The 46616-nt window shown below is 64.7% G+C and carries 39 protein-coding genes and 1 pseudogene (1 of these 40 only partly in view); 22 read left to right on the top strand and 18 right to left on the bottom strand.

The window, feature by feature from the left end; all coding sequences use genetic code 11:
* Positions 1-113: 113 nt before the first annotated feature.
* Complete coding sequence (locus ASG87_RS13255; RefSeq protein WP_056005866.1) at positions 114-1562, bottom strand: catalase; 1449 nt, start codon at positions 1560-1562, stop codon at positions 114-116.
* Between the two features lie 275 nt (positions 1563-1837).
* On the bottom strand, positions 1838-2425 hold the full coding sequence (locus tag ASG87_RS13250; protein WP_056005863.1) for a TetR/AcrR family transcriptional regulator: 588 nt from the start codon (positions 2423-2425) through the stop codon (positions 1838-1840).
* Positions 2426-2535: 110 nt separating this feature from the next.
* Here ASG87_RS13250 and ASG87_RS13245 point away from each other — a divergent pair, with 110 nt between their 5' ends.
* Positions 2536-3156 (top strand): glutathione S-transferase family protein, encoded by a 621-nt coding sequence (locus ASG87_RS13245; RefSeq protein ID WP_056005860.1) that lies wholly within the window; start codon positions 2536-2538, stop codon positions 3154-3156.
* A gap of 159 nt (positions 3157-3315) precedes the next feature.
* On the opposite strand, the gene mutS is transcribed toward ASG87_RS13245, so the two are convergent.
* On the bottom strand, positions 3316-5901 hold the full coding sequence (mutS, locus tag ASG87_RS13240; protein ID WP_056006514.1) for a DNA mismatch repair protein MutS: 2586 nt from the start codon (positions 5899-5901) through the stop codon (positions 3316-3318).
* Between the two features lie 587 nt (positions 5902-6488).
* On the opposite strand from mutS, the gene ASG87_RS13235 reads away from it, so the two are divergent.
* The 4 genes from ASG87_RS13235 to ASG87_RS13220 all read left to right on the top strand — a co-directional run bounded on the left by ASG87_RS13235 (position 6489) and on the right by ASG87_RS13220 (position 11785).
* The gene (locus tag ASG87_RS13235) at positions 6489-7973 is read left to right on the top strand and encodes a HAMP domain-containing sensor histidine kinase (RefSeq protein ID WP_056005857.1); all 1485 of its coding nucleotides are present in this window, start codon (positions 6489-6491) and stop codon (positions 7971-7973) included.
* On the top strand, positions 7958-9355 hold the full coding sequence (locus ASG87_RS13230) for a sigma-54 dependent transcriptional regulator (protein ID WP_056005854.1): 1398 nt from the start codon (positions 7958-7960) through the stop codon (positions 9353-9355). The genes ASG87_RS13235 and ASG87_RS13230 overlap by 16 nt, the downstream gene beginning before the upstream one ends.
* A 154-nt stretch (positions 9356-9509) precedes the next feature.
* Positions 9510-10298: a hypothetical protein gene (locus ASG87_RS13225; protein ID WP_056005851.1), complete on the top strand. Its 789-nt coding sequence runs from the start codon at positions 9510-9512 to the stop codon at positions 10296-10298.
* Between the two features lie 248 nt (positions 10299-10546).
* Positions 10547-11785, top strand: a complete 1239-nt coding sequence (locus tag ASG87_RS13220) for an MFS transporter (RefSeq protein ID WP_056005848.1) — start codon at positions 10547-10549, stop codon at positions 11783-11785.
* Between the two features lie 624 nt (positions 11786-12409).
* On the opposite strand, the gene ASG87_RS13215 is transcribed toward ASG87_RS13220, so the two are convergent.
* The 3 genes from ASG87_RS13215 to ASG87_RS20235 form a co-directional block, all read right to left on the bottom strand.
* Positions 12410-13321 (bottom strand): nucleotidyl transferase AbiEii/AbiGii toxin family protein, encoded by a 912-nt coding sequence (locus ASG87_RS13215; protein WP_162258367.1) that lies wholly within the window; start codon positions 13319-13321, stop codon positions 12410-12412.
* A gap of 8 nt (positions 13322-13329) precedes the next feature.
* Positions 13330-14268, bottom strand: coding sequence for a hypothetical protein (locus tag ASG87_RS13210; protein WP_157511091.1), 939 nt, complete (start codon positions 14266-14268; stop codon positions 13330-13332).
* 223 nt (positions 14269-14491) lie between these two features.
* The gene (locus ASG87_RS20235) at positions 14492-15562 is read right to left on the bottom strand and encodes a hypothetical protein (protein WP_157511090.1); all 1071 of its coding nucleotides are present in this window, start codon (positions 15560-15562) and stop codon (positions 14492-14494) included.
* A gap of 879 nt (positions 15563-16441) precedes the next feature.
* On the opposite strand from ASG87_RS20235, the gene ASG87_RS13200 reads away from it, so the two are divergent.
* The 3 genes from ASG87_RS13200 (at position 16442) to ASG87_RS19550 (ending at position 18962) form a co-directional block, all read left to right on the top strand.
* Positions 16442-17437 (top strand): hypothetical protein, encoded by a 996-nt coding sequence (locus tag ASG87_RS13200; protein WP_056005835.1) that lies wholly within the window; start codon positions 16442-16444, stop codon positions 17435-17437.
* A gap of 120 nt (positions 17438-17557) precedes the next feature.
* Positions 17558-17869, top strand: a complete 312-nt coding sequence (locus ASG87_RS20230; RefSeq protein WP_157511089.1) for a hypothetical protein — start codon at positions 17558-17560, stop codon at positions 17867-17869.
* The gene (locus tag ASG87_RS19550) at positions 17826-18962 is read left to right on the top strand and encodes a hypothetical protein (protein ID WP_200949102.1); all 1137 of its coding nucleotides are present in this window, start codon (positions 17826-17828) and stop codon (positions 18960-18962) included. The genes ASG87_RS20230 and ASG87_RS19550 overlap by 44 nt, the downstream gene beginning before the upstream one ends.
* Before the next feature lie 19 nt (positions 18963-18981).
* On the opposite strand, the gene ASG87_RS20225 is transcribed toward ASG87_RS19550, so the two are convergent.
* From ASG87_RS20225 to ASG87_RS20215, 4 genes are read right to left on the bottom strand one after another with little or no spacing between them, the layout of a single operon-like run.
* Positions 18982-19578: a hypothetical protein gene (locus tag ASG87_RS20225; protein WP_157511088.1), complete on the bottom strand. Its 597-nt coding sequence runs from the start codon at positions 19576-19578 to the stop codon at positions 18982-18984.
* Complete coding sequence (locus tag ASG87_RS13195; RefSeq protein ID WP_056005832.1) at positions 19571-20728, bottom strand: XRE family transcriptional regulator; 1158 nt, start codon at positions 20726-20728, stop codon at positions 19571-19573. Before ASG87_RS13195 ends, ASG87_RS20225 begins: the two co-directional genes overlap by 8 nt.
* The gene (locus tag ASG87_RS20220) at positions 20725-22131 is read right to left on the bottom strand and encodes a 7-cyano-7-deazaguanine synthase (protein ID WP_157511087.1); all 1407 of its coding nucleotides are present in this window, start codon (positions 22129-22131) and stop codon (positions 20725-20727) included. Before ASG87_RS20220 ends, ASG87_RS13195 begins: the two co-directional genes overlap by 4 nt.
* Entirely contained in the window at positions 22128-22574 is a 447-nt protein-coding gene (locus ASG87_RS20215; protein WP_157511086.1) for a hypothetical protein, read from the bottom strand. Before ASG87_RS20215 ends, ASG87_RS20220 begins: the two co-directional genes overlap by 4 nt.
* Positions 22575-22826: 252 nt before the next feature.
* Between ASG87_RS20215 and lexA the strand changes: the two genes are divergently transcribed.
* From lexA to ASG87_RS13170, 4 genes are read left to right on the top strand one after another with little or no spacing between them, the layout of a single operon-like run.
* Complete coding sequence (lexA, locus tag ASG87_RS13185) at positions 22827-23435, top strand: transcriptional repressor LexA (protein WP_200949116.1); 609 nt, start codon at positions 22827-22829, stop codon at positions 23433-23435.
* A gap of 1 nt (position 23436) precedes the next feature.
* Positions 23437-24066: a translesion DNA synthesis-associated protein ImuA gene (gene imuA, locus ASG87_RS13180; protein WP_056005823.1), complete on the top strand. Its 630-nt coding sequence runs from the start codon at positions 23437-23439 to the stop codon at positions 24064-24066.
* Positions 24067-24075: 9 nt separating this feature from the next.
* Entirely contained in the window at positions 24076-25494 is a 1419-nt protein-coding gene (locus ASG87_RS13175; RefSeq protein WP_056005820.1) for a DNA polymerase Y family protein, read from the top strand.
* Entirely contained in the window at positions 25491-28745 is a 3255-nt protein-coding gene (locus tag ASG87_RS13170) for an error-prone DNA polymerase (protein ID WP_056005818.1), read from the top strand. The genes ASG87_RS13175 and ASG87_RS13170 overlap by 4 nt, the downstream gene beginning before the upstream one ends.
* Before the next feature lie 85 nt (positions 28746-28830).
* Here the strand turns inward: ASG87_RS13170 and ASG87_RS19545 are convergent, their stop codons facing one another.
* Positions 28831-29295 (bottom strand): hypothetical protein, encoded by a 465-nt coding sequence (locus ASG87_RS19545; protein WP_082582962.1) that lies wholly within the window; start codon positions 29293-29295, stop codon positions 28831-28833.
* 78 nt (positions 29296-29373) lie between these two features.
* On the opposite strand from ASG87_RS19545, the gene ASG87_RS13165 reads away from it, so the two are divergent.
* Positions 29374-30096, top strand: coding sequence for an isoprenylcysteine carboxylmethyltransferase family protein (locus ASG87_RS13165; RefSeq protein WP_200949100.1), 723 nt, complete (start codon positions 29374-29376; stop codon positions 30094-30096).
* Positions 30097-30287: 191 nt separating this feature from the next.
* Positions 30288-30686 (top strand): cupin domain-containing protein, encoded by a 399-nt coding sequence (locus ASG87_RS19540; RefSeq protein ID WP_082582995.1) that lies wholly within the window; start codon positions 30288-30290, stop codon positions 30684-30686.
* A gap of 367 nt (positions 30687-31053) precedes the next feature.
* Here ASG87_RS19540 and ASG87_RS13160 read toward each other — a convergent pair whose 3' ends face one another.
* Positions 31054-33195 carry a TonB-dependent copper receptor gene (locus ASG87_RS13160; RefSeq protein WP_082582961.1) on the bottom strand — a complete coding sequence of 714 codons (2142 nt, stop codon included), beginning with the start codon at positions 33193-33195 and terminating at the stop codon, positions 31054-31056.
* Positions 33196-33454: 259 nt separating this feature from the next.
* Positions 33455-33859, bottom strand: coding sequence for a DUF2946 family protein (locus tag ASG87_RS13155; RefSeq protein ID WP_157511085.1), 405 nt, complete (start codon positions 33857-33859; stop codon positions 33455-33457).
* Positions 33860-34344: 485 nt separating this feature from the next.
* Between ASG87_RS13155 and radC the strand changes: the two genes are divergently transcribed.
* From radC to ASG87_RS13140, 3 genes are all read left to right on the top strand, one after another.
* Positions 34345-34851 (top strand): DNA repair protein RadC, encoded by a 507-nt coding sequence (radC, locus tag ASG87_RS13150; RefSeq protein ID WP_056005813.1) that lies wholly within the window; start codon positions 34345-34347, stop codon positions 34849-34851.
* A gap of 100 nt (positions 34852-34951) precedes the next feature.
* Positions 34952-36904: a cytochrome c/FTR1 family iron permease gene (locus tag ASG87_RS13145; protein WP_056005811.1), complete on the top strand. Its 1953-nt coding sequence runs from the start codon at positions 34952-34954 to the stop codon at positions 36902-36904.
* A gap of 54 nt (positions 36905-36958) precedes the next feature.
* Entirely contained in the window at positions 36959-37933 is a 975-nt protein-coding gene (locus ASG87_RS13140; RefSeq protein ID WP_157511084.1) for an arsenic resistance protein, read from the top strand.
* 235 nt (positions 37934-38168) lie between these two features.
* Here ASG87_RS13140 and ASG87_RS13135 read toward each other — a convergent pair whose 3' ends face one another.
* A complete protein-coding gene (locus tag ASG87_RS13135; protein ID WP_056005808.1) occupies positions 38169-38639 on the bottom strand; it encodes a helix-turn-helix domain-containing protein in 471 nt (156 codons plus the stop codon).
* 70 nt (positions 38640-38709) lie between these two features.
* On the opposite strand from ASG87_RS13135, the gene ASG87_RS13130 reads away from it, so the two are divergent.
* Together ASG87_RS13130 and ASG87_RS19530 are read left to right on the top strand one after the other, a co-directional pair.
* Entirely contained in the window at positions 38710-39060 is a 351-nt protein-coding gene (locus ASG87_RS13130; RefSeq protein ID WP_157511083.1) for a hypothetical protein, read from the top strand.
* Between the two features lie 93 nt (positions 39061-39153).
* Positions 39154-39423 (top strand): hypothetical protein, encoded by a 270-nt coding sequence (locus ASG87_RS19530; RefSeq protein ID WP_200949098.1) that lies wholly within the window; start codon positions 39154-39156, stop codon positions 39421-39423.
* A 49-nt stretch (positions 39424-39472) separates the two neighbouring features.
* Here the strand turns inward: ASG87_RS19530 and ASG87_RS13125 are convergent, their stop codons facing one another.
* Complete coding sequence (locus ASG87_RS13125) at positions 39473-40141, bottom strand: hypothetical protein (protein ID WP_056006503.1); 669 nt, start codon at positions 40139-40141, stop codon at positions 39473-39475.
* A 517-nt stretch (positions 40142-40658) separates the two neighbouring features.
* Here ASG87_RS13125 and ASG87_RS13120 point away from each other — a divergent pair.
* Complete coding sequence (locus ASG87_RS13120) at positions 40659-41486, top strand: DUF932 domain-containing protein (protein ID WP_056005803.1); 828 nt, start codon at positions 40659-40661, stop codon at positions 41484-41486.
* A gap of 78 nt (positions 41487-41564) precedes the next feature.
* A pseudogene (locus ASG87_RS13115) lies at positions 41565-43610 on the top strand (ParB/RepB/Spo0J family partition protein).
* Positions 43611-43749: 139 nt separating this feature from the next.
* On the opposite strand, the gene ASG87_RS13110 reads toward ASG87_RS13115, so the two are convergent.
* Both ASG87_RS13110 and ASG87_RS13105 read right to left on the bottom strand, forming a co-directional pair.
* Positions 43750-44259: a hypothetical protein gene (locus ASG87_RS13110; protein ID WP_157511082.1), complete on the bottom strand. Its 510-nt coding sequence runs from the start codon at positions 44257-44259 to the stop codon at positions 43750-43752.
* Positions 44256-44894 (bottom strand): cation transporter, encoded by a 639-nt coding sequence (locus tag ASG87_RS13105; protein WP_056005798.1) that lies wholly within the window; start codon positions 44892-44894, stop codon positions 44256-44258. The genes ASG87_RS13110 and ASG87_RS13105 overlap by 4 nt, the downstream gene beginning before the upstream one ends.
* A gap of 63 nt (positions 44895-44957) precedes the next feature.
* Between ASG87_RS13105 and ASG87_RS13100 the strand changes: the two genes are divergently transcribed.
* The gene (locus tag ASG87_RS13100; protein WP_056005795.1) at positions 44958-45359 is read left to right on the top strand and encodes a helix-turn-helix domain-containing protein; all 402 of its coding nucleotides are present in this window, start codon (positions 44958-44960) and stop codon (positions 45357-45359) included.
* A gap of 239 nt (positions 45360-45598) precedes the next feature.
* Here the strand turns inward: ASG87_RS13100 and ASG87_RS13095 are convergent, their stop codons facing one another.
* Positions 45599-46616 carry the 3' portion of a cation:proton antiporter gene (locus tag ASG87_RS13095; protein WP_056005792.1) on the bottom strand. It continues 230 nt past the right edge of the window, so 1018 of the gene's 1248 nt are visible here — the last part of the coding sequence; its start codon lies off the right edge, out of view; it ends in the stop codon at positions 45599-45601.

Here is a 46616-nt window from a genome sequence, read left to right as displayed (position 1 = left end):
CTGCGAAAGCAGGAATCCAGTGACTTGGTGCTTCAAAGCTCAAAGGCGCTGGATCCCAGCTTCGCAGGGATGACGCTTCGACGGGGAGGTGCCCGAAGATCGTGGACACGCTCTCAGGGCTTGAGCCCCAGCGCCTTCGCCACGCCTTCGCCGTAGGCCGGGTCGGCCTTGCTGCAGTTGGCGATGTGGCGATGCTTGATCGCTTCGGGCGCGTCGCCCATCGCGCGCGCGGTGTTCTCGAACAACGCCTGCTTCTGCCTCGCGTCCATCAGCCGGAACAGCGCGCCGGGCTGCGAGTAGTAGTCGTCGTCCTCGCGGTGGTTCCAGTGGTCGGCGGCGCCCTCGAGCGACAGCGGCGGCTCGCGGAAGTCCGGCTGCTCCTGCCATTCGCCGTAGCTGTTCGGCTCGTAGCCCAGGGTGCCGCCGTAGTTGCCGTCCACCCGCATCTGGCCGTCGCGGTGGTAGGCGTGGTACGGGCAGCGCGGCTTGTTCACCGGGATCTGGTGGTGGTTCACGCCGAGCCGGTAGCGCTGCGCGTCGCCGTAGGAGAACAGCCGCGCCTGCAGCATCCGGTCCGGCGAAAAGCCGATGCCGGGCACGACCTGGGCCGGGTTGAACGCGCTCTGCTCGACGTCGGCGAAGAAGTTCTCCGGGTTGCGGTTGAGCTCCCACTCGCCCACCTCGATCAGCGGGTAGTCCTTGTGCGGCCACACCTTGGTGAGGTCGAACGGGTTGTACGGCACCTTGGAGGCGTCCTTCTCCGGCATCACCTGCACGCACAGCGTCCACTTCGGGAAGTCGCCGCGCTCGATCGCGTCGAACAGGTCGCGCTGGTGGCTTTCGCGGTCCTTGCCGATCAGCGCCTCGGCCTCGGCGTCGGTGAGGTTCCTGATGCCCTGCCGGCAGACGTGGTGGAACTTCACCCAGAAGCGTTCGTTGTCCGCGTTGATGAAGCTGAAGGTGTGCGAACCGAAACCGTGCATGTGGCGGTAGCTGGCGGGGATGCCGCGCTCGCTCATCACGATGGTGACCTGGTGCAGCGCCTCCGGCAGCGAGGTCCAGAAATCCCAGTTGTTCCTCGCGCTGCGCAGGTTGGTGCGCGGGTCGCGCTTCACCGCGTGGTTGAGGTCGGGAAACTTCAGCGGGTCGCGCAGGAAGAACACCGGCGTGTTGTTGCCCACCAGGTCCCAGTTGCCTTCCTCGGTGTAGAACTTCAACGCGAAGCCGCGGATGTCGCGCTCGGCGTCGGCCGCGCCGCGTTCGCCGGCCACGGTGGTGAAGCGGGCGAACAGCTCGGTCTTCTTGCCCACTTGCGAGAAGATCTTCGCGCGGGTGTAGCGGGTGACGTCATGGGTGACGGTGAACGTGCCGAAGGCGCCGGAACCCTTGGCGTGCATGCGCCGCTCCGGGATCACCTCGCGGTCGAAATGCGCCAGCTTCTCCAGCAGCCACACGTCCTGCAGCAGGGCCGGGCCGCGCGGGCCGGCGGTCATGATGTTCTGGTTGTCCGGCACCGGCGCGCCGGCGGCGGTGGTGAGGCGTGGCTTGCGGTCATTGCTCATGGCGGGTTCCTTGCGGGCGGATGGCGTCGGGAAGGCTGTCCTGAGCGAATCTATCCAGGCCAGGCCATTCATGGAATTCGTTTGTTCCGATCCATTCGATAGTCCGTGACTATGGATGGCTGCCGGCGCCGCGTAGGCATGCCGCGTTTGCGGCAGGCGGCGAAGCCGGCAGGCAGGGAGCGCTGCTCGCGCTCCTGAAGCAGAAACACCGACACCGTGATCCGCACCCTCCGGCGACGCGGCTGATCGCCGCGGATGGCGGCACCGGCGCGGGCTCAGTCGATCAGCGCGTGCGCCGTGGCGCGTGCCGCCGCGCGGATTTCCTCGCGGAAGGCTTCGTCCTCGACGGTGCGCGCCAGCACCATGCCGCCCACGCACAGCGCGGCCAGGGCGAGCCCCCGCCGCCGCGCGGCCTGCGTGCGCGCGGATGCCCCGGTGCCCGCGAGCAAGCCGGCCAGGCGTTCCAGCAGGTCGCGGTAGGCTTGCTTCACCGGCGCGCCGGCGCGCGCCACGTCGGAGGGCAGGGCGATGATCGGGCATTGGCCGTCGATGTCGTCCAGGTGCTCGCGCGAGAGGTAGATGTCGACCATCTGGCGCGCGAATGCGCCGCCGCAGCGTTGCGGATCGAAGTCGATGTCCGGCCAGCGCTCGACCGGATCGAAATCCCTGTAGGCCGCCACCGCTTCCACGAACAGCTCCTCCTTGGTGCGGAAGTGGTTGTAGAAACCGCCGCGGGTGAGGCCGGCGCTGGCCATGATCTCGTCGATCGAGACCTCGGTGTAACCCCTGCGGTTGAACAGCGCGCGGGCGCATTCGACGATGCGCGCGCGGGTCCGCTGCTTGTGGTCGGCGCTGTACGGCATGGCGGTTTCCTCCGGTGCCGGCAAAGCGTAGCGCCGCCGTTGAATATGTTCTTGAACATATGTAGATGCGGGGCAGACTGCGCTTCTTCCCCGAGCCACGGAGCGCCCGCATGAAGCTGTACTACGCCGAGACACTCAACCCCCGCAAGGCCTGCGCGGTGGCGAAATACCTCGGACTGCCGGTCGAGTACCAACGCATCGATCTCGCGCACGGCGAGCATCGGCAGCCGCCCTATCTCGCGCTCAACCCGAACGGCAAGGTGCCGCTGCTGGTCGACGGCACGCTGCACCTGTGGGAGGCCGACGCGATCATGGTGCACCTGGCGATCCGCGCCGGCTCGGACCTGTGGCCGTCCGCTGCGGCGTTGCAGGTCGAGGCGCTGCGCTGGCTGTCCTGGAACCAGGCGCATTTCTCGCGGCACGGCGGCACGCTGTATTTCGAGCACGTGATCAAGCCCATGCTGGGCATGGGCGGGCCGGATGCGGCTGCGGTGGCGCAGGCGGGCGATTTCCTCCGGCATTTTGCGGGCGTCCTCGACGCGCACCTGGCCGAGCACGAGTGGCTGGTCGGCGACCGGCTCGGCGTGGCGGACTTCGCCGTCTCCACGCCGTTGGGCTGGGCGCAGGAGGCACGCCTGCCGCTGGACGGCTTCGAGCACGTCGCGCGCTGGCACCGGCAATTGCAGGCGCTGCCGGCGTGGCGCGAGCCGTTCCCGCAGACTGCTGCCTGAGTTGCGGGTCTTGTCTGAGCCGCGCGCCGCTCGCGTGCGTGGGTGCCTTCGGGGCCGCAACTGGCGAGTGAGCTTCATGTGCGTCCGATGAGCAAGGTGACCCATCGCTTTTGCTCGTCATTCCCGCTTTCGCGGGAATGACGGCTGGCACGCGGCGTCTCAGCGCAGCCCTTTCAGCCGGTACAGCGCCTCCAGCGCCTCGCGCGGCGACAGCGCATCGGGGTCGATGCCGTCCAGCGCCTGCTCCATCGCCGACGGCGCGGGCGGCGCGAACAGGCCCAGTTGCGGCGAGGCGTCGACGACGGGAGCCGGCGCGCCGGCATGCGCGTGCATGCCGCACTCCAGCTCGGCCAGGGTACGGCGGGCGTCGGCGATCACCGATTTCGGCAGGCCGGCCAGCGCGGCCACCTGCAGACCGAAGCTGCGGTTGGCCGGGCCGTCCTTCACCGCGTGCATGAAGACCAGTTGCTCGCCGTACTCCACCGCGTCGAGGTGCACGTTGGCGATCACCGGAAGCTCGCCGGCCAGTTCGGTCAGCTCGAAGTAGTGGGTGGCGAACAGCGTGTAGGCGCGGCTGTTGCGCGCCAGGTGAACCGCCGCCGCGCGCGCCAGCGACAGGCCGTCGTAGGTGCTGGTGCCGCGACCCACCTCGTCCATCAGCACCAGGCTGTGCTCGGTGGCGTTGTGCAGGATGTTGGCGGTCTCGCTCATCTCCACCATGAAGGTGGACTGCCCGCGCGAGAGGTCGTCGCCGGCGCCGATGCGGGTGAAGATGCGGTCGATCGGGCCGATCGCCGCGCCGCTCGCCGGCACGTAGCTGCCGATGTGGGCGAGCAGCACGATCAGCGCGTTCTGCCGCATGTAGGTGCTCTTGCCGCCCATGTTCGGGCCGGTGATCACCAGCATGCGGCGGCCGTCATCGAGCTTCAGGTCGTTCGGCTCGAACGGTTCCTCGCGCACCTTCTCGACCACCGGGTGGCGGCCGCGCTCGATCGCGATGCCGGGCTCGTCGGTCAGTTCCGGCATGCTCCAGTCGAGCACGTCGGCACGCTCGGCCAGCGTGGCCAGCACGTCGAGCTCGGCCAGCGCGGCGGCGGCGGCCTTCAGCGGCTCCAGCAGCCCGGTGAGCGTGTCGAGCAGGGCCTCGTACAGGGCGCGCTCGCGCATCAGCGAGCGTTCCTTCGCCGACAGCACCTTGTCCTCGAACGCCTTCAGCTCCTCGGTGATGTAGCGCTCGGCGTTCTTGGTGGTCTGCCGGCGCGTGTAGTGCGTGGGCGCCTTGTCCGACTGCGCCTTGGTGATCTCGATGTAGTAGCCGTGCACGCGGTTGTAGCCGACCTTGAGCGTGCTGATGCCGCTGGCGGCCTTCTCGCGTTCCTCCAGCTCGACCAGGTACTGGTCGGCATGGGTGGAGAGGCGGCGCAGCTCGTCCAGTTCCGCGTCGTAGCCGTCGGCGATCACCCCGCCGTCGCGCTGCAGCACCGGCGGCTGCGGCACCACGGCGCGGGCGAGCAGGGCGACGGTGTCGGCGTGGTCGCCGATGCGCCCGGCCAGGTCGTCCAGCAGCGGCGAGGTTTCCTGGGCGGTGCGGCCGAGGATGTCCGCTTCCCGGCCTTCGCGCTCGGGGAACAGCGTACGGATGACGTCCGGCGCGGCGGCGAGGCCGTCGCGCAGGGTGGACAGGTCGCGCGGCCGCGCGGAGCGCAGCGCGACGCGCGCGAGGATGCGCTCCAGGTCGCCGATGCCGCGCAGCCGTTCGCGCAGCGGCTCGTAGCGGCGGCCGTCGATCAGCGTGCCGATCGCCTGGTGCCGGCGGCGCAGCGGCTCGCGCGAGCGCAGCGGGCGGTTCAACCAGCGGCGCAGCAGGCGCGCGCCCATCGGCGTCACCGTCTCGTCCAGCACGCCGAGCAGGGTGTGTTCGGTGCGGCCGCTGGGATGCGTGTCCAGTTCGAGGTTGCGGCGGGTGGCCGCGTCCAGCGCGATCGTCTCGCTGGCGCTTTCCACCGCCATGCCGGTGAGGTGCGGCAGCGCGCTTTTCTGGGTTTCCTCGACGTAGCCGAGCAGGCAGCCGGCGGCGGCGATCGCCAGCGGCAGGCCGTCGACACCGAAGCCGCCGAGGTCGCGCGTGCCGAAGAAGCGGTTCAGCTCGCGCCTGGCCGCGTCGCCGTCGAAATGCCACGGCGGGCGCTTGCGCAGGCCGGGCAGGGAGCTGACCAGCTTCGGCCAGGCGACGTTCTCGTCGATCAGCGTCTCGGCCGGCTGCAACCGTGCCAACTCGGCCGCCAGCGCTTCGGCGCCAGGCACTTCGCTGAGCAGGAAGCGGCCGCTGCCGAGGTCGACCCAGGCCAGGCCGTAGGCGCCGTGCGCGCCGGCGGCGATCGCCAGCAGCAGGTTGTCGCGGCGCTCCTCCAGCAGCGCGGCGTCGGTCACCGTGCCCGGCGTGACGATGCGCACCACCTTGCGCTCCACCGGCCCCTTCGACGTAGCCGGGTCGCCGATCTGCTCGCAGATCGCCACCGACTCGCCCAGCCGCACCAGCTTCGCCAGGTAGCTCTCGGCCGCGTGGTAGGGCACGCCGGCCATCGGGATCGGCGCGCCGGCGGACTGCCCGCGCTGGGTCAGCGTGATGTCGAGCAGCCGCGCTGCCTTGCGCGCGTCGTCGTAGAACAGCTCGTAGAAGTCGCCCATGCGGAAGAACAGCAGCACGTCCGGGTGCGCCGCCTTGGCGGTCAGGTATTGGCGCATGAAGGGCGTGTGGCCGTCGAGCGAAACGGAAGCGTGGCTGGTGTCGTTCAAAGCGGAGACCTCGTGGAGGCCGGCCAGTTTAACCGCGCGCCCGCGCGGCGCCACCGCGGAGGCGGGAAACGGCGTCTGCATGCGCCTTGGGGGGCGGGCGTCAGGCGTTGTCGTGGGGCAAGTCGCAATGGATTGCGCGCCTTCGAGCGCGGGTGTGCGCATCGTCCATGTCCCGCCTGTCGCACGCCATTGCCGTTTCTTGGTTGTTCCACACGATTCCGCAGGCCATGCCGGGCCGCATATGATGGCCATGGGAAGGGCACTTTTCGACAACAGCGCGTGACCTGACACCGCTGATACGCTGCGGAGCCGGGCGTCGATCGGCTGGGCGCAGCATGTGGGCCGGAAAATCGTCCTGGCTCTCATGCGCGCGATCAAGGCATCGGCAGGCGCCGGTGCCAAGCCGCCGGCAGCGGAGGATGATAGGTGCGATGCCTGGCAGATGCGTTGAAGCGTGCCGATTTGGTGAGTTGATTCATGGCCGGACGCCAAGGTTTCAGATCCCGTGCCAACCCCGTTTCGCCGACAGGCTGCCCATGCCGAAACCCTCTTTCACCACCCAGCTCTCCGCGCTCTGGATCCTCGTCGCCGTCCTGTGCGGCCTGCTCACGGTAGCCGTGTGGCTCATGCTTTCGTCGGCGCTGGGGGACCGGATCGCGGCCCGGCAGCAGGCGGCGTCGGCGGCATGCACGGCGGTTGCGTCGCACTACGACTTGTCGATGCAGCGCCCGGGCGAAACCAATGTCGATCTCATGCATGCCGTACTCGATCTCGTGCTGGTCCGCATCGAGGGCATGGAGGGCGGTTTCTGGAGCAGCGCGTCCGCACCCGGCGCGCCGAAGGGGTTCGTGGCCTATGCGTTTCCCACTTACGAGGGCAGCGGCGTGAAGCGCGACATCCCCGAAGCCGAGACGCCCCTCATTCTCCGCACGCTCGAAAGCGCGGGGAGCACGGGCCGGATGCAGGGCGATGTGGTTTCCAGCGGTGGCGATGCGGTGATCGCGGTCGCATGCCCCGTGCCGCATCACCAGGGCTTGCTTGCCTGGATGCTCACCCGGGCCCGGCCGCCGCTGGGGCCGTACGGCGAGAGTGCCGCGAGGGTCCTGGCGGGCGTGCTCGCGATCATCGTCGTGCTGGCCCTGCTGCTGGCGCTGACGCTCCGGCGCTGGAGGCGCAATCTCGTGCGGCTGGAACGGGCGCTCGCACCGGCGGGCGAGTTCGAGCGGGGCGAGCGGCTAGGCCGGCTCGGCGAACCGGACCTGGACCAGATCGTCGAGGCGCTCAATCGCTACCTCGAGCGCGCCGAGCGCCTCCAGCGCGAGGCGGACGCGCTGAGCGCGCGGCTCGCACAGGCGGAACGCTTCGGTACGCTGGGAAAGATGGCTGCGCAGATCGCGCACGAGATCCGCAACCCGGCGGGCGCGATGCGGCTCAAGGCGGAAAACGCGCTCGCGGGCGACGATGCGCGCCGCGAAGCCGCATTGCGGGCGATCATCCAGCAGGTCGGGCGCATCGAGACGCAGGTGACGAGCCTGCTCGCACTCACCCGGCCGGTGACTGTGCAGCTGCGCGAGGTCGACCTGCGCGCATGGCTGGACGAAACCGTTCACGTGCATGGACCCTCCGCCGAGGGCCGCGGCATCGAACTCGGCACCGAAGCCCAGTCCGGCGCGACGCAACCCGTGTTCGATCCCTCGCAACTGGCGCGTGCACTCGACAACCTCATCGTGAACGCGCTGCGGCACGCACCGCCGGGCGGCCGCGTGTCGGTGCGCGCGTACGGCGCACGGTCGCAGGAGGGCGAGCGGCTCAGGATCGAAGTCGGCGACAATGGCCCGGGCGTCGGCGCGGCCGAGCGCGAACACATCTTCGAGCCGTTCGTGACCGGCCGCCCGGACGGGTCCGGGCTGGGCCTGGCCGTCGTGCGCGAAATCGCGTTGGCGCACGGTGGCCGCGCCTATCTTGCCGAGGACACCCGTATGACGCGCTTCGTGATCGAGCTGCCATGGCGACCGTACTGATCATCGACGACGACGACGCCTTCCGCGAAGGCCTCGCCGAAACCATCCAGGACCTCGGCCACGCGTCGCTCGAAGCGCGTTCGGCCGAGGAGGCGTTCGCGTGCCTGCGTGCGTGCGCCGCGCCCGACTGCATCTTTCTCGACTATCGCCTGCCCGGCGTGGATGGCCTCGCGGCGCTCGAATCGCTGCGCGGGACGGCCGGCTTGCAGGGCGTGCCCGTGGTGATGCTCACCGCGCACGCAACCAGCGACAACACCATCGGCGCGATGCGGCTCGGTGCCTTCGAGCACCTGACGAAGCCGGTCGGCCGCGAAGAAATCGCGGTGCTGCTCGGGCGCATTCTCGACGCCCGCCGCGAGGTGCCCGCCGCCGATCCGGCATCGGGCTTCGCCGGTGAAACCGCGTCGGGCGAGCCGCAACTGCTCGGCGTCAGCGAAGCCATGCGCGACGTGCAAAAGCGCCTGGGCCGGGCGGCGGCGACGAGTTCGACCGTGCTCATCACCGGGGAAACGGGTACGGGCAAGGAGGTGGCGGCCCGTGTCCTGCACCGGGCGTCGCCGCGGGCGGAGGGACCGTTCGTCGCCGTGAACTGCGCGGCGATTCCGCAGGAACTGCTCGAAAGCGAGTTGTTCGGCCACGGCAAAGGCGCCTTCACAGGCGCCCATGCGGAACGGCGGGGACGTTTCGAAGAGGCGCATGGCGGCACGCTCTTCCTCGACGAGATCGGCGACATGCCGCTCGCGATGCAGGCAAAGCTTCTGCGCGCGGTCCAGGAGCGGCAGGTCACGCCGCTCGGTACGAGCCGCCCGGTTGCGGTCGATGTGCGCATCGTGGCCGCGACGCATCGCGATCTGCCGGACATGGTCGCCGCGGGCACGTTCCGCCAGGACCTTTTGTACCGGCTCAACGTGATCCCGCTGCACCTGCCGCCACTGCGCGAACGCCTGGCGGACATCCTGCCGCTCGCGGAACATTTCCTCTCGACGATCGCGGCCGCATCGGCGTCGCCGCGCAAGCATCTTTCCGCCGATGCCCAGCGCCTGCTCGTCGCTTTTGCGTGGCCCGGCAACGTCAGGGAGCTGGCCAACGCGGTGGAGCGCGCAAGCGCGCTTGCGCCGGGCGCGCTGCTCACGCGCGAGGACTTCGCCTTCCTGTCCGATGCGGCGGCCGGCGCTGCCGGCGCGGTCCCCGCGCACCTCGCCGAGTTGCCGCTCAACGACGCGCTGGCCCAGCTCGAGCGCGCGTTGATTGCGCGCGCACTCGCGCTCGCCGGCGGCAACCGGGCCGAAACGGCGCGCCGGCTCGGCATCAGCCGCCAGTCGCTGTATACGCGTCTGGCTCATTACGGCCTGTCGAACCCCGGCCTCGACGCCGACGCGTGACGGGGCCGGGTGTCGACGGATCGGACGGCCCGTGTCCGGTCCGTGGACAGCGCAGCCGCCGTCCGCGGCGGGAAGCCGTGAGCCTTCGGGGGTTGCGCGCCATGGCACAGCCTTTGCTCTTCACTCCGTACCCCACGAAGGTAAGGAGTGCATCATGCAATCGACATCGACCCCGAGCCGGCGCGCCACTCTCGTCTTCGGCACGATGAGCCTCGCCGCGCTGCTTGCGGCGAATACCGCCTGCGCGGCGCAGGCCCAGTCGGCCACCATGCCCGCGCAGCCGGTCGCCGCCACAGGGCTGCCGCCACCGCCACCGCCGCCGGCCGATGCGCCCGAGCCGCCGCTGCCCGGCGCCGTTCCCGCGCCGCTCCCGGACCAGGGCGCGCCCGTCACGACGCAGGTTGCCGTCTCGCGCTTTGTCACCAATCCTGACGGCGACGTCGACGGCTTCCTGGCCAGCGACGGCACCCTCGTGCATTTCCCCCCGCACATGGGCGCGCAACTGACCGCGGCCGTGCGCCCGGGCGACAGCGTGCAGTTGAACGGTTGGCGCGATGCGGCCGGCAATGTCCAGGCGCAACGCATCGTCGATACGAGAAGCGGCCAGCAACTGATCGACCAGCCGCCGCTGCCGGACGCCCAGCCCATGCCGCCCGAGCTGCGCGGCGCCCGGTTGTCGCTCCTGAACGTGCAGGGGCAAGTGGCGCGGGTCACGACCGCGCCTCGCGGCGAGCCCGATGGCGTGATCCTGGTCGATGGCACGGTCATCAAGCTCGCGCCGCCCGTCGCGCAGCAATTCACGGGTCTCCTGCATGCGGGGGCGACGGTATCGGCGCAGGGATACGGCACGCGCAACCCGTACGGCACGGCGCTGCAGGCGACCGCGTTCGGTGCGCCTGGCAACCTGAGGCGGCTCTACGACAGTGTGCCGCCGACGCCCTGAACTCGTCTCCGCGCAGGCAACCGGACGGTGCGGTCCGCACGCGCGGCGCGAAGCCGCGTGGCGCGGCCCCTCGTCGCGGGTGCGGCTGGCGACGGGGCGCGTCGCCAGCCGGGTTGGTGCGCATCTCGCGCCGGGGGAATGGAGACGCGGCGTCCGGCGCCGGCACGGCCGCACGATCGAAGTGGACGAGGCCACCGGATTCATCGGCCGGACTCATCGACGCTCCCGCTGGACAGGTTGACCGACCGGTGAATCCCAGATATGCGCTCGAGGGACTGAACTTCTTCATGGCCGACATGCAGGCGGGCGTCGGCCCGTTCCTGGGCGTCTTCCTGCTGTCGAAGGGCTGGCATCCGGACGCGATCGGCGCGGTGATGACGCTCGGCGGCATCGCCGGCATGCTGGCGACGTCGCCGGCCGGCGCGCTCGTCGATGCGACCCATCACAAGCGCGGCATCATCGTCGCGGCGGGCGCGATGACGTCGCTCGCCTCGCTCGCACTGTGGGTGTCGCAGAGCTACTGGATGGTCGCCGCGTCGCAGGTATTCACCGCGGTCACCGGGGCGGCGCTCGGTCCGGCGCTGGCGGGCCTGACGCTGGGCATGGTGCGCGAACGCGGCTTCGACCGGCAGTTCGGCCGCAACCAGGTGGCCAACCATGCGGGCAATCTGGTCGGCGCGGCGCTCTCGGGCTGGCTCGGCTGGCGGTTCGGGTTCGGCGCGGTGTTCGCGCTGGCCGGCGTGTTCGGCGCGATGACGATCCTTTCCACGCTGCTGATCCCGCACGATGCGATCGACCACGACAGCGCGCGGGGACTGGGCGCGGGATCGGCGTCGACGCCGCGAAGCGAACAGGCGAGCGGCTTTCGCGTGCTGTTCAGGTGCAGGCCGCTGCTGCTCCTCGCCGCGGCCCTCGCGATGTTCCATCTCGGCAATGCCGCGATGCTGCCGCTCTACGGCCTCGCGGTCGTGGCCGCGCACAAGGGCGATCCGAGCGCGTTCACCGCGCAGACCATCGTCGTCGCGCAGCTCGTGATGATCGCCGCCGCCTTCTTCGCGAACCGGCTGATCCGACGCATCGGCTACTGGAGAGCGATTCTGATCACCTTCCTCGCGTTGCCGCTGCGCGGCCTGGTGGCGGCGACGTGGATCTCGGCCTGGGGCGTATGGCCCGTGCAGGCGCTGGATGGCATCGGCGCAGGGCTGCAAGGCGTGGCCGTCCCGGCGCTGGTCGTGCGGCTGTTGCAGGGCACCGGGCGCGTGAACGTGGGGCAGGGCGTCGTCATGACGGTCCAGGGTATCGGCGCGGCGTTGAGCCCGATGCTGGGCGGCATGCTCGCGCAGCACTTCGATTATGCGACCGCGTTCTTCGTGCTCGGCGGCGTGTCGACCGGTTCGCTCGGGCTGTGGCTCTTCTTCGGCGCGCCGCTCAAGAAAGCCTGCGACATGCACTGCGATCCCGCCAACGGCACGCCGCTGGCCACATGAATCCGGTCGCTCTCCCGGGACAGTGCGTTTGCCGCGACGACAGGCGTCATTTCGGACGGGGCGATCCGGGATCGTTGCGGTTGCATTGCCGCTCGTCGTACCGGGGTTGCTGGGTGACGCTCGCCCGCCGGCGCCGTCTCGCATGTCGATTTCCATCGCGGCCCGGGGAAGGCGGCGCGGGCGGCGTGTCGTGCTGTTTCGGCAAGCGATCCGGCCTGGGCAAGCCGGACGCAAAGGCAACAAAAAACCCCGCCATGGCGGGGTTTCTTGGACTTCCTCGGACGCTATCGGCTATCCTCGGACTTCGGTATGTGGTGCCAGGAGAGGAACCAAAGGGAGCGAATAACTATTTGTTTTGATTGTAAATCATGAGTTTGGTCTGGCTGTCTATACTCGTTTTTATACTCGACTATCTCACCCATTGGTGAGAAGGACCCGAATGTCTTCCAACATTGCTCCATCTAGACGAGCTTTGTCGAACAACCAGAACTGGCCGTCGCAGGAAAACTTCAGATACAACATTCAGGGACTAGAGATGGTCGGTTCGCAGCGCATATCACGTATATCTGCTATTTCGTTGAAGAGCGGACTTTGACGGGAATCAGCGGGTGAAGAGATTCTCGTTCATGGGCGCCCCGGTTGACCGGAGTTTCCATTGGGAAGCGGGAAACGAAGCGGGAAGACCCTCTGAGCCTCCCAGAAGCGAACGATGTCTTCGATCGCGTGCCACGCAGCGTCGAAAACGATGTCCTTCGGCAACGTTGCATCCGTTTCGTACGTGGAACGGGTGACGTCGATGTCTTCGGCGAACGTCCCGATGCCGGTGCAGTCGATATACCGGGATGCGCAGGCAAGATGAAATTCTTCGGCCGCAGCCTTCCAGAAATCCACTTCGCCGATCGGATGCACGCCCAGGATTTTCGTGACGTCGTACAAATCTTTCGCACGTACGGCATCTCCCGGCTTCTTGACCTTGTGTCGGTAGGACGGAAGCGAGCTAAGGAAAGCTCGCATTTTCTCCCCGGCGATGCGCTCGAGCGTGTACGCAAAAACAGTGTCTCCGCCGACGCCAAGCGGAGCAACGGCATGGGTGCCGAGCTCTTCCGGAGCTGCGACGTCGAACTCTATGTTTGGAAGCCCCTGCACGCCTTCATTCATGAAGTCGCGAAGCTTTACCACCACCTCGAAGGCGTTCCAACCCAGCGGATGATCCGCGCGCGGTCGGTGCTTCACGCGCACGTCCACCAGCTCGTACCTCACTGGGTCCTGGGTCTCTGCGTGCGCCTGGATGGCTTGAGTGAAGAGATCTCTCAGCATCTCTGCTTGTTCGTTACGGTCAGGGTGCTTTATGGCGAATGCAAGCAAGAGGTTGGCATCGAGATCGTAGGAGGCTCGCTGTTCGCCACCGAGTCGAAGGGCCAGCACGCGGCCACCCTTGTAGACCAGCTTGTCACGCAGCTCAGGCCACGAAGCCAACGCTTGGAACGCCATGTCGAGCGCTTCCCGGATCCATGCTTGTCGCTGTGCCGGATTCATTCGGTTCCTTAAGGGGTACGCAGGCCCCATTCCCTATTTGCATGCTGGTAGGCCAGGCCCGGTAACAACGTCGGCATGGCATCTTGCGGAATGCTGCCGATCAACCGCTTTGCTTTCTGGACGGAGTCCGATTGCGGCGCAAAGCGTTCGATCATGTAGCCCGTCCGGCGCAGCAGCGTCTTGTCGCCTATTTTCTCCGCCAATGTCAGGATCTTTTCCGGTGAGCTGCGTGTAAGGCCTTGCTCCCATGCCTCGAACACGACGGCGGCTCCGCCCGCACTGTGCGGTCGGTGCAGGCAATCCAGCAACGTTTGCTCGAGAGTGGTTACCCTCACAACGCAGTAGGGATTCAGTTGGCGTCGCTGTACGCTCAGCAGATTGGCAGGATCGCGCCGCGTCCGGTAGTACCCGACGCCGTCGGCGTAAAACTCCAGTGTCCCAAGCGGTAACGGTCTGTCGGAGGAGGGGGATACCTTCGGGAGCGGAACCTTGCGTTTCGGATCCGCTGCTTTCTTCAGGGCGATGTGATAGTGAGGGGCGGGCTGTGTGCTCAGTCCGTGCAGTTCAATGGCTGTGAAATAACAAAGAATTCCCTCAGGGACGTGCGCCTGCAGGAGTTCCGCGGCGGGGATCGTGGCAGCGGTAGGATCGAAGCCGACCGAATAGAGCTTGACGCTTTTTTTTGAAGAAGCAGGCTGCAACGGAATTGCACGGATGACAGCGGCATCCTCCAGGAGTTGTATCAGCTGCGTACCAGGGCACTCCCGGAGGATTGTCGAATCGACGGTTTCGCGCGCGTCGAGCAAGAGCTCGATCAATCTCGAGTGGGGGAGGCAGCGAACGGAGGGCAGGGACTGGCGGGAAGCTGCTAATTGATCCCGGAAGGCGTCAATCAGCTTTGCCGTAGCTAGAACCCCTTCTCCTTTGGCTTCCTTTAAAGTTTTCATCGGAGTGCTGGCAGCTAGGCTTCGCTAGCGAAGCCTAGCTGCCAGCACTCCGAGTGTCAATAACCTTAAAAGCAGGCGTTAAACGCCTGTGACCATTACCGTGGTCGGTGTGGGGTGGTAGAGGGGTCTTTGCTGGAGATCAGTGGCTAGGCTTCGCTAGCGAAGCCTAGCCACTGATCTCCAGGTTGTCAAGCTTGTCACCAACAGTCCGAAATATCGGACCTCAGCGAGTATACCATCGGTTGGGGCGCCACGCTGGCGGGAGCTTGACGGGATCCGAAGGTGGTGTGCACACGTTTGGCCTGGGTTCGCCGTTCTCCTCCATTTCCTCAGGCAGTGGCAGCAGAAAGGCGCCGGTCCCTACGGGATCGATCCGTTCCGCCTGTGCAAGCGCCCAGCATGACCAGTCGTCAATCTCCGCTGGCGATACGGGGTTGGATGAAGATGCATTGCGTTCGTTGACTGCGGCCACGTAGCGGCGAATGTCGTCGGCGAGACGTAGCGACATCGCTTCTTGATGCAGTTTCTCGATGCGAGCATTCGCAAGTCGACGTTGGTGCTCGCGTTCCCGTCGTGCAACCTCTTCCCGACGTTCCTGCTCAGCCTTGATCAGCTTGTCTTTGCGTTCGGCGCGATATTCGTACCAATGACGCTCAACGGCACGCATGCGCATCTCGCCGACGGCAATCAGGTTGACGACGATTTCTTGCAGCATGGATTCAAGCGGCGCGTCCGGGCAGTCTGACCATTCCGATACCAGTTCTTTCGGCTCTTCCCTTTCCCAATCGATCTTCAGGCGCATGGGCTCAGATGCTGGACGCCGGGCTTCCGTGGCGATGGCCCAGTTCGAACGCTGTTCGCCAGGCTTTCCCAGCGTGAAACGAACGGTCGAATCGCCGATCCGGATGGTGAACTCTCCGGGGTTCTTCTCGCGAGGAACTGCCGGCGTCATGCCGGCGCGTGCCATTGCCTTGAAGATAGCGTCGACGAGCTTCAGTCGCCGCTGTTCGTAAGGCGACACGAAGAGCGGTTGGTCGGAGGTGAGAGGGTATGGGGATTGCTTCCATCTTTCATGTCGCTCTGCATCTTCGGACAGCAGCTTCGCGACGGCGTGGTGGGGCGATTTCAGGTTGCGGCTTTGCGCAATGTGGCCAACCAGCGTCGTGATGCGGGTGATGAGGCCGGAAAATGGTTCGGGGAAGTCGGGCGGGGGAGGAACATCCTCCATCATTAGCGCCTGCTCTTCGTCCTCGCGTTCGTTCCAGTTGGAGGAGCCGATGCGAATCGTCTCCACGGCACCCAATCCTCGGGGAGGCAGCGGGAACCGTGGGGATGTCTTCCCCGCCTTGAGCTTTGCCCAATATCCTCGTTGGGGAACGGGGATGCCGTTACGTTTGCAGCTCTTGGCCAGTGCAACATCTGACATGCCGAACCTTGAGGCGAGAAGCGTCAGAGGCTCAGACCAAACTAGGTCATAGAGTTGTTGGCGTCGGAAATGCTGTTCCATAAGGCATCCGCGTGAGGGCAACGCCAACAAGGCTAATGTGCGTATATGCCAATCTGTTGAAGCTTCCCAGCGCGCGTCGCTCTTGGTTTCCCAGAGTCTGGTCTTGCTGCCAGGTGCCAGTGTCTGGGTCCCAGTGACCGTTGGCACTCTTCGTATCCCTGGGCAGGCAATAATGGGGCCAAGAAACGTTGCAGTTCCTCTTGCAGGTCTGCGAATGGTGGTGATTTACGTGGCGGCGGCGCAGGAAGCCATTGCAGAGGCCTCGACTCTCGGCAATTACCACGAGAACCTCGGTCAGGCCCGCGGGCATTTCAGTTGGAAAAGCGGTCTCCCAGCGCCGGAGCGTGTCGCTAACCGCTTCGAACAGGTTCGGCAAGTCGAGGCGAAAAGTGCGTGTCGTGCCCCAGGTATCGTGGACGAATGTCGCGCGTGGGCAGGCGATGCGAGCCACGCTCTTCGCGCTGCCCACTGACCTGCCGCTCGCCGACATGCGCGCGCGTCCGCCGACCTTTGCAGGTGGTATGAGGGAGGCGCCCGGTGCTGATCCGATTTGCGTGACGTCGTGCGAGCGACGCGACGCCGCCCTAGAATGATTCGACGCCGGAGGCGATCACGCTACTGCAAATTTGAGTTGACCATCCAGGCATTGGGAAATTGGGGAAGCGCATGCTGGAACTCGTCGATGGCCCGAACGCCAAGAAGCACGCCCAGACGCAGATGATCTCGCTGGTTCGAAAGGTATGGCCACACCGAGAGACACGCTTGGTCGCGTGGCGACCGTCCAGCGCGGAAATGCACATCCAGCACAACGGTAACTACTGGCTCGGTTCCCAGGAGGTCGGCGCAGACGCTGGCGTCTATCGTCATTGGAACGCGTTTGGAACCTACAGTCCGAAGGGCACGCTGCACATCGCTGTCGAGATCAATATTCCTATCAGCGAAAACTCCAATAGGATCGCCGGCTTCTACGCGCGCGATCCGCGTAGCGGAATGCTGTTCCTGATGCATGACGGCGGCGTTGGTGGCGGGCGCAAGGGTATTGGCCGAGATGCCTTCCTGGAGGCCGCGGGCGCCGAGCCGCTTGCAGTGTCGGCTCCCAACGGGGTACGTATGGGCTTGATCGTCGCTCCGCTGGACAACCGCTATTTCGCAGCAGGCATCGGCAGCTATCTAGACCGGGTCGTCCGATTCAAGACGGATGTCACGGAGGAGACTCTTCCACCACGCCCGCGGGGCCTGCCTGCCGGTCAGGGGTATGGCGACTACTACCGCGAATTCTCGGGCCTCAAGCACGGCGGTGGCGAGCGCTTCGTCTATGCATCGCGTCACGGAGACATTGTGCATGCGCTCGCGGCCTGGCTGCCGAAGCATGGCTTCTCCAGTACGATCCGTAAGAGCGTTCTGGTCGACCTGGCAGTGCGGGGACCGGGTGGTTGCATGACCCTGTTCGAGGTCAAGTCCTCGACGGACCGCCAGTCGCTCTATACCGCTATTGGCCAGCTCATGGTGCATTCGGCCAGCATGAAGCAGGTCAAGCGATATCTGGTGGTGCCTGCTGGTGAGGTGCCTCGCGACATCCACGGTTGTCTGGAAACGCTGTCGATCGGAATGGTCCGGTATCGGATCGACGGGCGAGTGGTTGCGTTTGATGGCTGGATCTAGCGCCAAGGTGAAGGAAGGTTTCGAGAGAATCTAGGCGCTCGCGCGAGCAGTGGTGACGATGTTCGCGGTCACCGAGGTCCATCCATTCCTGGATGGCAACGGCGGGCCGCGCGGCTTGCCATGAACTGCGTGTTGAGTGCGGGACGGCAAAGCCGCATCATCATTCCAACCATCTATCGCGAGGATCACTTGCTGCCATTGAAGGCGCTCAGCCACAACCGAGATGCATCGCCGCTGGTCGCCTCGATGCTTCGGATCCCGCGATGGTCGGCCGCGTTCGACTATGGCTCCCACTGGTCGGACCTGCGAGCATCGCTGGCGCGCTGCAACACCTTTCAGTTTCCCCGGCTCGATCAAGTATGGCCATTTCAAGATTTTTGGATTTTGTATGTTCTATTCGCGCAAGCTAAACAGAGAAACCGGCCGTGTTGAGGTCTGGGAATGTGATTGGTCGAATCCAGGTACAGGGATGGCCAGAAAGGAGTTCGTTCGCAAGTATGGCGACGAAGGTGAAGTCGAATTTGGGCATGAGCAGTACTCCGCTGCGGCTGCTGTGTGCTGGGCGCCAGGGCGGACTATCGGCAACATAGCTGTTAGCTCCGAGGAGGTCTTCGGTCACTTCGAGGGCAAGTCTGGGACCGATGCAGTGCTCCCATGCCATATTGTCCCCTGTGGAAAATTTAGGAATGGTGCCCAACGTTGGTACTGCAAGACGCATCAGATTCACTGGGGTACGAAGGCTGATATAGCCGCGTTGCCAGAATCAGGCGAGGTGCTATGCAGCAACCACCTGATGGAGATGAGCTATGTCGTCGACCCTCTTGAAGTCGAATTTAACGAGTACGAGGAAATTGGGATCTGGTGTTCGTTGCCTCCCGCGCTTTCCAGCCGACCGATTGCAAAGCGCGCGCCGAAGATCCACGTACATAAGCGATTCTCAGGTGCTGAGAAGAAGGTGCTAGACCGGGATTTTGATGCGATCGTGTGTTCTTACAACCAGGATGCCGGTCTTTTCGCTAGCACCGATATCACCCTGATCCAGGTAACGCCGCCTGCTGCATTTGAGTTCGTTCGCTCCCTCGAACTGGGATATGAAACGTCCTGTGTCACCTGCAAGAAGTGCGGATACCCTCATCTTGATTTGGGGAGCTTTGCGCGGACGCCACACGCCAAGCATTTTTGCGGAAACTGCGGCAACGACAGCATCTGGAGCGACGAGAAGATCGTTTCAACGCCCCTCAAGCCACTTCACGATCAGTTCAATAACAGCAATACCTATGTGATACCGGATCAGCAGCTCAACCTCGACGAGTATCCTGGCTATCACTTTGATATGTGGTCGTCAACGCCAGCTGTCCTTTGGACTGCTGATCGTCCTCAAGCACACGGCATTCATGTGCATGTGTATGAGAATGAAGGCCATCGCCGCATCGTTGATGACACGTTCGGCGAAGTCATCTTAAATGGACAGGCGCTGGACCGAAAGCAACTTTGGCAGCGTATGACAGAGAACACATTGTACTAGTGGCAGCGGGTTGACAGAGCTAGGCGATTATTGGAAGTGATCTTGGGAAGCAACTGCACTGTCTGGCTCTTTCTTCGCCAATCAGATCGATGATCCATGTCTTGCGCTCCGCGGGAATGCGCATCCGCGCATGCTTCATGGAATTAAATACTAATGACGCTATATCTTCCCTTGAATAATGCGACTTCGTAAGACTATAGTCATATAGGTCCAGCGTGTTTGCAGTCAGATTTGCATCTCTTCGACTGCGCGCGATTCGCATGGCCTTGCGCTCGTCGATGATTGCGGTGCATTGAAGTTGTTCAGCGCTTGCTATCGTGGCCGCCTCGCCATCTCCTAAACTGTCGGGGACTGCCGCACCCACCAAATTGAGGAACTGAAGATAGTTCTCGCCTACGAGGTCGTGCGGAACCAGTAGGCCGGATTGCAGTAAGCTAGAAAACGAGTCGGCTTGACTAGCGGGCTGCACAGGTCCGCGAGATATTTCATTGACAACTTGGCTTGGAATGATGGCAGTACATTCCAATGTATTAAGGAATCGCGCAGGTTGCCCACAGGCCAGGATATTGATGACCACGCTGGAGTCGAGGACGATGATTGGCGTCAGACTATTCAAGCGTAATGGACTCCAGATCCTGCCCGTCATCCGGGCCTAGCATGTCCAGAATATGGCGCAAATCAATGCGGTTGACTCTAAGCAGCTGAGCAAGCTGACCTTCAGTCAATAATTCCTTGCCGTATGCCTCGGCTGCCAACATCCAGAGTCGCGGGGGCACCACCAACTCGTCGTCACGAGAACGATCACCGAGGATCTGGCGTACGAGCTGACCCGAGAATCCGCGATCGTGTAGCGAGTCCCAAGTTCCTGCCGGCAGTAGCTTTAAATCCTCTAACCGGCGGCACATGGCTTCTTGCGAGACATTAAGGGTGTGTGCCATCAGAATTAGGTGGCGAGGCGAAAAACGACCGGACTCTTGCCTATGCTCTTGGAAGAGACGTCGCACAGTCGCGGCTGGCATCATGAAGGAGAGGGCGAATGCAGTTGCGAATTTTTCCTCACGTGATTGTGGGCTGCAGTCGTCAAGGATGTCGGGCTGCCGCCTTGATGAGACGAGATGGCCGAACTCATGCGCTGCGGTCAATGCTCTGCGCTCTCGCGGGTGGTTTCGGTTGAGTAGCATGCACCCGCCGGCCTCGTCGTCGTAGATAAAGAGGCCGGATATTTTGGGATTCAGACGGCGCACGAAGACGCGCATGCCAATCTCAACTTCCAGCAAGGTGACGATATCCCCAATGGGGGCCAAGCCGAGCCCCAGACGATGGCGTAACTCCATCGCTAGGTCTTCCGCTTGTTCTTTCACGTCACCTGGCAGGATAGGTCGCTCCGTCGGGTAGTTCGTTTTGAGCTTCCTGCCAGTAAGCCTTTCGAGTTCAAGTTCCGCCGCAGTGAGGTCGTTCAGTAACCGTGCCGCTTGATTTGCGTCTTCGTCGCCACTTTCGTTTAGCGTACGGAAGCGCGGGGAGAGTTCGATGTGGACAGCGGAGTCTCGCAGCAACGAACTAGCCGAAGCACCATAGATGTCTGCCATGGCTTTCAACTCGTCCGCCCTTACGCGCCGTTGCCCCTTCTCAAGGGCAACAAGGGTCGTTCGTGCCACCTGCAACGCATTCGCTGCTTGTGCCTGGGTCAGCCCGGCTTGGGTGCGCGCGTGCCGCAATCGGTCGCCCAACTCCACAGGGTTCTGAGCGTCGAGGACATTGTTCATCGCATGTCTCCGGAGAACGGAGCGAGATAGGAGGAATCTCCTTGGTGTGCAACGAATTCGTCCCATTCGTTGGCATGCTGCTGGATGAGGCCGGCAAGCTGTTTGCGGACAAAGTCAACGTGCTCGCCACGAATGTACGCTAGCTCCTGCGCCTTGCCGTCGACATATGCCGATTGCTCTGGCTTCGTCAGTTCTGAAAGCTGAGCCATTGCCAGCGCCCCGCAGATGGCATGGCCGCGATCGGCTTTCGACGCCACGCGCGTGGGATCGACCACTGCATCATCCAGGCTGCTAGCGCTCAGATTCTTCCACATGTAGTTATCTAAAGACTCTTCCAGACCCGCAGAACGGATCGACATCCGGCGTAGTAGACAAGCCGCGCATACGCCGCACTGAAGCCGTGTCCGGCCATAAGACATATGGCGCGCATCGCGCGCGCACGAACGCGTTTCATGCCAGTCTTCTGCGAGGTTGCGCTCGGCTAACTCGCGGAGGGTCTGGCCCTTGGTCGACCAAAGTCGGGGATGTTCATACGCAACCTGGATGCCCAGAGCTGAGTTGACGAATTGCGTAAGCTGTGACGTGTACGCAGGATGCATGCGTATGTCTAAGGCCTCGTTGCCGACCGGAACAAGCCATGGACCAAGCGCACCTTGCCCGCTTTCCGAAACCATGATTCTGTTGGCCCCGCTGAGTTGTGCGGCGATGGCACCCATGACGCCGTAGATCAGGGCACGGGTCCGATAACTCGGTTCGCGCAGGCGTACGCCGTGTTCTTGTGATATTCGAAAGGGAACCGCCAGTCGCAACCGACGACCGTCGAGCTGGCTCTCGCGCCGTTGCTTATCGGCGTCCAATCGGCTACCCGCAGTGACCATCAGCAATGGCACTCCAGGATTGTCGCTCGCCAAAAGGCGGCCGACTGCAAACGAATCCATGCCGTCGCTGTACGGCATGACGATAGGCTGCTCGTTGGTGATGAAGTTCAGTGGGGGTTGTGCTTGGACGTCGAGTCGTTGTGATTTCGAGGAAAAGTGAAGCGTCCAGGCATCGCCGGTAAGCAGGTTCAGCAAGCTTCTCAACGCGTCGACGACGTGCGTCTGGCGCCAAAAGTTAGGTTCCAGCACAGGGATGGTGACGTCTAATTGCCGCAGCCAGCTGATCGACATCTTTCTTGCGACTGCGCGATCTGCAAAGGCGATCACGCCCGCGATGATGATCAGATCCTCGGCACGTGATGAGATTTCTTTGAAGCAGTAGCGTCCGAGGATGTCGGGTATCAACTGGAGGTCCCGGCCAATCACGCAGGGGATGACTCCCGATGGCGTGCGCCGCGGAGATTCCTGGCCGACGATGCGGGCAAGCGGATGTAAATCCGTGGCGTGTTTCACGATGGCGTTCAAGGATGGATCGCCAAGTCTTCGTCAGGATCGATGCGCGTGCGCGTAGCAGTTGCTGCGCGCTTAGGAGCCGTGCCGCAGCATTCCGCGGCCAACTGCTCCGGCACGCCGTTGCAGGCAGCGCGCGCTGCTGCCATGACCACTCGTGCATCCCGGCTACCTCCGACGTAGACGTGTTGCTCCATTTGACGCAGTTGCTGAGCTTGCATGTCTGCCAAGCCCGCGGTGAGCGCTCGAAGCATGAGGTCGCTCCCGCCGACACCATTGGTGTGCAGGCGTTGCGCGTGTTGCACGATGCATCTTTCGTGCGGGGTGGCAGCTAGGCCTGCATCGAATGCGAGGACAGTAGAACCGAAGCCCGGCAAGCTGGGTTGGTGGGTTTCAGCCATGTGGCGCAACCCCTTGAGGAATTCCTGGGACACGTCGCGTTTGATGTCGGCGTGCATGGCTTTGTAAGCAGCACGTGCCGCAATGTCGCCACGTTCTGCTTCGCGTAGACAGGTCCGCAGAAGGGACTTCCAGCCCCTCGGCATCGGAAGATCTTTGTATATGCCATCTCGCACAGCGCACCCCCTTGGGTACGACATTGTGCGACCGACTATGCGGTGACAGCCTGACCATGTCAACTTATCTCTTAAATTTTTTCTGACAAAGTCAATCGTAGCACAAGAATGGCAAAAGGAGTACATATGTATCCCATGCCTACTTTGAGTCCCCGCCGTGCTGCTGTCCTGAGCTTTATTCGCGACAGGGTGATTGAGCACAGCCAGCCTCCGACGCTGGCCGAAATTGCCGTTGCTTGTGGCCTAGCTTCGCGCGGCGCGGCACGCAAGCACGTTTTAGCGCTGAATGAGGCTGGACTGATCGAGGTCACCGCCGGACAGGCGCGTGGCATTCGGCCAGTGGGGGTACGGGCGCGATCGGACCTGTTGCGGGTATCGATATTGGGTCGCGTAGCAGCAGGATCTCCCATCGAACCCGATGTGGGGTTGGTCGATACGTTGATTCTGGACATACGGTTGTTCTCGTCGAAGCCCGACTACTTATTGCGGGTCCAGGGTGATTCGATGGTCAACGACGGCATCTTCGACGGTGACTTGGTCGGTGTGCACCGCACGCCGGAGGCCCGCGACGGCCAGATCGTCGTGGCCCGCGTCGACGGCGAGATGACCATCAAGCGGCTGCAACGCGAACGTCATCGCATCCAACTGCTGCCGCGCAATCCGGCGTATGCGCCGATCGTCGTCTCGCCCGGTCAGGACTTCGCAATCGAGGGTCTTTACTGCGGCCTCGTGCGTCGGGACTGATATGGCCGGTGTCGTTGCGCTCGAATCCCTACTGGCCACGCAGACCCTGTGGCATGCCGGCCGCGCCGCGGCGATCGCCGCAGACGGCGAACCCACGGGGTACGCCGACCTTGATGCGTTGCTGCCGCAGCGCGGCTGGCCGCGGCGCGCACTCACCGAGCTGCTGCTACCGGCCGACGGGGTCGGTGAGCTGTCGCTGCTCCTGCCGACGCTGGCGCGCTTCACCCAGGCCGGCGCCACGGTCGTCCTGGTCGCGCCGCCGTACCTGCCTTACGCGCCGGCCTGGCAGGTCGCGGGCGTGGACCTGCTGCACTTGGAAGTGATCGATGCCGCCACGCCGCGCGACGCGCTGTGGGCGTTCGAGCAGTGCCTGCGCAGTGGGGCCTGCGCGGTGGTCGTCGGCTGGCCGCTGCAGGCCGACGCCGCGGCGCTGCGCCGGCTGCAGGTGGCGGCGGACAGTGGCGCCTGCCTCGGCTTCGCGCTGCGTGATCGCCGCCATGCCGGCAATCCGTCACCGGCGGCGCTGCGTCTGGAACACACTCGTGACGGGCAGGGCGTCGGTACCTGGCGCATACGCAAATGCCGCGGCGGCCCCGTGCCGGCGCAGGCCTTCGCTGCGGGGGCCTGGTGAGGCGCGCGCATGTTGTGGGTTTGCATATTGCTGCCGCAGCTGGCGCTGGACGCCGTCCTCCGCCGTTTGCCTGATCCTTCCGCGCCGCTGGCCCTGGTCGGCGGACCGGCACAGCTGCGCACCCTGCACGCGGTCAATCCGTCCGCCGCTGCCGCCGGCCTTCGCGCTGGTATGCGCCTGACCGCCGCGCACGCGCTCTTGCCCGACGTCGCTATGGTCGACTACGACCCGTCGGCCGAGATGCGCTGGCAACGGTTCCTCGCGGCCTGGGCTTATCGCCACAGCTCACTGGTCAGCGCGCAGTGGCCGGGTTGCCTGTTGCTGGAGGTGCGCGCGAGCTTCGGGCTGCTCGGACCGTGGCCACGCATCGAGGCGCGCCTGCGCGAGGAACTCGCCGCGCTGGGCTTCGGTCACCGCATCGCAATGGCGCCGACGTCGCGCGCCGCACGCGTTCTCGCGGGATTGCGCGACGGGCTGGCCGTCGATCATCCCGTCGCAATGCGGGCATTGCTGGATCGCGTGCCGGTGCGCCGTGCACTGCTGCCGGATGGCGCCGGCGAGCGGCTGCATCGCATGGGCCTGCGCGACCTGCGCGCCGTCCGCGCACTGCCGACCGACAGCGCGCGTCGCCGCTTCGGGCTGCCGCTACTCGAACACCTCGATCGACTGTACGGCCGCACCGACGACCCGCTGGCATACTACGCGCCGCCCGACCGCTTCGACAGCCGGATCGAACTGGAGTGCGAGGTCGAGGGCTACACAGCGTTGCTGTTTCCGCTGCGCCGGATGATCGGCGATCTGTGCACTTGCCTGTCGATCCGCGACGGTGGCGTGCAGCGCTTCGTGTTGCGGTTGGAGCACGAGGACGCGCACACCGATGTCGAAGTTGGCCTGCTCGCAGCCGAGCGCGAGCCGGCGACGCTGTTCGAGCTGACCCGCGGCCGGCTGGAACGGGTGCAACTTGACCGGCCTGTGGTAGCAATGCGGTTGTTGGCGCGGGAGCTGCCGCCGTTCGTGCCCGCCACGCGGGATCTCTTCGATGTGCGGGCACAACAGTCGCTGCCGTGGCCGCAGTTGCGCGAGCGCCTGCGCGCCAGGCTCGGCGACACGGCGGTACACCGGATCGTACCGACCAGCGATCCGCGGCCGGAGCGCGCTTGGCGGCGTGCAGATGGGGATGCGGTACGCATCGGCCAGGCGCCGGTCCGTCCGCCGCGGCCGCTGTGGCTGCTGCCCAAACCTATCCCACTGCGCGATTTCCATGTCCGTATAGTCTCCGGCCCGGAACGCCTGGAAAGCGGTTGGTGGGATGGTGACGAAGCGCGGCGCGACTACTACGTGCTGGAGACCTCGCAGGGGCAGCGCGCCTGGGCGTTCGCGCCACCGGGCGAGCAGGGCGGCTGGATGCTGCACGGGTGGTTCGCATGAGCGGGGACGAGTTGGTCTACGGCGTCGCGCCCGATACACCGGGCGGGCGTCCGCCGCGCGCGTGGGAAGTGGCGCAGCGGCTCGGCCAGCGCGCCGCCAACGATGACGTGCGCGACGACGACCTGCCGGCCTATGCAGAGCTGCACTGCCTATCGGATTTCTCGTTCCTACGTGGCGCGGCCAGCGCGGAGAACCTGTTCCTACGTGCCGTGCAGTGTGGCTATGAGGCGCTGGCGATCACCGACGAGTGCTCGCTGGCCGGCATTGTGCGCGGCCTGGAAGCCTCGCGCGCCACCGGGCTCCCGCTGATCGTCGGTAGCGAGTTCGTGCTCGCCTGCGGACTCCGCTTCGTGCTGCTGGTCGAGACGCAGGCCGGCTACACGCGGTTGTGCGAGCTGATCACCGTGGCGCGCCGCGCGGCGCGCAAGGGCGAGTTCCGGCTGACGCGCGAGGACGTGGCGCGCGTCCTGGCGGTACGTCCCGGCGAAAGCATGGGGTGCGGCCTGTTCGCGCTGTGGCTGCCGGCAGCCGAGCCCGACGAGGTCCAGGGCCAGTGGCTGCGCGGGCTGCTCGGCGAACGTGTCCACCTCGCGGTCGAGCTGCACCGCGAGCAGGACGATGCCGCACGTCTGCGCCAGTTGCTCGCGCTGGCGTCGCGGCTGGGTATGACGCCGGTCGCCGCCGGCGACGTACACATGGATGTGCGCCGCCGGCGCGTGCTGCAGGACACGATGACCGCGATCCGCCACAACATGCCGCTGGCGGACTGCGGCGAGCACCTGTTCCGCAACGGCGAGCGCCACCTGCGCACGCGGCGGGCGCTGGGCAACATCTACCCCCACGACCTGCTCGCCGCGGCCGTTCGGCTGGCGCGGCGCTGCACGTTCCGCATGGACGAGGTGCAGTACGCGTATCCGGCCGAACTGGTGCCCGCAGGTCACACGCCAGCGAGCTGGCTGCGTGCGCTGACCGAGAAGGGCCTGCGTGAGCGCTGGCCGGAGGGCGTGCCGCCCTCGGTCGCGCAGCAGATCGAGGGCGAGCTGGCGCTGATTGAGGAACTCGAGTACGAGGCCTTCTTCCTCACCGTCGAGGACATCGTGCGCTTCGCGCGTTCGCGCGACATCCTGTGCCAGGGCCGCGGTTCCTCGGCCAACTCGGCGGTGTGCTTCGCACTCGGCATCACCGTGGTCAATCCCGCCGAGAGCCGGCTGTTGATGGCGCGCTTCCTGTCGCGCGAGCGCGATGAGCCGCCGGACATCGACGTGGACTTCGAACACGAGCGGCGCGAGGAGGTGCTGCAGTACGTCTACACCAAGTACGGCCGCGAGCGTGCGGCGCTGGCCGCGACGGTGATCCGCTACCGCGGCAAGAGCGCGGTGCGCGACGTCGCCAAGGCGTTCGGCCTGCCGCCGGACCAGGTCGCATTGCTCGCCGAATGCTACGGCTGGAGCAACGGCGAGACGCCGATGGACCAGCGCCTGCGCGATGCCGGCTTCGACCCCGACAATCCGCTGATCGCGCGTGTGCTGGCGGTGACCTCGCTGCTGCGCGGTCACCCACGGCACCTGTCGCAGCACGTCGGTGGCTTCGTCATCAGCGATGCGCCGCTGTCCACCGTGGTGCCGGTGGAGAACGCGGCGATGGCCGATCGCACCATCATCCAGTGGGACAAGGACGATCTGGAAACGATGCGGTTGTTGAAGGTCGATTGCCTCGCGCTCGGCATGCTGACCTGCATCCGCAAGGCGGTCGACCTGGTCGAGCGGCATCGCGGCTACCATCTGTACCTGGCGCGACTGGCGGCCGGCGATCCGGCGACCTACGCGATGATCCAGGCCGCCGACACCATCGGCGTGTTCCAGATCGAGTCGCGCGCGCAGATGAGCATGCTGCCGCGCCTGAAACCCAGGAACTTCTACGATCTCGTGATCGAGGTGGCCATCGTGCGCCCCGGCCCCATCCAGGGCGGCATGGTGCATCCGTACCTGCGCCGCCGGCAGGGCAAGGAGCCGGTGACGTACCCCTCGCCGGAGATCGAGACGATCCTCAAGCCCACGCTGGGCGTGCCCTTGTTCCAGGAACAGGTCATGGAGCTGGTGATCCATGCCGGCTACTCGCCGGAGGAGGCCGACGGCCTGCGGCGCTCGATGGCGGCCTGGCGGCGCGGCGGCGACATGGAGCCGCATCGCGTGCGCATCCGGCGGCTGATGGAGGCCAAGGGCTATGCCTCCGCATTCATCGACCAGATTTTCGAGCAGATCAAGGGTTTCGGCTCCTACGGCTTCCCGCAGTCCCACGCGGCCTCGTTCGCCAAGCTGGTCTACATCAGCTGCTGGCTGAAGCGGCACGAGCCGGCCGCGTTTGCGTGCGCGCTGCTCAACGCGCAGCCGATGGGTTTCTACTCGGCCAGCCAGATCGTGCAGGACGCGCGCCGGGGCGCCGGGGCGCGCAGGCCGGTCGAGATTCGTCCGGTGGACGTGACGTGCAGCGAGTGGGACTCCACGCTGGAGGGCGGCCATGCGCGGCATGGCGCAGACGACGGTGGACAGCCGGCGCTGCGGTTGGGGATGCGCCAGGTGGCGGGGTTGTCCGAGGCGATGGGGCAGGCGATCGTCGCCGCGCGGACGCATGCAGCGTTTCGCGACGTGCGCGACCTGTGTCTGCGCGCGAGCCTGGACGAGAAGGCTCGCCGGATGCTGGCCGAGGCGGGTGCGTTGCAGGCCTTGGCCGGCCACCGCCATGCCGCGCGCTGGGCAGTGGCCGGAATCGAGCCGCGACGCCCGCTGCTGCCTGGCAGCCCCGACGAGGATGCGGTGGCGTTGCCAGCGCCGACGCTAGGCGAGGATGTGCTGTCGGACTATCGCACCACCGGGCTGACGCTGCAGGCGCATCCGCTGTCGCTGCTGCGCAGCCGGCTCCAGCAGCAGCGCGTGCTCGATTCAAACCAGCTGCGCAGCGTACCGCACGGCCGCCACGTCCACGTGGCCGGCATCGTCACCCAGCGCCAGCGGCCGGCCACCGCCAAGGGCACGATCTTTGTGACGCTGGAGGACGAGCACGGCATGGTCAACATCGTGGTCTGGCCGGACGTGGCGCTGCGCCGGCGCAAGGCGCTGCTGGGCGCGCGCCTGCTGGCCGTGCGCGGACGCTGGGAGCAGGTGGACGGCGTGCAACACCTGATCGCGGGTGACCTGCACGACCTCAGCCATCTGCTCGGGGAGCTGCCCACTTCCTCGCGCGACTTCCACTGACCATGCACACGCTGCCGGCCCTGACCGACAACCTGTTCGCGCCGTCCATGCTGCAGCTGGTGGCAGATGCCGAGGGAGGCATCTGCTACTGGTCGTGTTTTCTCGTGCGCCAACTCTGAAGTGCCGCGTCCATTGCGTGACCGATCGCTAAATAAAACTCCGTCATCTCGCCCAATCGTTCTCTTGCTTTTCCAGATGTCACCGTGTCTGCACCGCGTTTCAGGAGGGTCGCAGTGTTTTCGAGCATCCGACACTGTTCGATTAGCATGCTCTCATAGTTTCGTGACACCTCGTACCGGATGCGCTTGCTTCCGCGCTCGCTGTGACGGACTGCCAGCCCGTACTTCTCCAGAAGTCGTGCCGCGACGCTGGTGCCGCTTTTGCTGACCTCAAGGTCGGTCGCGATGCGATCAAGAGTGGCCGGCTCGGCACTCAGCAACAGATAACCATGAATGCGTGCAGCGGTCTGCGGTACACCCCACGGCACCAGAAGCCGCACGATGTCCTCGATAAATCGTTGCTTGCTTTTGCTAAGTCGCTTGCCTACCATAATCTGTATATTCAGAACATACTGAATATAGTTTACTCAAGTTTCCCGAGAACGCATACCAACGAAGGTGCCAAGGCCATGTCGAGCGAAGACGGCGCCGAACGGACTGTCACCGAGCCCGAGCCCATGTCGCGCTCGGCTGCGATTGCCTACGCGATCGGTTTGCCGTTAGTGTTAATCGCGCTTGTTTTCCTTCCGGTGGGTCGTATCGACTGGATACCCGGATGGTTCTTCGTCGGCTTTACCGTGATTGCCTTCAGCCTATCGGCAATGGTTCTGGCTCGTGTGAATCCCGTCATTTATCGGGCACGCAGCCGCTTCCAGCCCGGCACGGAGCGTTGGGACAAAGTCCTACTCGCGCTGATGCTGCCGGCGATGATCGCGGAGATCCCGCTCGATACTCTCGACGCTGGCAAAATGGGGTGGTCGGTTGTTCCGTTCTCGATCGTGCTCTTCGGCTATGCGCTGCTCGGCGTAGGCATCGCGCTCGGGACTTGGGCACAGGCGGTCAATCGTTTCTTCGAACCGGGCGTGCGTCTTCAGCGCGAGCGCGGCCAATACGTCGTCAGTTCCGGGCCTTATGCAATTGTGCGCCATCCGGGCTACGTCAGCGCGCTCATGGTGTTCGCCGGTCTGGCGCTCTCGCTGGCGTCATGGTGGGCGCTGATTCCGGCAGCCTTGGCGAGCGTGATCTTGATCGTGCGAACGAGTTGGGAGGACGCACTCCTCCGTGCCGAACTCGACGGCTATGCCGACTACGCCAAGCGCATTCGGTTTCGCCTTGTACCGGGGCTCTGGTGACCATCCCCATCAGTGCCGTACGCGACCTGCCGTCATACTCCTCTCTGACGCGACTTTGCATGCTCTCAGTCGCTCTTTTTCTTCTGGATATCGTTGCACTTGGTATGCGAATTCGTGAGGCCTAGCAATTCAAGCTGACGTCGCTTCGAGGCGTGGCTTAATTCAAGCATCAGGCGCCATTGGAGGTGGCCATGAGTAAAGCCAATGACATATTCAGCACCTACGTACACTTCCACAACGATAGCCGAGCAAACTTGATTGCCGTCTCTAAATCCTTCTGGGAAGAGGTGGTGGGCGGAAGCTTTCCTCAGCTAGATCAAGGTCGACTGATGTCTGCGTTCACCTTCTCCGAGCCTTGGTCCATGTGGGAGCGTCATCCCGCAGGTGAAGAGTTGGTCATGCTCCTCTCAGGATCTGCCACACTTCTACTTGAAGAATCTGGCGTAGAGCAATCCGTAGTGCTCAGCACCCCGGGGCGCTTTATTCTAATTCCACAGAATGTTTGGCACACGGTTAAAACTACGGAGCCAACCGCTATGCTGTTCCTCACGCCGGGCGCGGGCACAGAGCATCGGCCAATTAGCGTCTAACAAGACCTTGGGAGACTTACCGTCATCGCCACCGGCTTTTCGATGTGTCGGCTAGACGTATGTTTCGCAAGGCGGCAGGTTGGTGGGTGTAGGGCGGCGCATGCGCACTGCACTACAGGCGAATGCCACCAGACTTCGGCGTGGCAAATTGCTCTGGCTCGTCGCCGAGCGGAAAACCGACCACATACAGGACATCGACCGGCGTCGGCTGGCTGCCAGGCTGTCGGGGTCATAGGCATGCTGGTTGCCGGCAAAGATCGGCAGGCTATCGAGATACACCTCGGCCGGAAATCCACGCACGATCGGCGGAATGAGTAAGACCTCGTCCGAGCGCGTGGAAGGAACGCCCGATCCGGACATGCCGCGGTCAAAACGAGAGAGCCAGTTTCATCCAAGCCACTCGACCCGGTTCGTTCACCCGGGTGCTGGTGGTGAAACCCTGAAGCTCGACCACGGACGGACTGATGTGCTCGGCGTAGGCCTTGTCGAACAGATTGTCCACGCCCGCGGTCAGGCTCCATTCTCGGTCGATGCGCCAGCCACCGTGGACGGAGAACACGCCGAAACCGCCGGTCTTACCCAGGTCCTGGCCGACGATGTTGCCTTCGCCGACCGCCACGCGGCCCTGATTCTCGACCACCCGCCACAGGGCACCGGCCGACCACGTCCCGTTGTCCCAGTCCAGTCCGAGCCGGGTTTCCAGCGGCGGCATCTGCGGTAGCGGGCGGTGTTCCGTGGTGTCTTCGCCCCAGGCGTACGCCAGCGTCGCGGAAGCCTTCCAATCATTGCCTAGACGGTATTCGGCGCCTGCCTCGCCACCGGCGACGTGGGCATCGATATTGCTGGCGTAGCCGCTGGTCATGCCGTAGTGGATCAGGATGTAGTCGTCGATGACACCGGCATAGCCGGAGATCCAGGCCTTCAAGCGCTCGCTGTGGTACTGCAGACCGATATCCAATTGGGTGGTGCGTTCGGGACGAAGGTCCGCGAACGAAGCGATCGTGGTGTTGACGTGCTGCCCGAATAGCTCCCAGTAATCGGGGAAGCGCTCGGCATGGCCGAGCCCCGCGTAAAACGTCGCCGGCATCTGCAAGTCGTGCTCGTACCGCACGAAACCGCTGGGCAAGGTGGCGTGGCGGTCCACGTCCGCCGTCGCGGATTCGCTCCCCATGCCCATCGACATCCCGCCGTCCATCGAGCCCATCGACATCCCGCTGTCGCCGTCGCTCATGGCAACGCCGTAACCGCGCACGCTTGCGCGGTCCAGGCGCGTGCCCGCGATGAGGCGATCGCGTTCGGTCATGGTCCAGGTGGCCTGGGCGAACGCGCCTTGATCTTCCATGCGCGCATCGCGCACGCGCGACAGGGCCTTGTAGTAGCCCATCGAACTACCTTCCGGACCGCCGTTGCGGACATTGTGCGTGCTGGTGGAAGCATCGGCACCGACCACCAGGTCCAGATCCTCCCAGTCGAAGGTGGCCGCTATGCGGCCGCCGGTGGTATCGCGCTGCAGGTCGCTGGCCATCGCCATGGGCATCGAGCTGTTGGGGTCGGGACGGCGCAACGTGTAGTTGTCCATCACATGGTCGATGTCGTTGCGGTAGACCTTGGCCTCCAGCTTGCTCCAGGTCTCGGTGAGGTGTTTCTTCTCGAACCGCAGTGCCGTGCTCTGGCGCAGGAATTTCACCCCGTCCATGCCGCTGAAGGCATAGGCGGCCTTGCCGTTGCCGGTGCCGGCCGACAGTTCCAACAGCGTGTCCGGATCCGGTGTCCAGCCGATGGCCGTGTTGACGTTCCAGCGGTTGTAGAGCGAATGCACTTTGTCGCCGTGCCCGTCCTCGTAGTCGTCCGAGTGAGTGCGGTTGCCATCCACATCGACGTAGAACTGGGGCGTGCCGCCCTTGAAATCGACCGTCTGGTCGTTGCGGCCAAAGGAGCCTACCGTGGCGCTGGCGTCCAGCGACGCGGCGGGTTCCAGGTAGTGCGGCGTGTCGCGCTGGAACAGCACGGTACCGGCCGAGCCGACCGGACCGTAGATCACCGATTCCGGCCCCTTGACGATGGTGACCTTGTCGTACAGGGCGGGCGAGATGTAGGCCGTCGGCGGATCCATGCGCGCCGGACAGCCGCCAGCGAGCTGGGTGCCATCGGAAACGATCGCCAGGCGCGAGCCGGCCATGCCGCGGAACACCGGATCGCCGTTGCTGCCGCCCTTGCGCATCACGGAGAAGCCGGGGACGGTCTTCAGCAGGTCGGCGCCGTCGCTCGCCGGGATCGGCTGCTGTGGCGCCTTCGGGTCGAGCACCGTGATCAGCGGCGACTGCTGGAAGTTGGCCGTGACCACTACCGTGGGAAAGGTCTTGACCTTGGAGGCGTTCGCGTCCTTGTCGTACGTGCTGTCGGCGGCCAGGGTGGTGGAGGCCCAGGCAACAGCCAATCCGGCGGCGATACAGCAGCAGAGGACGCGGTGTAGAACTGAAGATTCCAAGTCTAAAGTGTGGTGTTTCATGAGATTTCCGATGCGTTCAAGGCAAGGTCTGCCTGCCGCGAGAAATGGCGATGAACCTGTCGGCGCGGACAGTCACAGGCATGACGTCCGGTTATCGGGCGAGCACCTCGTCGCTCGGGCCGTATCCAGACGCTCCGGAAGAGAAACGACGACGGTCGTGTCGTAGAGAGACGTGCACGGCGATTACGTGCCGTCAGGACGACACGAATACACATATCGCGGATGGGGAAACTATCCGTCGCCGAACGATGCGACCTGATCAGGCCATGGGCGGCCCGCGGGAACGCCGGTCCAGCAGACGTAGGGCCGGCGCGTGGAAAGCCATGGCCTGCGAAAGGGCCGTTGTGGCTGGAAGTGCCGGCGGCAGGACGGGGACCGTCGCCGTCAGCGCAGGGCTGTGGAACAGCAACGAGCAATAGCCGCAGGCATCGGTCGAGGGTGTTGCGGGATCATGGGGTGCGCCGTGGTTGCGCTTGCCGGATGCATGATCCGCTTGGTGTTGAACCATACCCGGCATGGCCATGCCGTCGGTCATGGTCATGGCTGGCACGACGGAAAACGCCACCAGAAACCTTGAAATCAGCGGCGCGAACAGCATCAGGCCCAGGGCCAGCATGGCCAGCCAGGCGACAACCCGATGAGGTTTGGCGCGTCTGCGAAGCAAGTCGTTTCCGGAATCCAAACCCTGGACTAGAGTTTAAAGATTATGCCTGCTAAGTAGTCGCCGGCCGGAAGGTTGCGACGAAATGTCCGGCATGATGGCTCACGGCCGGCCGCGCAACTGCTGCCGGTGCACGTGCTGGTCCTGACGTCGAATCGCCTTGTAGCTCTCCCACCGCCGCTTGGCCTGGTCCTGGGGGTATTCCCGCGTCATTCGCGGGTGCTTGGCGTCTCACCTCTTTGGGCTTTCATCGCTGACGCCTGTGGTCCGGTTTATAGATCCGATCCTGCGCGCTCCGCTCAATTATGTGGTGGCGGGGTGGGGCGGCTTGCTGTTTCCCTTCACCGTATCACGGCGGTCTCGCCGTCAAGGGCTGCGCGTGCTTCGCACGCTGGCGTCCTTGCGGCCGGCTTCGCCCCCTGACTGCTGTGCTGCGCCGTGCTGGCGCCGGTGCCGGGCAATGCCGCCCGAGCAACCGGAGCACGACCATGTCGCACATTTCCTCTCCTTCCGAATCCTCGCTGCTGGTACGCGATGCGCGTGGCCGCTACATCCCGGCGACGGCCGATCAGATCCTCTCGGCCGCGCGTCAGGTCGTCGACCGAAAGATGCAACGTGGTGCGGACTTCGGTTCATCGGCCGACGTGAAGGCATATCTGCGCGCCAAGCTGGCTGGCCTCGATCATGAAGTATTCGCAGTGCTGTTTCTCGACAACCGCCATCGGCTGATCGAGTACGTGGAGATGTTCCGCGGCACCCTCGACGGCGCCCCGGTGTATCCGCGCGAAGTCGTCAAGGAAGCGCTGCGGCTCAATGCGGCGGCGGTGATCCTGGCGCATCCGCATCCGAGCGGGAATTCCCAGCCGAGCCAAGCCGACAAGATGATCACGCGCGAGCTTCGGGAGGCACTGGCGTTGATCGGGGTGCGCGTGTTGGATCACTTCGTCGTCGCCGGCAACGATGCGGTGTCGATGGCTGAAAGGGGGCTGCTGTAATGCGAGGGGCTTCGGCCCCCTTATGCCCGCTGACTCCAGCATCGAAACTCGATGCGGTGGTACGCTTACTCGGTTTGATAAGAATGAGACGCAATTAAACATGACCGATCGTGCCACGGGGCCTCATCTGCTGCGAACGACGCTTTTCCTGCTGATACTTCTGCTGTCACTTGTCCCGATCATGCCTGTGGTCGCACAGACCCAGGCGGATGATGTGCAGACGACGTGGCGGTTGCTCGATTATGTCGCCGTCGATTACGCGGGTGCAGTCTCGCACCGGGAGGTCTCCAGTCCAACCGAATACGCCGAGCAGGGCGAGTTCGCCGCTACGGTCGCCACCAAGATTGCGGGGCTGCCTTCCAACCCCGAGAAGCCGGCGTTGGTGACGGGTGCCGAGCACCTACGGCAGGCCATCGCGGATAAGGCCGACCCCGCCGAGGTGGCCGACATCGCGCACCGTCTCGCCGCATCGCTGCTCGCCGCGTATCCGGTACCCCTGGCGCCGAACACGACTCCCGATCTGGCCCGAGGGGCGACGCTGTTCAGCCAGCACTGCGCCGCCTGCCATGGGGCGACGGGCGATGGCCATGGCCCCGCGGCGGCGGCACTACCCACTCCACCCATTGCCTTCACCGACATCGACCGTGCCCGCCAGCGCAGCGTCTTCGCCCTTTACCAGGTCATCACCCAGGGCCTGGACGGCACACCGATGCAAGGCTTCGCCTCGCTGCCCACCGACGATCGCTGGGCACTCGCCTTTTTCACGAGTCATTTCGCGTTCCCCCAAGTTGCAGAGGGGGAGCGTCTCTGGAAGTCCGACCCGTCGCTCCATGGCCTGATCCCGGATCTCAAGACCCTGACCAGCACGACCCCGGCCACGTTGGAAGGCCGGATCGGCTTGGCAAGGGCCGATGCGCTCATGGCCTATCTGCGGCAACATCCCGAGGCGGTGATGACGCAGGCATCACCGGGATCGCCGCTGTCGCTGGTGCGTAGCCGGCTGGCGGAAAGCCTCACCGCCTATCGTTCGGGCCATCGCCAGCAGGCGGGAACACTGGCGCTGTCGGCTTACCTCGATGGATTCGAGCCGGTCGAACCGGTCCTTGGCTCGCGCGATGCGACGCTATTGGCGCACATCGAAGGCGCGATGGGCGAATACCGCGCGGCGATCCAGCGCGGCGAGGATGCCGAAGTGCTCGCGCAACGCGTGCAGGTGCTGAATAGCCTGTTCGACGATGCCGAGGCGGCGCTCTCGCCGGGTGCGGCGAGTGGCCTATCGACCTTCCTCGGCGCGGCCACGATCTTGCTGCGTGAGGGCTTGGAGGCATTGCTGATCGTGGTGGCGATGATCGCCTTCCTGCGCAAGGCCGAGCGCCTGGAGGTCCTGCCTTACGTCCACGCGGGTTGGGTCGGTGCGCTGATGGCCGGAATGCTGACCTGGGTCGTGGCGACTTGGGTCATCGGCATCAGTGGCGCGAGCCGGGAGCTGACCGAAGGGTTCGGCTCGGTTTTCGCCGCGATCGTCCTGTTATCGGTCGGTATCTGGATGCACGGCAAGGCCCAGGCGGGGCAGTGGCAACGCTACATCCGCGAGAAGATGGCCAGGGCCTTGACGGGTCGTTCCGCCTGGCTGCTGGGCGGCCTCGCGTTCGTGGTTGTGTACCGCGAAGTGTTCGAGACGATCCTGTTCTATGCCGCACTCTGGGCTCAGGGTAACAGCGGCGCCATGCTCGTCGGTGCGGCGAGCGCCTGCGTTGCTCTGGCGATCATCGCGTGGGCCATGTTGCGCTACAGCCGCACGTTGCCCATCGGCAAGTTCTTCAATTACAGCTCCTGGCTGATGGCCATCCTGACCATCGTGCTCGCCGGCAAGGGGATTTCGGCATTGCAGGAAGCCGGCATCGTGAACATCACCCCCTTGTCACTCGTGCCGCGCGTCTCCCTCATCGGCCTTTTCCCAACCGTGCAGACCGTCCTGATGCAGGGGTGCATGATTGCGGCCCTGGGGCTAGGCTTCTGGTGGAACCGGCGCAAGGCCGCGGTACATCCGTAGCGTTGCCTGCCGTAAACGAAACCTCAGTACGACTCCATAAAGAACTTTCATTCCGTGTCCGTCGCCAGACTGCGTGATTTTCTCGAATCCCGGCAAGTCGCCATTTATTTTTCGGTGGTCGGGCTGGCCGCGATCCTGGCATGGCGCGTGCCGGGCACGGAGGCGCTGGCGCCGGCGATCGACCCGTTGTTGGGATTCATGCTGTTCGTGACCTTCTTGCAGGTACCCTTGATCGAACTGCGCCAGGCGTTGGCGAACGTGCGCTTCCTCGGTGCAGTCCTGACGGCCAACTTCGTCATGGTGCCGATTCTGGTGGCCGTCCTGTTGCCGTGGCTGCCGGACGCGCCCTTGCTGCGCACCGGCGCCTTGCTGGTATTGCTATCGCCGTGCATCGACTACGTGGTGACGTTCGCGCACCTCGGGCGTGCCGATGCTCGGTCGCTGCTTGCTTCCACGCCGATGCTGCTGGTCGCGCAGATGTTGCTCCTGCCGGTCTTCCTTGGGCTGTTTCTTGGCGATGCCGCTGCCCGTCTCGTGCAATGGGGACCGTTCCTGCATGCCTTCGTCTGGCTGATCGCGGTGCCGCTGGCGCTGGCCGCCGTTTGCCAGGCGTGGGCGGCACGCGCGCTTGCCGGCGAGATGGCCGTTCGCATCTTGGGCCTGCTGCCCGTGCCGGCGACGGCGGCGGTGCTGTTCGTCGTGGTGGCGGCGGTGGCGCCACAGCTTGGATTGGCCTTGGATGCAGTGCGGGCCGTCGTGCCGATCTATGTGGTCTTTGCCATCGTCGCCCCGCTGCTGGGTTGGGCCGCAGGGCGCGGTTGGCGACTGCCCACGGAACAGGGTCGGGCCGTCGCGTTCAGCAGCGCCACCCGCAATTCGTTGGTGGTACTGCCGCTCGGGCTGGCCATTCCCGACGCCGTGCCGTTGATACCGGCGGTGATCGTCGCACAGACGCTGGTGGAACTCGTCAGCGAACTGGTCTACGTGAAGCTGTTGTCGCGCTTGGGTTCGACTGCGGCGCGAAAGTAGCTGCATGCACTTACCCGACGTGCCGATCGTATCTGGACGAACCGGTGCGCTTTCCTGCGGGGCATCTTGCGTTTTTTCCTGCCGAACCCGATGACGATGCGCCGGCGCGAACGCTCACGCCAACCGGTTCGTCCAATTCGGTGCATGCCGCACTAACGGCATCGCATACGCGCGTCCCCGGCCCCGAGGTGGTCGGTCACGCTGTCGTGCTGATCCGGATCTGCGCAATCCGCTTTCATTGCCTGGGTCCTGTCGCCGGTAGGCATGAAGGACACATGGTTCCGGCGGCTCTGGAAGCGTTTGCCAACTCCTCCAAGATGACGCAATCTGCGCCTGGCCCGCCTGCGCAGGACGCATCGCAGCTACGAACGAAGGCCGCGATGCTTTTCTCCAAAGCCCGCAGCTCGTCCAGCTTTTCCCGGACCACGTCCAAGTGCGCTTGCGCCAAGTCTCGTGCCTCGGTGCAAGAACGCTCCCGATCTTGAACAAGCGAGACAAGGATGCGCGTCTGTTCGATCGCAAAGCCGAAATCCCGGCAGCGTCGGATAAAGATCAATCGGCGGATGTCCTCGTCTCCGTAGACGCGCTGGCTACCGGCCTGCCGCGCCGGCCGAGGCAAGAGCCCGATTTCCTCGTAATAGCGGATGGTGGGAGCACTGGTTCCGGTCACTTTAGCCAGCGTTCCGATCTTCATTCCGATGGGCATTACAAACCCCTTGAACTTCAAGTTACTTGAGGATTTAGGATAGCCGCTGATCCCAATGTTGGAGAACCCCGTGAACCTGCCTCCTGCCATAGGCCCGACTTGCTCCCTGGATGTCCGTGCCTTCCAGGATCGCGTGAAAGCAATTGCGGAGTTCAACGCCCGCGCCTTGCAGACGCAGGAGCGCACCGCCAATACCCTTGTTCTGACCTACGCCCCGGGCAACGCCGCCGAAGTCGCTGACTTGGTAGCCCAAGAGGGAGATTGCTGCGGCTTCCTCGATTTCAGCACCCAGGAAGGAACGGCAGGCGTAGTGCTTACGATTGCCGTCCCTGCTGACCAGGCAGAGCGTGCGGACGAACTCCTGGCACCATTCGATGGGACTGCCGCCCAGTCTGAATCTTCCTGCTGCGGGGCGTGCTAAATGGTTGCCGCAGCCTCGAAGAAGGAAGGGAGAACGGTGAGAGCTATTGCCGCAACAGCCGCTACTGCTGCGGTTGCTTGTGGGGTGTGCTGCGTGCTGCCGCTCGCCATACCTGCAATCGCTCTGACCAGTGCCGGCGCCGCAATAGCGTGGTTTGGCAGCATCCACGCTTGGATGACCTGGATAGCGGCTGCGGCGGTTGCGGTGGGCTGGCTTTGGGTTGGACTCCAGGCTGCCAGATCAAAAGCCAAAACCGCACCGGCCACACTTTGGTGGATGGCGGGCGCGACCTTGGCGCTTGGCCTTGCCATTCTGTGGCCGCGTCTGGAACCTTTCCTGGTCGCCGCACTGAACAAGCCCTAGCCTTCGCGCCCGCAAGGGACGCGGCATGGGGTATCGCAAGACACTCCCTTCATGGTCTGAGCAAATCCGGCAGGCAGTCGGCGAATACCGGCTGGATCTTGCTTACCCGCTTCGCCACGGCCTCGTCGCCGGTGAGGACCGCCATCGTCATGCCGGTCATGGTCGTCAGACCGTTCGAACTGCGCAGTACCTGTAAAGCAAGATCAACCGGAAAACCCTCGGCACTACGCCTCAGCGGATGGATGCCGCCATGCACGAACGAGTTCATGGCGTGCCAAGTCACTTCCTTGAAGTGCGACAGCATCTGGTGCGCGGCTACCGGCGCACCTTGTCCGACTCGCTTGCCGATCTGCTCAATCATTTCGGTGGCGCCGGGCAAACTCCTAGCCGCCTGCTCGCTCTGCAGCGTCAACGGCGCCAGCAGTTTGTCGATTGCCGTATCGCTGGCTGCGTAGAGTAGCCACATCGCCCGCGTCAGGGCCTCGAATTGCAAGCGCATGAGGCCGACGGCGGACGTGGGCAGTCGCAGCGCCATTAAGGCTCGAATTGCCGTTGCATGTTCTACGGCGACCAAGCACATGCCGAGAGCTGACTCGCCGCGGGGTGATCCATCGAACTCGGCATCGCCCAGAAGTTCATCCAGCCGTTCGTGCAGGGCATCGGAGCGATGGAGCATGTGCTGCAAAGGGTCGTCGTTGTTGATGATGGTTTCCTCCATGGAGAGACGATAGGGCAGTCGTGCGTCCCCGGCCATGAAACACGGCCGGTCGCGCTGTCGTGCTGCGCATCGAGCCTCGCGGTGCGAGTCTCGCCCCTGACGGGCTCCCATCGTTCCCTCGCTTCGCTCGGCTGACGCCTACGGCCCGGCTTGCCGATCCGGGCCTGCGCGCTTCGCTTGCGTGGGGCCGGCGTCGACGCCGGCCGTTGCCTGTCGATCCGCCTTTCCTGACTTCATCACCTTGTCCGCGACTGTAGCCCGCGGCCGTGTGCCGTCAAGGCGCGCAGGGCCGTGTCCTCGGCTGCGCCTGCGGGCCGCACCAACCCTGCGCTTGCCTCCTTGACGGCCCCCGTCCGCGCGCTCCTGACCGTCGCGGGCGATGAACTCAGGAAAGACGGTGGCAACGAGGCCGGCCCAGGTCTCCGCGCCGACCCCACCGGAGAAGCCGAAAGGCGGGCTCCGAATCTAGGAATCCGGTGGTGGTTTTTCGACAGCAACCCTTGTCAGGAGAACGACCATGCAACTTGCTTCCCGCTTCGCGTCCCGCTCCCCGGTGCTGCGCTCGGAACATCCCTTGTCGGATGACCAAATCCGCGCGGTAGCCCCTTCCATCTTCGCGGACGCCCCCCACGAAAGCCGCTCGCAGCGGTACAGCTACATCCCCACCGCCACCGTGCTGCGCGAACTGCGCGGGGAAGGCTTCGAGCCGTTCATGGTGTGCCAGACCCGCGTGCGCGCCGACGACCGCCGCGACCATACCAAGCATATGATCCGGCTACGCCACGCCAGCCAGATCAACGGCCGCGAGGCCAACGAAATCATCCTGCTGAACTCCCATGACGGGACGAGCAGCTATCAGATGCTCGCCGGCATGTTCCGGTTCGTGTGCCAGAACGGATTGGTGTGCGGCGACACCGTCGCCGACGTGCGCGTGCCGCACAAGGGCAATGTGGCCGGGCACGTCATCGAAGGCGCTTACGAAGTCCTGCACGGCTTCGACCGCGCGCAGGCATCCCGCGATGCCATGCAGGCCATCACGCTGGACAGCGGCGAGGCCGAAGTGTTCGCGCGTGCCGCGCTGGCGTTGAAGTACGACGCCCCCGACAAGCCCGCGCCCATCACCGAAATGCAGGTGCTCGCGCCACGCCGTCTCGACGACGACCGCCGCGACCTGTGGAGCGTGTTCAACCGCACGCAGGAAAACCTCTTGCGCGGCGGCTTGCACAGTCGCAGCGCCAATGGTCGCCGCCAGACCACCCGCCCCGTGCAGGGCATCGACCAAGACCTGCGCCTGAACCGTGCGCTGTGGCTGCTGGCCGATGGCCTGCGCCAGTTGAAAGCCTGAACCCCACAGCGGCAGGGGCGGGCAGCAGCCCTTGCCGCTTCTCTCGCTGCTGCATCCCAACCGCTAGGAGTTATCACCATGAACGCCGTACTCAAAAACGAAGCCATCGTCATCGAAACCGCCGCGCCGCTGGAAGCGGCCGACCCGACCAAGAACCTGATCTTGGTTCCGCTCTCGCAGTTGCTGCCACGCCGCTCCAAGCGCAACGCACGCACGACGCCGCGCCTGTCCATCCCCGAGCTGGCCGCGAGCATTTTCCGCGTCGGCCTGCTGCAAAACCTCGTTGTCATCCTCGCCGCCGACGGCGAGCAGTACGAAGTCGTTGCCGGCGACCGCCGCCTGACCGCGTTGAAGCTGTTGGCGAAGAAGAAGCGCATCCCCGCCGACTACGAAGTGCCGTGCCTGCTGGTGCCCGACGCTTCGGCGCGTACCGTCAGCCTCGCCGAGAACCTGTTGCGCGAGCAGATGCACCCCGCCGACCAGTTCGAGGCGTTCGCCGCGCTGGTCAAGGAAGGCCGCCCCATCGAGGACATTGCCGCCGACTTCGGCGTTTCCCCGCTGGTGGTGCAGCGCCGCTTGAAGCTCGCCAACGTCTCGCCGCGCCTGCTGACCGACTACCGCGCCGGTGGCGTCACGCTGGAACAGTTGATGGCCTTGACCATCACCGACGACCACGCCGCGCAGGAAGCCGCGTTCTACGGCGCACCGGAATGGCAGCGCAGCGCGTCCGCGCTACGCGAGCGCCTGACCGAGCGCGAAATCAGCGCCAGTGATTCGCTGGTGCGTTTCGTCGGGCTGGACGCCTACACGGCAGCAGGCGGCGGCATCCGCCGCGACCTGTTCGCGGAAGGTGATGCCGGAACCTATCTGACCGACGCCGCACTGCTGGAAACGCTGGTGCGCGGCAAGCTCGACGCGCAGGCCGAGGACGTGCGCGCCGAGGGTTGGGCATGGGTGGAGGCCGTGCCGCACATCAGCCACGCGGAACGGCAGACGTTCCAGAACGCGCCGCGCCAGCGCCGCGAGCCGAGCGCACGCGAAGCCCGTCGCATCGCTTCGCTGCAAGGCCGTCTCGACAAGATCGACACGACGCTGGAAGAAGCCTACGAAGCCGAGGACGAGGACAAGGTGGGGACGCTGGAAGAACGGCGCGAGCAGGTGGCTGGTGAACTGCAAGCCATCGAGGACGCCTTGCAGGACTACGCGCCGGACGTGCGCGCCGTGGCCGGTGCCGTCGTCACCATCGGCCGTGAGGGTGACGCCGTCATCCATCGCAGCCTGCTGCGCGAGGCCGAGGCCAAGGCGCTGCGCACGCTGGAACGGCTGCGGCAGGGCTTCACGGGCGGCGAAGCCGCGAACGATGGTGACGGCGAAGGCACGGAGTCGGCGAAGGCCACGAGCCTGTCCGACCGGCTGGCGCAGAGGTTGAGTGCGCATCGCACCGCCGCGCTGCAAATCGAAGTCGCCCGGCATCCGCACGTCGCGCTGGCCGCGCTGGTGCATGGCATGGTGCAGACCGTCTTGCAGCCCGACGCCTACGACGATGGCCTGCCGCTCGGCGTGCGCCTCACGGTGTAAGAACGGCTGGAAGGCATGGCCCCGGACTGGCCGGAATCGCCCGCTGCCGTGGCGCTGCGCGAACTGCAACAGGTCGCCGGGGAAGCGTTGCCGCAGGACAGCGCTGAGCTGTTCGCGGTGCTGCTGGCGAAGCCGCAAGACGAGCTGGTGCGGCTGCTGGCCGTGTGCGTCGCGGCCACGGTTGACGTGGTGACGCCGCGCGCCACACCGCACCAACCCGGCGAGGAACTGGCATGGGCCGTGAGCCTCGACATGGCCGCATGGTGGAAGCCGACCGCAGAGGGCTATTTCCAGCACGTACCGAAGGCCGCGATTCTGGAAGCCGTCGGGGAGTACGCCCCGGAGCACGTCACCCGCCTGTCGAAGCTCAAGAAGGGCGACATTGCCAGCGAAGCCGAACGGCTGGCTGAAGGCACGGGCTGGATGCCTGCCGTGTTCCAGACCGAGCACCACACGGAGCCGGAAGGCGACCCGGAGCTGACGAGCGAAGGCGACGCGGCGGAAGATGCCGCCGACGAGGTGGAAGCCCACGCACTGGCCGCGTGATGCCGCAGCATGGCCCCGGCGCGCTGCGCCGGGGCTTCTCCCGAACCGGGCGCGGCAAGTTTGCTGGCCGGTTTCAACGTCTACCAAAAAATTGTCTCGACACCTTCTTCGACCCTGCACCGACGTTCATCGGCACCTGTCAGTGGATAGGGATCAAAATCCCGGCACTGGCACCCAGCGTTCGTTCGTGGCTGGCGCTGAAGCTGTATCCGTAGCTCGGTTCGAGATACCAGCCGATCTTGCGTCCTTGCCACGGCCAGAACATGAAATCTAGAGCAACCTCGGCGCCCAGCGTGTTGTAGCTCCGCCCGTGTGCAACCGTGTGGCTCCAGCTTGGGCCCGCGCCGATCATGAATTCGACCGTTGGAGACAGCGTGAATGGCTTCTTAAAGAGCAAATCCATATCCCACTCGATCCGGCCTCGGCTGAACAGGGGCGTCACACCGCCTTCAATCTCCAGCCAATGCTCGATCGGTGTGGTTTCCACGGCGAATGAAGGTCCATGGCCGGCGCCGTTGCCATTGATCGTCCATTCGCCGGCCGAGCCGATCTCCACGATGGCTGCCGGCTCCTTCTCTGCCTCCTGAGCGTCGGCGCTGACGGTAGAGATCGTCATGATCGCGGCGCACATCGCAGCGAGGATTCTCATGATGCCCACTTCATGTCAGGCCGTCTGTGCCAGAGAGGCCAGGCCACACGGAATACGCGCGCAGCGGAGCGCACGAACAGGGCGGCGATGATGAGGCCAGCCACGATATCCGGCCAGCCGCTGTGCAGCCATGCCACCAGACCACCCGCTATCAGTACGCCAGCATTTGCGATCATGTCATTGCGGGAGCACTCGAAAGTACTGGCCATATTCACGTTTAGAGCGCAGAAACGAGCGAAAAGAATCAGACACGCCAGATTTCCGGCCAGTGCGATCGCCGTCATCGTCACCATGACGGTGCTCGACGGCACGCTCCCTTCGACGATCTTGAACGTCGTGTCGATGACGATTGCAACACCGAAGGCGAGAATCAGCCCGGCTTTCGCGAGCGCCGCGCCTGCTTGCCAGCGCTCTCCTCGCGTGAGTGCGTACAGACTGAGTGCGTAGACGAGGGCGTCGCCGAGCATGTCCACGGAGTCCGCCACCATCGCGCTCGATCGCGCGACGAGACCGAGCGCCAGTTCCGCGGCGAACAGCACCGCGTTGATGACCATGACGATCACCAGAACCCGCCGCTGGCTTCGTCGTGCCAGGGCATTCAGGGTTTCGGCCTTGCCGGAGCAGCAGCCGTCCATTCGCATCCTCGATTCAGTGCGAGGATGGATGTATAAAGCCTGTAGTCACTATAGGGTCAAGTCATGGATCACTACCGCATCGGCGATCTGGCGCGCGCTACCGATACCAAGGTCGAAACGATTCGCTGGTATGAGAAGCAAGGGCTGATGCCAGCGGTATCGCGTACTGCCGGGAATTACCGCCTCTATGCGCCCGCTGCGCTAGCCCGGCTGAGCTTCATTCGCCGCGCACGCAACCTTGGGTTCTCGCTCGATCAGGTGCGCGGGCTTCTCGGTCTTGCCGAACAACGTGATGCCGACTGCGCCTCGGTCGACGCGCTTGCCGCGACGCATCTTGCCGAGATCGATCGGAAAGTTGCCGACCTGATGCGGCTGCGCAAGGAGCTTTCCGACCTGCTCGTGTCGTGCAAAGGTGGCCGGATCGCAGAATGCAGAATCATTGATGCACTGACACCGAGGATCTGAATTTTCATAAAGCGAAATGCAGATGGCGAACCCGCGGTCGCTTTCATAGCGCCTTCCGCGATTGTGGTGCGGTGACCTCACTTGCCGTACCGCGCAGCGCTCACCGTAATGGGCGGGCTTGGCTCAACAGCAGGGGTCCATGCGGGTCGAATTAGATCGAGGTTGCCATGCAGCCCGAAGATCCAGACACCAAGACTGGCCATAAGGCGGCTTGACCAGTTGGCCGTAGCAAGGCGAACTCAGACTCTGTTAACAGGGCCATATGGTTCATCGGCACGTTTGCCAGCGAACAACATGACCAGCGGTGACGTCGCGATCGTGGTAGTCAACGCCATCACGAGCAGCATCGTGAACAGTGCGGGCCCGATGACGCCGGCGTCGAGGCCGATCTTCATCACGATCAGCTCCATCAGGCCGCGTGCGTTCATCAATGACCCGATCGCGAAGCTGTCACGCCAGGAGTGACGGGCGATGCGCGCGCCCGCCGCACCGCCGAGCACCTTCCCGAGGATCGCCGCACCCACGATGACGGTCATTGCCCCTAAACCCGCGCCGACGAATGCGTCGCGCGTGGTGTTGAGCCCGGCAAGCGCAAAGAAGATCGGCATCAGCACGACGATGGCGACGTACTCGACGCGTTCCATCAGGTACTTGAGCAATCGATCGTCACGCGGCAAACAAGCGCCAAACAGGAACGCACCGAAAACCTCGTGCAGGCCGAGCCACTGGGTGGCCGCCGCGCAGCCGAACAGGCCAACCATCAGTGTCGTCAGCAGCATCAGCGTTGGCCTACCGTCGCCAGCGTAACGCGCGAGTAACCAAGCGTAGACGGGGCGCAAGACTCCGAAGACGACGACACACATCGCCACCATGCCGATCGTGGTCTTCAGAAAGCCGTTTAAGCCGGTATGCGAGCCGAGCAGTGCGACAACGAGGGCGAGCAGGATCCATGCAAATACGTCGGTGATCGCGGCGCTCGCCAGCGCGAGGCGGCCGATGCGCGTTTGCGTAAGGTCGCGGTCTTTCAGGATGCGCGCGAGCACCGGGAAGGCCGTGATCGACATCGCTGCCGCCATGAACAGTGCGAACGGCCAGAACGCCACGCCCTTCGGCGCCAGTGGGTAAACCAACGGCGCGACACCGAGGCCCAGTGCGATCGGCATCAGGACGCTCATGATGCCCACCGCTCCGGCTTCGCGAAACTGTGCGCGGACGCCGTTTGGCGCACGCAGTTCTACGCCGACGATGAACATGAAG

This window comes from Frateuria sp. Soil773, from assembly GCF_001428405.1.
In the GTDB taxonomy this organism is placed as follows: Bacteria; Pseudomonadota; Gammaproteobacteria; order Xanthomonadales; family Rhodanobacteraceae; genus LMSL01.
The sequence above is the reverse complement of the archived record's forward strand: the minus strand, read 5'-3'. Positions and strand labels throughout refer to the sequence as shown.

Bases quoted from the DNA above. Each gene is read 5' to 3' on its own strand.
- ASG87_RS13255 (WP_056005866.1), bottom strand. From the start codon at position 1,562: ATGAGCAATGACCGCAAGCCACGCCTCACCACCGCCGCCGGCGCGCCG.
- ASG87_RS13250 (WP_056005863.1), bottom strand. From the start codon at position 2,425: ATGCCGTACAGCGCCGACCACAAGCAGCGGACCCGCGCGCGCATCGTC.
- ASG87_RS13245 (WP_056005860.1), top strand. From the start codon at position 2,536: ATGAAGCTGTACTACGCCGAGACACTCAACCCCCGCAAGGCCTGCGCG.
- mutS (WP_056006514.1), bottom strand. From the start codon at position 5,901: ATGCGCCAATACCTGACCGCCAAGGCGGCGCACCCGGACGTGCTGCTG.
- ASG87_RS13235 (WP_056005857.1), top strand. From the start codon at position 6,489: ATGCCGAAACCCTCTTTCACCACCCAGCTCTCCGCGCTCTGGATCCTC.
- ASG87_RS13230 (WP_056005854.1), top strand. From the start codon at position 7,958: ATGGCGACCGTACTGATCATCGACGACGACGACGCCTTCCGCGAAGGC.
- ASG87_RS13225 (WP_056005851.1), top strand. From the start codon at position 9,510: ATGCAATCGACATCGACCCCGAGCCGGCGCGCCACTCTCGTCTTCGGC.
- ASG87_RS13215 (WP_162258367.1), bottom strand. From the start codon at position 13,321: ATGAATCCGGCACAGCGACAAGCATGGATCCGGGAAGCGCTCGACATG.
- ASG87_RS13210 (WP_157511091.1), bottom strand. From the start codon at position 14,268: ATGAAAACTTTAAAGGAAGCCAAAGGAGAAGGGGTTCTAGCTACGGCA.
- ASG87_RS13200 (WP_056005835.1), top strand. From the start codon at position 16,442: ATGCTGGAACTCGTCGATGGCCCGAACGCCAAGAAGCACGCCCAGACG.
- ASG87_RS20230 (WP_157511089.1), top strand. From the start codon at position 17,558: ATGAACTGCGTGTTGAGTGCGGGACGGCAAAGCCGCATCATCATTCCA.
- ASG87_RS19550 (WP_200949102.1), top strand. From the start codon at position 17,826: ATGTTCTATTCGCGCAAGCTAAACAGAGAAACCGGCCGTGTTGAGGTC.
- ASG87_RS13195 (WP_056005832.1), bottom strand. From the start codon at position 20,728: ATGAACAATGTCCTCGACGCTCAGAACCCTGTGGAGTTGGGCGACCGA.
- ASG87_RS20215 (WP_157511086.1), bottom strand. From the start codon at position 22,574: ATGCACGCCGACATCAAACGCGACGTGTCCCAGGAATTCCTCAAGGGG.
- lexA (WP_200949116.1), top strand. From the start codon at position 22,827: ATGCCTACTTTGAGTCCCCGCCGTGCTGCTGTCCTGAGCTTTATTCGC.
- imuA (WP_056005823.1), top strand. From the start codon at position 23,437: ATGGCCGGTGTCGTTGCGCTCGAATCCCTACTGGCCACGCAGACCCTG.
- ASG87_RS13175 (WP_056005820.1), top strand. From the start codon at position 24,076: ATGTTGTGGGTTTGCATATTGCTGCCGCAGCTGGCGCTGGACGCCGTC.
- ASG87_RS13170 (WP_056005818.1), top strand. From the start codon at position 25,491: ATGAGCGGGGACGAGTTGGTCTACGGCGTCGCGCCCGATACACCGGGC.
- ASG87_RS19545 (WP_082582962.1), bottom strand. From the start codon at position 29,295: ATGGTAGGCAAGCGACTTAGCAAAAGCAAGCAACGATTTATCGAGGAC.
- ASG87_RS13165 (WP_200949100.1), top strand. From the start codon at position 29,374: ATGTCGAGCGAAGACGGCGCCGAACGGACTGTCACCGAGCCCGAGCCC.
- ASG87_RS19540 (WP_082582995.1), top strand. From the start codon at position 30,288: ATGAGTAAAGCCAATGACATATTCAGCACCTACGTACACTTCCACAAC.
- ASG87_RS13160 (WP_082582961.1), bottom strand. From the start codon at position 33,195: ATGAAACACCACACTTTAGACTTGGAATCTTCAGTTCTACACCGCGTC.
- radC (WP_056005813.1), top strand. From the start codon at position 34,345: ATGTCGCACATTTCCTCTCCTTCCGAATCCTCGCTGCTGGTACGCGAT.
- ASG87_RS13145 (WP_056005811.1), top strand. From the start codon at position 34,952: ATGACCGATCGTGCCACGGGGCCTCATCTGCTGCGAACGACGCTTTTC.
- ASG87_RS13135 (WP_056005808.1), bottom strand. From the start codon at position 38,639: ATGCCCATCGGAATGAAGATCGGAACGCTGGCTAAAGTGACCGGAACC.
- ASG87_RS13125 (WP_056006503.1), bottom strand. From the start codon at position 40,141: ATGGAGGAAACCATCATCAACAACGACGACCCTTTGCAGCACATGCTC.
- ASG87_RS13120 (WP_056005803.1), top strand. From the start codon at position 40,659: ATGCAACTTGCTTCCCGCTTCGCGTCCCGCTCCCCGGTGCTGCGCTCG.
- ASG87_RS13110 (WP_157511082.1), bottom strand. From the start codon at position 44,259: ATGAGAATCCTCGCTGCGATGTGCGCCGCGATCATGACGATCTCTACC.
- ASG87_RS13105 (WP_056005798.1), bottom strand. From the start codon at position 44,894: ATGGACGGCTGCTGCTCCGGCAAGGCCGAAACCCTGAATGCCCTGGCA.
- ASG87_RS13100 (WP_056005795.1), top strand. From the start codon at position 44,958: ATGGATCACTACCGCATCGGCGATCTGGCGCGCGCTACCGATACCAAG.